The organism is Streptomyces pseudoechinosporeus (assembly GCF_054783935.1).
In genome coordinates this window covers 357353-414839 of sequence record NZ_BAAGPS010000023.1, presented here as the reverse complement: position 1 = coordinate 414839, position 57487 = coordinate 357353, and the positions used below count along the sequence as shown (strand labels likewise).

Below are 57487 nucleotides of genomic sequence, written 5' to 3'. Positions count from 1 at the left end.
AGCTGCCGCGCTATCTCGCCAAGGACCGGGTCGTCGCGGTCGGCGAGATCGGCTACGACTCGATGACCAAGGAGGAGGACGAGGCCCTGGCCCGGCAGCTCCAGCTCGCCATCGAGCACGAGCTCCCGGCCCTCGTCCACACCCCGCACCGCGACAAGGCGGCGGGCACGCGGCGGACGCTGGATGTCGTACGGGAGTCGGGGATCGCGCCCGAGCTCGTGGTCCTCGACCACCTCAACGAACTCACCGTCTCCATGGTCCTCGACAGCGGCTGCTGGGCCGGGTTCTCGGTCTATCCGAAGACGAAGATGAGCGAGGACCGGATGGTACGGATCCTCCAGGAGCACGGGAGTGATCGGGTGCTGGTCAACTCGGCGGCGGACTGGGGGCGCAGCGACCCGCTGAAGACCCGTAAGACCGGTCTCGCGATGCTGGCGGCCGGGTTCGCGGCGGACGAGGTCGACCGGGTGCTGTGGCGCAACCCGGTCGCCTTCTACGGGCAGAGCGGCCGACTGGAGCTGGACCCGGTCCTGGACGAGCCCAAGCCGGACGAGTCCGCGACCTACCAGGGCAACTCCATCAAGCGCGGCGGAGAGTGACCGGGGCATGCGCCTGCGCCATCCCGACGGGACGCCCGTCCATCTCGCGTACTGCAGCAACGTCCATCAGGCGGAGGACCTGGAAGGGGTGCTGGCCCAGCTCGCCGCGTACGCCGAACCCGTGCGGGAACGGCTCGGTGTCGACCGGCTCGGGATCGGCTTGTGGCTGGCCCGCGATGTCGTCACCGAACTCGTCGGTGACAGGCGGGCGTTGGGGCGGCTGAGGGACGAGCTGAGCCTCCGGGGTCTGGAGACCGTCACCCTGAACGCCTTCCCGTACTCCGGCTTCCATCGCGAGGTCGTCAAGAAGGACGTCTACCTCCCCGACTGGACGGACCAGGCTCGCCTCGACTACACCCTCGACTGCGCCCGCGTCCTCACCGCCCTCCTCCCGGACGACGCCCGCCGCGGCAGCGTCTCCACGCTGCCGCTCGCCTGGCGCACGCCCTGGCCGGCCGAACGCGCCAACACCGCCCGTCGTGCTCTGGACCGGCTGGCCGAAGGCCTCGCCACGATCGAGCGCGAGACCGGCCGTCCGGTCCGCGTCGGCTTCGAGCCAGAGCCTGGGTGCGTGGTCGAGACGACCGCGCAGGCGGTACGGGAACTGGGCGGCCTGGACCCGGACCGGCTCGGCATCTGCCTGGACGCCTGCCATCTCGCGGTCCAGTTCGAGGATCCGGGCGCCGCTCTGGCACGGCTGGCCGCCGCCGGGCTGCCGGTGGTCAAGCTGCAGGCGTCCTGCGCGGTGGAGGCGGCCGATCCGGCCGATCCGGCTGCTCGCGCGGCGTTGGGGCGGCTGGCGGAAGCGCGGTTTCTGCATCAGACGCGTACGAGGCTTGCTGCGCAAGGCAGTTGGGAGACCTCCAGCGGGCCGGGCAAGGGGGCGGACCCCGGCGTCGCGGGGCCCCGGATCCCGCGCCAGAGGGGGCTGGCGGCAGGCGAGCAGCGAGGCGGGACCGGGCATGTCTGCCGGCTGGGCGGCCCGACCGGCTCAGACGACTCCGGACGCGCCCGTCGGTCGGGCGGGCAGGGCGGCGGATCGCCCGCCGGGCCGAGTCCTGTCGGCGCGCCGGGCGAGGGTCCGGTCCTCGGCGTCGACGACCTCCCCGATGCCCTGGCCGGTGGGCTCCCCGCCGACCGAGGCCCCTGGCGGGTCCACTTCCACGCCCCGCTGCATGCCGAGCCCGAACCCCCGCTGCGTACCACCGCGCCCCAGCTCACCGCCGTACTCGCCGAACTTCTCGGCGGCCCGGTCGCCGGCTGCGACCACATAGAGGTGGAGACCTACACCTGGTCCGTGCTGCCCCGGCCGCCCGCCGACCTGGCCGGGGGCATCGCCGCCGAACTCGCCTGGGCCAGGGACCGGTTGACCGGCCTCGGCCTGAAGGAGGAAACGTCATGACCGACCGGCTCGTCGTGCTCGACATCGTGGGGCTCACCCCGACGCTGCTGCGCCATATGCCCGCCGTCGCCGCCCTCGGTGAACGCGGGTTCCAGGCCCGGCTCGGGACCACCCTGCCCGCGGTGACCTGCACCGCCCAGTCCACCTTCCTCACCGGGGAACCGCCGAGCACCCACGGCGCGGTCGCCAACGGCTGGTACTTCCGTGACCTCGGCGAAGTGCTGCTGTGGCGGCAGCACAACGCGCTCGTCGGCGGCGAGAAGATCTGGGAGACCGCGCGGAAGACCAACCCCGACTACAAGGTCGCGAACATCTGCTGGTGGTACGCGATGGGGGCGGACGTCGACCTCACCGTCACCCCGCGGCCCGTCTACTACTCCGACGGCCGCAAGGAACCCGACTGCTACACCTGGCCGCCCTCCCTGCACGACGAACTCACCGACCGGCTCGGCCCGTTCCCCCTCTTCACCTACTGGGGACCCAACGCGGGCATGCCCTCCACCCAGTGGATCCTCGGCGCCGCCCGCCAGGTCTTCGACGAGCACCGCCCGGACCTGACCCTCGTCTACATCCCGCAGATGGACTACGAGCCCCAGCGCTCCGGCCCGGACTCCCCCGCGACCGCCCGTGCCGCCCGCCAACTCGACGATGCACTGCGCCCGTTGATCGACCACTTCCTCAGCGAAGGCGCCACCGTCGTGGCGCTCAGCGAGTACGGCATCACCCCGGTCTCCCGCCCCGTCGACATCAACCGCGCCCTGCGCCGCGCCGGACTGCTGGACGTCTACACGCAGGACGGCATGGAGTACCTGGACCCCTGGACCTCACGCGCGTTCGCCGTGGCCGATCACCAGGTGGCGCATGTGTACGTACGGGATCCGGCCGACACCGAGGCCGTCGCGAAGATCGTCGGCGAACTCGACGGTGTGGAGCGGGTGTTGGACCAGGAGGGCAAGGCGGCGTACGGCCTCGATCATGAGCGGTCGGGCGAACTGGTCGCCGTCGCCGAGTCCGATGCCTGGTTCACGTACTACTACTGGCTGGACGACGAGCGCGCCCCGGACTTCGCCCGCCAGGTGGAGATCCACCGCAAGCCCGGCTACGACCCCGCCGAGCTGCTGTACGACGAGACGGTACCGGCGGTGAAGCTGAAGGCCGTGGGCCAGATCGCTCGGAAGAAGCTCGGGTTCCGCTACCGGATCCAGACCGTCCCGCTGGACCCGTCGGGGGTGCGCGGCAGCCACGGCCGGCTGCCCGACGACCCGGACCACGGGCCCGTACTCCTGTGCTCCGAACCGGAGTTGGCGCGGGAGGCGTACGCGGCGACGGAGGTCAAGGCACTGCTGTTGCGGCTGGCACGGCTCGCACCGGAGGCCGCATCGGATCCTGACGCCCGCACCGGGGACGAGGAGTGAGAAGAGGGCGGCGTGGCCGCGGGCCGCCGCCCTCCAGCCTTTGTCCATGCCCTCCGCTGTTGCCCCCACCTGACAAGGAGTACTGATGTCCAGCGCACCCAGCACCCCCCTCAACGAGACCGTCCTGCGCAACGCCCGCCCCGAGATCGCGGCCTGGCTCACCGCTTTCGTCGAGCGCCATGGCGGCTTCGTGGGCTCCGTGCACCTCGCGGAGCCCGCCGAGGAGGGCGAGATCGTCCTCGTGGCCGCGCACAACCTGCCGCCCGCCGTGCAGAACGGCACCTCCGTCATCCCCATCGGCAAGGGCATGGCCGGGACCGCCGCGCAGCGCCGGGCGCCCGTCGCCATCAGCGATTTCCCGAACGACACGTCGGGCGTCGCCGTCCGGCAGGGCCGCGCCGCCGGGTCGAAGGGCTCCCTCACCCTCCCCGTCTTCGCCCCGGACGACGACACCCGGCTGCTCGCGGTCGTCGGGCTGGGCTTCAAGGACGTCCGGGAGTTCGCCGACGAAGAGATCGAGATGTACAAGAAGTCCGCGGCCACGGTCCTGGACGTTCGGGCGGCCTGAGTCGGTCTCGGGCGGGCGGCCTGACCCTCTTCACGTACCACGGCACCTGAGAAAGGTCCAGACTTAACACCTCGGTACATCGGATCTATCCTCGACGCGTCCGACACATTGACGCGCTTCTCCGTCAGCTTCTACGTTGCGTCGAGAGATAGCTCCGATGAATCGGGAGTGGATGAGACATGAGTGACATGAACCCAACAAGACGCACGGTACTGGCCGCCGGAGGCTTACTCGCGGGGGGCGCCGCCTGGGCGATGACCCCGTCGGTGTCCTCCGCTGTGGCCGCGTCTCCCACGGACGGCTGGGAGAAGACCTCGTTCACGTACGGCATGCAGAAGCCGTGGAATCTCAGCCTGAGCGAGCGCTACAGCAACAGCGGTGGCGTGCACCGGATGTGGGTGTACGACACCGACGAGCCCATGTCGCAGGGCAGTTCCACGGACCCGCGCACCGAGATGCGCTGGCGGCAGGAGTACACGTCCGGGCAGCACATGTGGGACGCCGACGTGTATCTCCCGTCCGGTACGAACGGCGCGACCTTTGTGCAGATCCTCCGGGTGATCCACCCTGAGGGCACCCCCGCCACGGACTTCATGCTCAACGCGTACAGCGCGAGCGGCGGCTCGGTGCGGGCGTACGACCGTACGGTCCTGAAGACCAACGCGTACGACACCTGGTTCAACGTCAAGCTGGAGCACAACGCTTCCAGCCGCAGCGTCAAGGTCTACTTCGACGACGAGCTGGTGCTGACGACCGAGGACCGCGGCCCGGCCACCCGCCACTTCAAGAACGGCGTCTACCACCACGGCAGCGGTCGCGCCGAGGCGCGCTTCCGCAACATCACGTACTGGACGCGGTGAGCCATGCGGAGACGAAGGGCACTCACCGCGCTCGGCGGACTCGGCCTCGCCGGTGCCACCGCCGCGCTCCTGCCGGGACGGGCCGACGCCGCCGAGGTCTACTTCCAGAACCGTGGCAGCGTCGAGGGCTGGGACCACGCCTACACACAGAAGGACGGCGTGATCGAGACCGTCGACTCGCCCACCTACAAAGGCGCACACGCTCTCGCGGCGACACAGACGTACATCGACGAGACCGGGGGCTACCACTCCGAAGTGATCAAGCGCGGCGCACAGAGCGTCGGTGAGGACCGGTACTACGGCCAGGCGATCCGTCTCGCGTCCGACTGGACGTTCCACGACCAGAACGTCACCTTCCAGCAGTGGTCGCCCGAAGACCCCGAAGGACCCTGGCTGTTGATGTTCGTCATCGGATCCACGATCCAGTTCGGCGGCTCCGGCGGCATCAAGGGGACGGCCGGGTCGATCAGTGGTCTGCGGGGCACCTGGATCAGGATCGTCACCCGGCTGAAGCTCGCCGGCGACGGCCAGGGCGCCTTCGAGGTGTGGCTGAACGGCACGAAGACGGTGAGCCGCACCGGCATCACCGTACTGCCGTCCACCTCACGGACGATCCGCTGGTCCAACGGGATCTACTGCACCGCCTGGCGCGACGGCACGCCCAGCGGCCCACGCACCCTGACGGTCCTGCACGACAGCCACCGGATCGCCTCGACGTACGCCCTGGCCGAACCGGCCGGCTGGGCCTGACGCCGCCCCCATCACCTCTCACTCTTGGAGGCACCCGCATGACCTCTCGCAGAGCAGTGCTCGGCTCGGCGCTGGCCGGCACAACTCTTGCCGCCCTTCCGGAAGTTGCCCAAGCCGCTGATTCCTCCAGTGTCATCGGTCCGGAGGGCCATCGCTGGAAGCTCCGTAACCGCATGGAGTCGGACGGCGCGTGGGCCGAGTTCCTGCGCCGGCAGGATCTGGTGTGGCGCAGGGTGCCCGCGCTGTGGCACGAAGGGCCGTTTCTGGGGGACGGGCGACTGGGCAGCATGGTGTACCGGGAGCCGGGTGCGAACAGCATCCGCTTCACCGTGCAGCACGGCGAAGTGCAGGACCACCGGCCGGAGTTCGGCAGTGGCTGGGGGACCTGTCGGCTACCCGTGGGGCATCTGACGCTCGACCCGGTCGGCACCATCGGTGCGGTCGACTGGCGGTTGAGTCTGTGGAACGCCGAGCTCACCGGCACCATCACCACCGACAAGGGCACCCTGACCCTCTCCGCACTCATCCACGACGGGATTCTCGCCGCGCGCGTGACGGCCGACGGCGACGAGGAGGTGCGCTGGACGTTCCATCCCGAGGAAGCCGTCAGCCCCCGGAAGATCAGCGAGGCGCCGCCGGCCGGGTACGTCGCCAACCCGCTCTGGACCACCCGGACTTCGGGCGACATCGAGCAGGTCCTCCAGCCGCTCCTCGGCGGCGGCCAGACCGCGACGGCCTACCGCCGCTCCGGCGACACCCTCCTGCTCAACGTCGCCCACAGCTATCCGTCGGACACCCGGGCCGGGGAAGCCTCACTCAGGAAGATCCAGCGCGCCGCTCCGTACGGTGTGCTCCGCGCGCTCCACACCCGCTGGTGGCACGCCTTCTACCGCAAGAGCTTCGTCTCGATCCCCGACGAGCGGCTGCAGAGCTTCCACTGGATCCAGCTCTACAAGGTCGCGTCCGCCAGCCGCGCCGACGGCCCGGTGATGGCCACCTGCGGGCCCTGGCTGGAGCCCACGCCCTGGCCCGCCGTGTGGTGGAACCTCAACGTGCAGCTGGAGTACTGGCTCATCCACGGCTCCAACCATCTGGAACTCGACTCGCTCGCCACCACCCTGAGGCAGAACCAGCAACAGCTGATCGCGAACGTACCCGCCGCGTACCGCTCGGACAGCGCCGGAGTCGGCCGCAGCTCCGACATGTTCGCCAACCGCAGCGCCCCCACCCCGGGCAGCGGAGGTGAGTCGGGCAATCTGACCTGGGCGCTGCACAACGTGTGGCTGAGCTACCGGCACACCATGGACGAGGCGTTATTGCGCGACACGGTGTACCCACTGCTGCGCCGCACGATCAACTACTACCTGCACTTCCTCCAGCCGGACAGCGACGGCAAGCTGCACCTGCCGTCGACGCTGTCCCCGGAGTATCCGGTGGTTCCCCCGAAGGACACCAACTACGATCTGGCGCTGATCCGTTGGGGCTGCACCACGCTCCTGGAGGCGGCCGAGCGGCTGGGGACCGACGATCCGCTGAAGCCGCGCTGGCAGGAGGTACTGGCGAAGCTGACGCCGTATCCGGTGGACGAGAACGGCTTCATGATCGGTGATCGGACCCCGTACGCGCAGTCCCACCGCCACTACTCCCACCTGCTGATGGTGTACCCGCTGTATCTCGTGAACTGGGAGCAGCCGGAGCAGCGCGAGCTGATCGAGAAGTCGGTCGTCCACTGGCACGCGGTGACCGGATCCCACCGCGGCTACAGCTATACGGGCGCCGCGTCGATGTACGCGATGATGGGCCGCGGCTCCACGGCGCTGGAGTATCTGAAGAAGTTCTTCGACCCCAGCACGCGGTATCCGTGCCGGGCCAACACCCATTACACCGAGGCCGGTCCGGTCATCGAGACACCACTGTCGGCGTCGCAGTCGCTGCACGACATGCTCTGCCAGAGCTGGGGCGGTGTCGTACGGATCTTCCCCGCCGTTCCGGATTCCTGGGCCGATGTCACACTGCACGACTTCCGCACGCAGGGGGCCTTCCTGGTCAGCGCGGTCCGCAGGGGAGGGTTCACCCGCTTCGTCCGCGTACGGAGCCTGGCGGGTGAGCCGCTCGAGATCCGGCACGGTCTGACGGGCGGGGCGGTGACGGCGGTGCTCGACGACGGCAGCCGGGCGCGCACGCACACGACGGACGACGGCACCCTGGTGATCGAGCTGGCCAAGGGCCGGGAGGTGCTGTTGTACACCGGTGAACGCCCCGAACTCGACATCGCTCCGGTGGACTTGAGCGAGCCGGGCGAGCCGTGGGGGCTGCCGTAGTAGGTCTTTGTCGGCGCGGGTCACCGGCCGGGCGTGCCCGGCCGGTGACCCGCGCCGCGTAAGAGGCGCGAACAGGGAGTCAGAAGGCGGTCACCCACCGCTTTCATACCGCCTCCTCACCAAAGTTTTGGGTCTCTCACGGTGCGTACGGTCGCTGGTACGGATAGCATCCTGCGCACCCCTTGTGTTGCGTTGGTCACGCGGCCACCCACCGCGTTCGTCTTACCGCTCGCCGCCCCCTTCCCCTCCCCGTTGCCCGCTTCCGCTCATCGCTCCTCGCCCTAGGACGACGATGTCTCCACGGACAGGTCCCCGCCGGCTCGGCTCCATACGTCTCTCCCTGATCCTTCTGGCGTTGGTCCCCAGCATCACCCTCGCCGCGATGTGGGGGGTGACGACGACGCAGATGTTCTCCGAGGGGCTACAGCTGCGGGCCCAGACGGAGTTGAGCAGGTCGACCGGCGCCATGGGCACCGACGCGACGCTCGCGCTGCAACGGGAGCGGAGCCTGTCGGCCGCTTGGCTGGCCGCGCCCGGCGGCTCCAGGGCTGCCCTGGACAAGCAGCGGGAACGTACGGACGCGGAGGTCGCCAAACTGGTCGGCCGGTCGGAGGCCATCGACAAGGCGCCCGACCGGATAGGCGACCGCCTGTACTCGGTCATCGCCGGCGCGGGGAGCCTGGAGTTCTACCGGAGCCAGATCGACCGGGGCCACATCGACGACAGCACCGGCATCAGCGGCGCGCAGGCACTGGACCAGTACACCGCGATCATCGACGACCAGATCCACGCCTTCCAGGAACTCTCCAAGGTCGACGACGGGGACCTCACCTCGCAGGCCGAACCGCTCGTCGCGCTGGAACACGCCGCGGAACTGGTCTCCCGGGAGAACGCCCTGCTCACCCTGGCCTGGCCGTCCGGGCAGCTGGACGAGGAGTCGCGGACCCTTTTCGTCCAGCTGGTGAACGCCCGGCGATGGCTCGTCGAGGACCAGATAGTCCACTCCCTGAGCGGCACGGCGAAGACGCAGACCGATCGCATCCTCCAGGGATCGGCCTGGAATGATCTGGAGGCTATCGAGGCCCAGGTGCTCGAGGCCCGTACGACGGGCAGCGGCGACGCCCGGAAGGTCAACCTGCCGGACGCGCGGGACCAGTGGAACGGCGCGATGGGCCAACTCACAGTCCAGTACCCGAATCTGATCCGCCAGCAGACCACGGAACTGCTCGACCGCAGCAGCGAAGAAGCCCATGCACTGCTGGTCAAGGCCGCTGCCCTGAGCGCCGGCGGACTCGTCGCCCTGCTGCTGAGCGTCGTACTGTCCTGGCGCATCACCCGCTCCCTGTTCCGGCGGATGCGCGGGCTGCGGATGGCCACCCTCAGCCTCGCCCAGGAGCGGCTGCCCGACGTGGTCGCACGGCTCGACCGGGGCGAGAAGGTCGACGTGGACTCCGCCGCACCCCCACTGGACTACGGGCGGGACGAACTCGGCCAGGTGGCACAGGCGTTCAACACCGCCCAGCGCACGGCGGTTCACACGGCGGTGGAGCTCGCCGACACCCGGCGCGGCTTCCAGAAGGTGATCCTGGGCATCGCCCGGCAGAGCCAGAACCTGGTCAACCTCCAGCTCAGCAAGCTCGATTCGCTGGAACGCGAACACCAGGACCCGCACATCCTCAAGGGCCTGTACGAACTCGACTCCAACGCGAGCCAGCTGCGCCGCTACGAGGAGAACCTCGTCATCATCAGCGGCGAGCGGCCGGGGCGCAGCTGGACCGAACCGGTCGCGCTGATCGACATCCTGCGCAGCGCCGTCGGCGAGGTCGCCGAGTACCAGCGGGTGGAGGTGCACACCGTCGAGGAGGTGTACCTCGCCCCGCCCGCGGTGGCGGACGTCATCCATCTGCTGGCCGAACTCATCGACAACGCGACCGCGTACTCGCCCGCTCCCAGCCCCGTCGGGGTACGGGCCGCGATGGTGGCCAAGGGCCTGGCCATCGAGATCGAGGACCGCGGTCTCGGGATGTCGGAGGACGACTACGAGGCGTTCAACGCCCAGTTGGCGGTGGAGCCGCAGTTCGACGTGGTGGCACTGGCCGACGACCTCCGGCTCGGCATGTTCGTGATCGCCCGCCTCGCCACGCGGCACGGCATCGCCGTCACGCTGCGGTCCTCTCCGTACGGCGGGACAACGGCGATCGTGCTGGTGCCGCACGACATCGTGGTGCGGCAGGGGCCCACGGCCGACGCGGACGCCGCGGGTTCGGGCTCGGCGGACACTTGGGCCGGAGAAGCGGACGTCGCGGCCCAAGGGGGCCAGGAAAACGGGACGACCCGGGAGGCCCGGGAAGCCCAGGAGGACGTCGAGCCGGTCGCGGCCCTCGCGGAGAGCTCGGCCGGTACGCCCGGACCCGGCTCGACCGGGACACCCGGGCTCGGATCGGCCGATATGCAGGGCCCTGGTCGGCACAGCCACGCGCGCAGCCGCGGGGCCCAGCCCGCGACCCGGCCGCGGACGGCCGATACCGGTGGGGCCGGGCCCGGCCCGGCTTCCAGGTCCGAGTCCGGCCTGGGTTCCGGGTCTGGCCGGGGTTCGGGGTCCGCGCCCGGGTCCGGCCGGGGTTCCGGGTCCGCGCCCGGGTCCGGCCGGGGTTCCGGGTCCGCGCCCGGGTCCGGAGCCGGAGCCGGCCCAGGTTCAAGCCAGCGCAGCGCCCTCGCTCCGCTGCCGCGCCGCGTACCGCAGACCAGCCTCGCCACCGAGCTGCGGGAGGACTCCGTGCCCGACCGGGCGGACGACCCGTTCGAGGACTTCGACGCGGAGCGTGCCGCCTCCTCGCTCTCCGGTTTCCAGCGCGGGACGCTTCAGGCCCGTGCCGACGCCGAGGAGTGGACGTACAACGAAGGAGGAAACACAGCAGAAGAAGCCCCACCAGCGAGCCCAGGTACGCAGGTCCCCGTCCCCGGAAAAACCGTCACCTCGACTCCGCCGGCAAACCGCTCATGAAGGACACAGAAATGACACGCCCCATCCCCGCCACGCACAGCCAGCTCGACCAGCTGCTCACCGGACTGGTGGACCGGGTCGCCGAGGTGAACCACGCCGTCGTGCTCTCCGACGACGGACTGGTCGTCAGCAGGTCAACGGCGTTCCTGCGCGACGACGCCGAGCGGCTGGCGGCGACCGCCTCCGGCCTTGTGAGCCTCAGCAAGGGCGTCAGCATGGACTTCCGCGGCGGCCCCGTACGCCAGGCGCTCATAGAGATGCGCAACGGCTACCTGATCATCACCGCCGCCGGGACCGGCGCCCATCTCGCCGTGCTCACCCACCAGGGCGCGGACGTCGGCGTGGTGGCGTACCAGATGAACCTGCTCGTGAAGAAGATCGGCGAGCACCTGAGCGCGGCGCCGCGGGGCACGGTCGCCGCCGACTGCGGCGAGTGAGGTGAGCGGAGGCGACGCGGCGGGTCGTCTCGTACGGCCGTTCACGCTGACCGGCGGCAGGACCCGGCCCGACCGCAGCGACTTCTCCCTCATCACAACGGTCTCCGCGGTGGACCCGCCGCCCGCCTGGGGCGCCCGGACGCAGCCCGAGCACGCCCGGATCCTGCGGCTGTGCGAGAAGCCGATCGCCGTCGCGGAGCTGGCGGCCCACCTCGATCTGCCGATGAGCGTGGTCACCATCATGCTCTGCGACCTGCTGGAGGCGGACCGGATCACCGTCCACCCGCCGCGTCCCGTCTCCGGGACGCCGGACAAGGACCTGCTGCAGAAAGTGAGGGACGGCCTTGGCCGGCTCTGACACAACCGTCAACGGGGCGCCGGCCCAAGGGACTTCGGCACCCGACACGGTCAAGATACTGATCGCCGGAGGGTTCGGCGTCGGGAAGACCACCATGGTCGGGTCGGTCAGCGAGATCGTCCCGCTGCGCACCGAGGAACGGCTGACCTCGGCCGGCCTGGGCGTCGACGACCTCCAGGGCATCGCCGAGAAGAGGGCCACCACCGTGGCGCTGGACTTCGGCCGGATCACGATCGGCCAGGACCTGGTGCTGTATCTCTTCGGTACGCCCGGACAGCAGCGGTTCTGGTTCATGTGGAACGACCTCGCCATCGGCGCGCTGGGGGCCGTGGTCCTCATCGACGTACGCAGACCCAAGTCCAGCTTCGCCGCGATCGACTTCTTCGAGCGGCGGGGCATCCCGTTCGTCATCGGCGTCAACGGCTTCCACGGACAGCATCCGTACACGCCCGAGGAGATCCGGGAGGCCCTGGCACTGCCGGAGGGCACTCAGGTGCTGCTCTGCGACGCACGCGAGCGCGAGTCGTCCCGGGACGTACTGATCGCTCTGCTGGACCAGTTGATCGCGGCTTCCGCGAAGGCTTCGGCGCCGTAAGGAGAGTCGCAGGAGACAAGTCACAAGGAGACAAAGGCCACAGAGAGGCGTTCTTGCTACGGAAACAGGGCATCATCCTCGGCACCGTCGCCCGCCCGCTGGCGCCTCTTCGGCTCCAGGACACCGTGCCGTCACGCCGGGAGGGAACGGTTCCCGCTGTCCCCCTTTGCCTCGCCTTGTATCCGTCACGCCCGCCCCCCACGGGCGTGCCGCGAAAGGACGACGTGCGCTGTGTCCTTGCTCCCGCTCGACAAACTCCCCGGGCCGCTCCCCGCCACCACCCCCGGCCCCGTCCGCTCCCCCTCCGCCACCCGCCACGCCCTGAGGGCACTGAGCCTGCTCCCGCTCCTTCTGGTCGCGGCCTGGGCGGCGCTCGACTGGCGCACCGTGTACGACGGCGCCGGCCGGCTGACCTCCGCCGACCCCTGGTGGCTGCTGTCCGGGTTCTTCTTCATGTGCATGGGCTGGGTGGCAGCCGCATGCGTCCGGCAGGGCGCCATACCTGAACGGCTCCCACCAGGGCTGCTGCTCGCGTCCCAGGTCGCCGCCGGCACCGCGAACCACGTACTCCCGGCGAGCATCGGCGCCCACGCCGTCACCCTCCGCTTCCTCCAGCGCCAAGGCATATCCCTCTCCAGGGGCACCGCGTCGCTCGCGCTGTACTCGCTGGTCAAACCCCTGGCGAAGACGCTGGTACTCCTCGTCTTCCTGGTGTTCTTCCCGGGCGTGCTGGGGCTGGGTGAACTCGTCCCGGACGAACGGACGTTGCACCTGATCGTCGGAGGCGTGGGGATCGGTTTCGCCGTGGCCGCGCTGCTCCTGACGTTCGTACGTCCGTTGCGTCGCCCGATCCTCAAGTTCGTACGCACCGCCCTGACCGACGCACGGCTCCTGCACACCCGGCCCAGCCGCATCCTCGCGCTCTGGGGCGGAGCCGCCGCCACCCCGCTGCTCCAGGCAAGCGTGATCGCCTCGGTCGGCTTCTCGCTGGGCCTGCCGCTGACCTGGGCGCAGGTGACCTTCGCGCTGCTCGTCGCCAGCACCGCGGTCGGAGCCGTACCCGCTCCGGGTGGCATCGGCCCCATCGACGCGGCCCTGGTGTTCACCATGGTTCTCTTCGGCGCCCCCATGAGCCTGGCCACGGCCACGATCATCGGCTACCGGGTCCTGACGATCTGGGTGCCGTTGCTGCCGGGCATGCTCGTGCTCTCGGCCCTCGTCCACCGAAAGGTGCTGTGAGACGGGACGAAGCCCCGCCCCAAGCTCGGGAAGCCGACCGGAACGCCCCAGCGGCTCACGCGCACCATGCGCCCTTCTGCTCAACTCCCGTCTCTCGTAACGTCATTGCTGTTTGAAATGGCCATGACGTTGGGAAAGGCTCTATGGGCAGAGGTCTGCTTTCACTGGTTCTCGCCGCGGTCACCGGTGCCGCGCTGCTCGCCGCACCGGCTGCCGCATCACCCCCGACGGCCGCGGCACCGGCGTCAGTCGCGGCGCCACCCCCACCGGGCGATGTCTACCGGCCCGTCCGTGGACCGTCCGCCCCGGCGGAGTACCGCTACATGCAGAAGGCCCTGCCGGGAGAGTCGATTCCGCGCCACGCCCACGACCTCGCCGCGGCGCAGGCCGGCGAACTGCCCACCGTCGGCGGGCGCTGGAAGGGCGTCGGGCCCACCAACATCGGCGGGCGGATCGTGTCCCTCGCGCTCGACCCCAAACGCGCCGACACCCTGTACGCGGCGGCCGCCAGTGGCGGGCTGTGGCGCAGCACCGACGCCGGGGAGACGTTCCACTCGGTGTGGCCCGACAGCTGGACTCAGGCCATGGGCGCGGTCGCCACCGCACCGGACGGCACGCTGTACGTCGGCACCGGTGAACCCAACCCCGGCGGCGGCAGCATCACGTACGAGGGGACGGGGCTGTACCGCAGCACCGACGGCGGCCGGAACTGGACGCCGCTCGGCCTGCGCGACTCCGGTGCGATCAGCGCCATCACCATCGACCCCGCCAACCCCCGCCGCATCTACGTCGCAGCAGCCGGTTCGCTGTACAACGGCGGCGGCGACCGGGGCGTGTACCGCTCGGAGGACGGCGGCGCCACGTGGGAGCGGATCCTCGCCGGCGCCAACGAGTTCACCGGCGCCACCGAGATCGTGCTGGACGGCGGCCGCATGTACGCTGTGCTGTGGGACAAACGCCGCCGCCCCGATCTGCGGACGTACGGCGGTGAGGGCTCCGGCGTCTTCCGCTCCACGGACGACGGCGAGACCTGGCAACGGCTCGGCGGCGGACTGCCCGCCCAGGGCCCCGACGTGGGGCGCATCGGCCTGGGCGTCGCGGGCGACCGGCTCTATGCGATCGTCAACAAGGCCGACGGTCTCTTCGAGGGGTTCTACGCTTCCATCGACGGCGGCGACAACTGGAGCCGCACCCCGGCCAACGAGGACCTCACCAATTCCCAGTCCAGCTTCGGCTGGTGGTTCGGCAAGGTGTGGATCGACCCCCGGGACACCGAGCACGTCCATGTGGCCGGGGTCGCCCTGCTGACCACGAAGGACGGCGGCGACACCTGGACGGCCGACGACACGAGCATGCACGTCGACCACCACGCCATGGTGTGGGACCCGCGCCGCCCCGGCCGGGTCTACCTCGGCAACGACGGCGGCGTCTACCGCTCCGACGCGGACGGCGACGGCGGCTGGGTCAAGTCCCGCCACCAGCCCTACACCCAGCTCTACAGCGCGGCGATCAGCCCGCAGGACGTCACCAGGATCTCCGGCGGGGCACAGGACAACGGCTCGCTGCGCTCCTGGGGCGGAGACGGTTTCAACGAATACCTCGGCGGCGACGGCGAGGAGAACCTCATCAACCCGACCGACGTCGACAACGTCTTCGCCTGTTACCAGTACGGCAACTGCTTCCGCTCCACCGACGGCGGCGACACCCTCACGTACTTCGCGGACGCGACCACCTTCGAGCGCCGCAACTGGTTCACCCCGGTCGTCTTCGATCCCCGTAACCCGAAGATCCTCTACTACGGCTCCGAGGTGCTGAACCGCTCCACCGACGGCGGCGCGACCTGGCAGCCCATCAGCCCCGACCTGTCCGGCGGCCCGGGCACCGACCCTCTCTACCCCAACTACGGCACCATCACCTCGATCGCCCCGGCGGGCGACGGACGCACTGTGTACGCGGGCACGGACGACGGCCGCGTCTGGGTCACCAGGAACCTCGGGACAACCTGGACGAAGCTGGCCGAGGGGCGGCCCTGGGTGACCCGGGTGGTCGTCGACCCGAAGAACCCCGACCGCGTCTGGACCACGCACTCCGGCTACCGCTCCGGCTCCCCCCTCCCCCACGTCTACGGCAGCACCGACGGAGGCAGGCACTGGCGGAACCTGTCGGGCGACCTCCCGGCGGCACCCGTCAACGACCTGGTCGTCGCGCGGAGCGGCATCCTCTACATCGCCACCGACCAGGGCGTCTTCACCAGCGTCACCGGCGGCGCCCGCTGGCTGCGCCTCGGCCGCGGTATGCCGCAGGTCCCGGTCGACGACATCGAGTACGACGCGGGCCACCGCCGCCTGGTGGCCGCGACCTTCGGCAGAGGCTTCTACGAACTGACCACGCCCTGAGCCGAACGCACTCCGGGCGTCCCGCCACCGTCGGCGGGACGCCCGGACCCCATCCGGCTCAGCCTTCGTCAGGCGTCAGCCGCAGCGAAATGCTGTTGATGCAGTACCGCTGGTCCGTGGGCGTCGGATAACCCTCGCCCTCGAAGACGTGCCCCAGGTGCGAGCCGCACCTGGCGCAGCGCACCTCCGTACGGACCATGCCGTGCGAGCAGTCCTCGATCAGTTCGACGTTGTCGGCGGACTTGGGGTCGTAGAAGGAGGGCCGGCCGTCGTGGCTCGCGGATTCACGCTACTCAGGGCGCTCAGCTCGCTCCCTGGACCGGTGCCCGACCTGAACGTCAACCACCTGCGCGCGCCTCTCGCCGATCCGGATGAAATGTAATCAGGATTGCCGCAAATGTAACTCCGACGTCGTTACATTTGCGATGTGACGACCGACCTGAATGCACTGATCACACGCCTACGCGCCGCAGGGGGCGATTGCGACGACATCGAGGTGAAGCCCACCGCCGGTGGGCTGCCCCAGTCGCTCACCTCGACGCTCAGCGCGCTGGCCAACCTCCCTGGCGGCGGCACTGTCGTCCTGGGCCTCGACGAACGGATGGGATTCCGCCCCTCCCCCTTGACCGACCCGCAGGCCCTGAAGCAGGGGCTCGCGCTCAAGGCCCGCTCCTTCACACCTCCGGTGCGCCTCACCATCAGCGATGCAGAGGCCGACGGCCAGCCCGTGGTCGTGGCGCAGGTGCACGAATGCGACCCATCGGCCAAGCCCTGCCGAATCGCCGCATCCGGCGCCTCGTACCTCCGCGGGTACGACGGTGATTTCCAGCTCTCCCCTCTCGAGGAACAGGCCTTCCCCGCCGCACGCAGCGCACCCCGCTTCGACCGAAGCCCAGTCACAGACGCGACCATCGACGACCTGGACAAGGAGCTCACCGCCGAGTTCCTCAGCTCGGTACGGGAACACGACCCCCACGGCCTCGGCCGCTTCACCGACGACAGCGAACTACTCCGCCGCGCAGGAGCCGTCTCCCCAGGCAGCGCCCCCACCGTGGCAGGGCTGCTCACCCTCGGCGTACACCCCCAGCAGTTCTTCCCACGCTTCGTCATCCAAGCCTCCGCCGAACCCGAAGACGGCTACCCCACCTCCAGCCGGGCACGCAACCAGACCACCATCACCGGACCGATCCCCCGCATGCTCGACGCCGCCCTGGACTGGGCCCGACGCTCCTTCGGCATGACCATCGTCTCGACCCCGGACGGCACCGTCCGCGATCAGCCCGACTACCCCTACATCGCCTTCCGCGAACTGATCGCCAACGCGCTCGTCCATCGCGACCTCGACCACTGGTCCACAGGTATGGCCGTCGAAGTACGCCTGCGCCGCGACCGGCTGGTGATCTCCAACCCCGGCGGCCTGTACGGCATCACCGTCGACCGCCTCGGCCACGACGCCGTCACCTCCGCCCGCAACGCCCGCCTCGTCGCCCTCTGCCAGCACGCCCGCACTCCTGAATCCGGCGCCCGCGTCATCGAGGCCCTCACCACCGGAATCCCCACCGTGACCGAGGCGCTGGCCCACGCCGGACTGCCACCGGCCCGCTACATGGACGCAGGAATCCGCTTCACCGTCCTCCTGCACCGCACCGTGGAAACCCCCACAGCTCCTCGGCTCCACACCAACGCGCTGCGGGTTTACGACGCCCTTGCCGCAGCACCCCGCAGCGTCACAGAGCTCCAACAACAACTCGACCTCACCGCACCCAACATCAGGAAGATCCTGCGCGACTTGCGCGAGCGGGGTCTCGTCGAGCAGCTCGGGGGGAAGGGGCGCTCCACGACGTACCGGCAACTCGCCTCGTAGGCCGAGGCGGGGAGAGCAACTCCCCCAAGGCAAACCGATGCCCCACACAAGACTCCTGGTGCGGAGCGAAGATGGCGACTCGGTCACGCTGTGGCGCAAGGACCGTCGCGCGGTGGGGGCGGGGATCGCCGACATCGACATGGACCACCGGGGACTGACCGTCAGCCTGGTACTGATGGACGGCGAGGTCGTGGTGTGGGACGTGGCCTCGCGGCGCCCGGTCCGGGAGCTGCACGCAGGGCGGTTCGTCAAGGTGGTCACCCTGCCCGCCGCGAACGTCATCACCGGGGTGCGCATAGACGGAACCGTCGAGTTGTGGGAGTTCGACTCCGGCCGCAGGCTCGGCTCCTTGAGCGTGCCGGTGGCTGACCAGGTGGGGTGGCGTGAGCCCGGCACGTACCTGTCCGTGACCGAGGTCCCCGGCGCTCGCCGAATGCTGGTCTTCGCTGCGGCACGCACTGAGCTGCTCTCCGTCGACCTGCGTGAGGGCGCTTGGCGGGACGCGGCGTGCGGGCTGGCGGGGCGTCGGCTGGGGACCGCGGAACTCGAGGACATCATCGGCGTGCGGCCGGCGGAACGTGTCAGGTCGAGGACCTTGCCCTGCGCCGTCTAAGCGGTCTCGGGGAGGTGGGGTGCGTTCCCGCGTCGTCCGGTGCTGGGGGCACCTCTGGGGGCACCCCCAGCGGTAGCTGGGGGAGGTAGCTGGGGGAGCATCGGTGTGCTGCCGCATCGCCCTCGTACTGGACGTACTTGGGTGATGCGGCAGTGCGGCGAGGTGCCGTGCCGGGCGGCGTGGGGGCGTGCCTCACCTCCCCGAGGCCGCTTAGCCCTCCGTCCGCGGCCGTGGGCTCCGTGGCTCGGCTTGCGGGTGCGGACCCGGCTCAGCTGCGCGGAGCCGACGCCACCGCCAGGACCAGGGTGGTGCTGAGGGCGCAGCGTATGCGACCATCCTGGGTCGCTCGTACGGCCTCGGCCAGGGGTACGTGGTGGACCCGCAGATCCGTCTCACCCGGTTCGGGGGCCGTCGGTCCGGGGGCGAGGTGCTCGGCGCGCCACAGGTGGACCCGCATCGGAGTCGCGCCGGGCCAGGGGAAGAGGTGGCCCTGGCTGGTCCAGGTGCCGTCCCGGTATCCCGTCTCCTCTGCCAACTCACGCCGGGCCGCCGCCTGGGCGTTCGCGTCGCCCGGATCGACGGCCCCACCCGGGAGTTGCCACAGTTGGCCCACGAGGTAGTGGTACTGCTCGACGACCAGCAGGCATCCGTCGACCACGGCCGCGATCCGCACCTGGTCCGGCATCTCCACCCAGTCGTAGCGGCCTCACGTGCCGTCTGGACGAGTCACTTCGTCGCGACGCACCTCGAAGTGCCCGGAGGATCCACACTGTGACGGCGGTGCCTGTGGGGCAGCAGTTCCCGTCACTCTGCCGGTTGGCTTGTAACGGCTCAGGTCGCCGACCAGCAGGCTCACCGTCGTCGGCGCGACCTGCAGTCGGGCCGCCAGCTCGTTCACGGTCACCCTGGATCTGGGGCAGACTCGCACCGCCAACTCGCTTACTACGGGCACCGCCGGGCTCGAGTCCGGAAGACGCACCGACACGCCCGCCCCCTGGGAGTCGGGCGTGTCACGTCAGTACCAGGAAGCCCGAGCGAGGGCCCGGCCACGTCAACGACTCACGCAAGGGTTCCAGCGAGCACTGCGGTCAGCGCACCGAGTTCAGCGGCATGACCTTGCGGTACGTGATCACCGCGATCACCGCGACCACGGCGTGCATCACGAGCAGCGCCACCACGCCGGTCACCTCGCCTTCGTCCAACAGGAAGAAGTCGGGGACGAAGGAGATCAGGACGACGGCCGGGGCGAGCCATCGGACCAGCTCCTCGGGATTCCGGGAGACCTTGCGGACGATGGCCCACCCGAGGGCTCCCAGCACCACCCCGAGCGCAGTCAGGAAGGTGTACGACGACGGCTTCAACGGCTCAAAGTCCTCAGGAGCGCCCATCTCGTGCGCCAGGACAGCGATGACCGCGTTCATCAAGGAGGACAGCACGATGACCACGATCACACCTCCCGCCACGACCCGCGGACCACGGCGAACAGGGAGCATCTCGGGGAGAACGGACATGACAACTCCAGATTGAGTAGGGGGTTGTTCTTCTCGGAGCACAGAGGGATGCCCGCCTCGGCGCCTTGTTGGACGTGCGCGTCAGCGACGACATGCTGTCGTGGCCGAGTCCAGATGTTCCGCACACGAGGACGGCGGCGGGCAGGGATGTCCCGTTCAGCTTCTGGTTCCGCCGGTGTCGGCGCTTTCTCGCTGGAGGGTGCTGACGTCGTCGGGGTAGCGGCTGCCGGTGCGCCGCGTCACGGCCACGAGGTAAGCGCCGGCGGCGGCGAAGACCAGCAGGGAGGTCCAGTCGTTCAGGCGCAGGCCGAGGATGTGATGGGCCTCGTCCACCCGCAGGTACTCGATCCAGAAGCGGCCGGCGGTGTAGGCGGCGGCGTACAGCGCGAACGCGCGGCCCCGGTCGAGGCGGTAGCGGCGGTCGGCCCAGATGACCAGGGCCACCACGCCGAGGCACCACAGCGATTCGTACAGGAACGTGGGGTGGTAGGTGGCCAGGTTCGGGGTGGCCTCGGGCCGGTGCGCGGGGTCGATCTCCAGTGCCCAGGGCAGGGTGGTAGCTCGCCCGTAGAGTTCCTGGTTGAACCAGTTGCCCCAGCGGCCGATGGCCTGGCCCAGCGCGATGCCGGGAGCGACGGCGTCGGCGAATGCGGACAGAGGGACCCCGTTGCGGCGGCAGCCGATCCAGGCGCCGACGGCCCCGCCGGCGATGGCACCCCAGATGCCGATGCCCCCGTCCCAGATGTAGAGGGCCTTGACCGGATCGCCGCCGTCGCCGAAGTACGGCGCGCTGGAGGTGAGCACGTGGTAGAGGCGGGCACCGATCAGGCCGAACGGGACCGCCCACAGGGCGATGTCCGCCACGACGGTCTTCTCGCCGCCGCGTGCAGCCCAACGGCGCCCGCCCAGCCATATCGCGGCGGCGATGCCGAGGATCACCATCAGCGAGTAGCCGCGCAGCGGCATCGGTCCCAGATGGATCTCGCCGACGGAAGGGCTGGGGATGTAGGCCAGGTTCACTGGTGTTTCCTCACAAGGTCACGCAGGCCGCGGGGCGCGCCAGTCGCGGTGGTGCAGGCGGGCGGAACTCGATCACCGGCCGATCCTCGCTCCGCGCACCGTTCCCGCGCATCGACCACTCGGCGTACCTCGCGCCCACCATCCGGTGGATGCCGACCACACCGGTCGGCTGATTCGCCCGAGCGGGGCTGCGCCTACGCTGGTGGCCATGGCGCAGCAGCGGGAGTGGGAGCGGTGGAAGGCCGTTGGACAGCACGCCTTCTTCTTCACCGTGCTCGCCCTGTTCGTGCTGGGTGCGCTGACCGGGGCGAGTGTGACCACCGGCGCGGCGTTGCTGCGGGTGGGCCTGGCGGTGGGGCTCGCCGCCTGGTACGGGTACTGGGTGGTGCTGCGCGGCGGTGCCGATCGCCCGCCGCTGCCCTACCTGGCCGGGGCGGCGGTGTGGTGGGCGGTGATGGCCGCGGTGGATCCGGCATTGTTGCCGGCGGGCCTGGCCGTGCTGATCCCGTACTGCCTGTGGCGGGCCTGGTGGTCGGCCGCCGGGGTACTGGTGCTGGGCGCGGCATGGTTGTGGCAACGCTTCACGACGGACGGGTCCGTGGGTGTACGGGAGTTCCTGGACTGTACGCTCGGCATGGCAGTGGCGGTCACCGTCGTGGGCTACATCGCCACCCTGGACCACGAGAGTCACAAGCGCCAGCGGCTGCTGGACGAGCTCACTGCCACCCAGGCCGAACGGGCGGCCGCGGAACGCCAGGCGGGCACCCTGGCCGAGCGCCAGCGCCTGGCGCGCGAGGTCCACGACACCCTGACCCAGGGCTTCGCCTCCATCGCCATGCTGCTGGACGCCGTACGCGACGACCTCCCGCCCGGCACACCCGCGGCCCGCCGTGTCGAGCAAGCCATGCGCACAGCTCGGGACAACCTCGCCGAAAGCCGCCGCCTCGTGCACGCCCTGCGCCCGGCACCGCTGGACGGCACGCACCTGAGGGACGCGGTCCGCGAACTGACCGCCCGGCTGGCCGAGGAGACCGGCATCGAGGCGTATACGACGGTGACCGGCCGCCCGGCTGCCCTGTCGCCCGGCACAGAGGGCGAGTTGCTGCGTGTGGTGCAGGAAGCCCTGACCAACGCCCGGCGGCACGCGCACGCGGCGAGCGTGTCCGTCACGCTCTCCTACCTCGACGACATGCTGGCCATCGACATCCAGGACGACGGCACCGGCTTCGCACCCGCCGCCCGCCATGCCGGTGTCGGGCTGGCCGCCATGCGCGAGCGCGTCGCCGCCCTGGGTGGCACATGCGCGGTGGAGAGCTCGCCCGGCGAGGGAACCACCATTGCCGTCACAGTGCGTCTTGCAGTACCCGAGCCGACCGTCACGCCCCCGCACGACACCCCTGCCTCCGCCGGCGCCGCCAACACCGGCAGCGACACCGACACCGACACCGACACCGACACCGACACCGACTGGATGGTCCCGGCACGGTGACCCCCACTCCCGCGATCCGGGTCCTGCTCGTCGACGACCACCCCGTGGTGCGCGACGGACTCACCGCCCTGCTCGGCACCCAGCCCGACCTCACGGTGGTCGGCGAGGCCGCCACCGGCCCCGAGGCACTGCGCCGGACCGCCGAGCTGGCCCCGGACATCGTTCTGATGGACCTGCAGCTGCCCGGCATGGACGGTGCGGCTGCGACCGCCGCCATCCGCACCGCCCATCCGGATGTACGGGTGCTGGTGTTGACCACGTACGACACGGACGCCGACATCACCGCCGCCATCGACGCCGGCGCGGCCGGCTATCTGCTCAAGGACACCGGACGGGAAGAGCTGTGCGCGGCCATCCGCACAGCGGCCCGCGGCGGTGGGGCACTGTCGCCCACGGTGGCCGCCAGGGTGCTGGCCCACATGCGCGGCGACCGGGGCGCCGGCCTCTCCGGCCGGGAGCTGGAGGTCCTGTCCGCCGTCGCCCGCGGGCAGAGCAACAAGCAGATCGCCCGTACCCTGCGCCTGTCCGAGGCCACGGTCAAGACCCATCTGCTGCACATCTACGCCAAACTCGACGTCGCCGACCGCACCGCCGCCGTCACCGCAGCCCTGGGGCGGGGGATCATCCGTATCGACTGAGCCTGCTTGTCGCCTTCCAGTTCGCCCGGTTCACCGCGAACGCAAGCCGTCGCACTGGTCGGCGGCCGGCCACGGACGACATCGTGGCCGCCGCCGGCCGGCTGCGTGCCGCCCTGGGCTCGGCCGGCCGACGGGTTCGACATAGCCGGCGTCACCGCAGTGGCGTCGGCTCCGCCCGACCGCTTCACCCCACCTTTTTCGGGCTCAGGCCCCCGGTTCCTCCGGTGTCGCCGACGGCTCGGTGAGCGTCGGCGCCGGCGGACGGAAGAGGACGGCCCGGGCCACGGGCGGGGCGAACAGGGCGGTGACGGGCGCGGAGAGGGTCAGTACGGAGCGGAAGGCGCGCCCCACGACGGGATCGCCGGGGTAGCGCTCCTGGACTCGCCGCAGGTACCAGTCGGCGACGCGGTCCGCCGGCCCGGCGGCGACCGCGGTGCCGACCGCGCCCGGCATCTTGCGATCCGCCCCGGCGGAGATGTCCCACGCCTGCCGGGACGCCGCCAGGAGCGCCCGCTGCACGCGCCTCGTCGTGGGGGTCCGGCGCGGATCGGCCAGTGCGTCGCGCAGGGCGACCGCGCTCATCGCGGCGACGGCCATGCCCTGCCCGTAGATCGGGTTGAAGGTGCACAAGGCGTCGCCGGTGGCGAGGAAGCCGGCCGGGCGGCGGCCGGGCAGATCGTAGCGGCGGCGGATGTTCGCGGTCCGCCGGTAGCCGAACGCCGGCGAGAGCGGTTCGGCCTCGTCCAGCCACCGGTGCAGGAGCGGATGCGGCAGCCTCTTGGTGTATGTCACGAACTCGTTGTCGTCCGTGGACGGTTCGTCGCCGCGCAGTCCCGAGACGATGACCAGATGGGTGCCGTCCTCCAGGGGCAGCGCACCGCCGCCGTGGACCTCGGCGGGGCTGGGGTAGACGTAGTAGCCGAGGGTGTCGCCGTCCAGGACGCCGCTCTTGCCACGGTAGATGCGGGAGGCGTACGCGAGCCCCGTGTCGATGGTCTCCTCGTGCGGGGTCTCGGCCCCGATCGCCGTGAGCCACTGCGGGGCCTTCGTGCCACTGCCGGAGGCGTCGACCACCAGGTCGGCCTCGATGGCCCGCTGCTCCCCCCGGGCGTCGCCGGAGCGGTCCCGCAGCAGCACACCCCGCACGCGCGAGGCGTCACCGAGGAGCCCGACGACATCCGTCCCCTCCACCACGCTGATCACCGGGTTGGCGAGAACCCACCGCCGCACCAACTCCTCGAGCTGCGCGCGGGAACCGGTGTAGATGTGCGTCGTCGCGGGCAGCCGCCGGAGCCAGCGCCCGTCCTGCCGCTGCACCATGTCCGAGGGCATGCCCACGCGCGGCGCCCCCGCCGCTCGCAGCTCCGCCAGGAAGCCCGGCAGCAGCGACTCCAGGGCCACCTGCCCGCCCTCCAGCAGGACATGCGGATGCCGACCCTGCGGTATGCCTGGCCGCGGCTTGGTGCCGTCCGGTAACCGGTCGCGCTCGACGACGGTCACCCGCTCGGCGTGCCCGGCAAGGACATGCGCCGCGAGCAGCCCCGCGAGGCTCCCGCCCACGACGACCGCATGCCGCCCGCCCCGGCCACCGCCCACACCCCAACGGCCCGTTTTTCCGGCAGAGTTCACCGATCCGCTCCCCTGGTCGCCATATCGTGAGAAGGCACCACTATCCCGCTCCGTCAAGGGGGGTTGACCGCGTTCCGGCCGTTCTGTGCGTCCCGAATACACCCGCCCCGGATCGCTCCCCCGGCCCCGCCGTCAGGGCGCGTTGCGGCAGGAGGATGTCGATCCAGCGGCCGTGCTTGTGGGTGAACATTGTTCTTGTCGCTGTGGCACTTCACAGCTCGCCTGCCCCAAGGTCTCATGGGCACCAGCTTCCCGGCGCCGACAGGGACCAAGGCGACCTGGTGAACAGCGATCCGCGTGATCCGAGGACAAGGAATGCGGCGGCGTGGCAGGTTGTGCGTATGACGAACCGGTTGCTCCCCGTACGGGTGGGTGAGGTCGAGCTGCTGGTCGAGACCGTGCCCGTACCCGGCTCCGAACCCACGTCACGGTTGCGAGACGCGGGTCGGCAGGTCGTGGACTCCTTCGATCACGCGCGGGACGCGGTGGTGGAGATCGCCACGTCCACGGCGCAGGCGGTCGGACGACTCCGAGAGCAGGCGGTGCGGCCCGAGCAGGTCGAGGTCGAGTTCGGACTGAAGTTCTCGGCACAGGGGAATGTCATCGTGGCCGGCACTTCCGGAGAGGCCTCTCTGGTGGTGCGGATGACGTATCAGGCCCCGGCCGCGGACCCACAGGCCTAGCGCACCGAAGAGCCGTGTCCCGGCAGGGGGTGGGATGAGCGGTTCGCTTGGTCATCCTCGTGTCTCGGGGAGCCTCGGGCGGATCCTGGCCGAGGACGAATCGCCGGTGGGCACGTGCTTCCAGGTGGCACCAGGCGTTTTGGTCACGGCCTGGCACGTACTGGCCAGCCTGGGATGCGCCGAGGTGGGCTCAGAGGTGCTGACCGACGCACTCAACGGCTCGGTGTCCACTGCTCGTTCGAAGGTCGCCGCGATCGACGCCATACGCGACTTGGCGGTGCTGCGCCGCCCGGAACCCCTGAATGAGTCGGTCGCCGGCTGGGCGCCGACCGACGACGTGGGGCTACTCACCAAGGTGATGATCAACGGGGTCGCCGAAGTGGACGATCCGGGGCATAGTTACGCCTTCCTGCACGCCACGGGCAAGTGGCAGGGCTGGACGGTACGGGACGGTGTGCCGCTGGGACGACTGTCGTCCGATGCCGTGATGCCCGGCATGAGCGGCGCCCCGGTGGTCCGCCTGGCCGACGGACGCGTACTCGGTGTCGTATCGGCCCGCTACAACAGCGCCGACCGCTGGCTGCGCGACTCAGTGTGGGTCGCCAGGACCGAGGATCTCACCCGTCTCCTGGAGAACTCCGCCGAAGTCGATGTGCGAAGGCGGCTGGTGCTCGACACCCTCAACAATGAGGTGGGCACGGTGCTGTTCGCGTACGGTTCCGCCGTGTTGCCCGTCGGCCACGCCCCGTCCGGGACGGTCGGCCCCGCGGAAGCGGCCCGGGAGGCCGCTCTCGTCCTCACCGCGCTCGACGACTCGTGCCGCGGTACCGGCAGGCTCGACGATGCCGTGGAGCTGCTCTTCTCGCGTGCCTGCGGCGCAGGCTGGAGCGAACGGGAAGTCGAAGGCCTTCGCCGCAGGCTCCGCCTTCGCGGTTTGGAACCGAGGGTGCTCCTGCCACGCCTCACCGACCATGGGGAGGCGGTACACCGCTGGACGGAGCCGTTCGACGGCGCGCGGCCGGACCATGAGGTATCCGCCCATGCGGCTCATGCCTTTCTCGGAAGCCTCCGCCATGTCCTCTGCGAGGAGTTGGAGGGCGGCATCCTCGCAGAGCTCTCCCCCTCATGCCGCCGTTACCTGCGGGAAGCCTTGGCGGACGGGAACGCGATTCCCCTGTCCGGTTTTCTGCACGCCCTGCTGAGCCAGCTGCCGGCGATTCGCTCCGCATCGGTGGAAGCCGTACTCGTCAGTCCTCACGCGCTGGCGGTGGACGGCGAAGACAACGTGAGCGGGGGCGACCACCAGGACGGACCCGGCAGGACGTCGTCCGCGGTCGGACCCGCCCCGGGCCGCCCCGAACTAGCCGCCGTCGCCGTCCAGATGAGCGGCCTGCCTCCCGCGGACCCGTGCGTCACCGGCAGGGAAGAGCTCGTGGCCAGGGTCGTCGGCGCGGTGGATCGGCACATGACGCGGCGTGGGGCGGCGACCGCGTTCCTGTGCGGACAGCCAGGTGTGGGCACCTCCGTCGTGGCTATCGAAGCCGCCCGCGCACTCGCTCCCGCCTTCCCCGGCGGAGTGTTCTACGTGGAACTCCACGGACTGATCCCAGACGCCTGCATAGATGCCCGTACCGTAATGCGGATCGTCGCTGAGTCCCTGGGCCTCGATCACGGCTCGGCGATGAAGGACGACGCCCGGGCCATCGCGTCCTTCACCGCACAACTGCACGACCGGCGTGTCCTCCTCGTCCTCGACAACGCCCGCGACGCGGCACACGTACGGCCCTTCGTCAAGGCACCTCCAGGCTGCGGGCTCATCGTGACCTCGCGGGACCGCGCCCAGGACTACGCCGATCCCGGACTCGTCTTCGAGGTCGGACCGCTGGAACGGAACGCGTCGGTGGAGGTGCTCACCCGGTGCACGGAGGGACGAGACCTCGGTTCCTGCGACGACCGCGCGGGAGAGGCACTGCACCGCCTGGCCCATCTGTGCGACGACGTACCCATGGCACTCCGTATCGCCGGGGCACGCCTAGCCCACCCCACCGGGCCCACCTCCTCCTACCTCGTCCAGTTGATGGAGGAGGAATCGGCACGGCTGGATACCCTCGACTACGCGGGCCGGGCCATCCGCCTGCTGATCCGGCTCAGCTATGACGCCCTCGATCCGACCGTGCGCCGAGTCTTCCGGCTGATCGCCGCAGCACCCGGATCAGCTGTCACCGGGGCGGAGTTGGGTCATTGTCTCCAGGCGCCCCCGTTGCGACAGGAACTCCTGCTGAACCGGCTGGTGGACCGCAGCCTGGCCCTGCAGGACCTCGTCCGCATGCCCGCCGGGCAACTGCTCGCCACCTTCCGTCTGTTCGAGATGGTCCGGCTCTTCGCCACGGAACGGCTGCAAGAGGACGAACCATCCGAGGTCGTACGCGAATTCCAGCACGCCTCCGTGGCGTACCTCTGTTCCCGGCTGACCGAGATCACCGACCAGACGTACGGGGCCCAGCTGTCGGGCGAACTCGATCCGACCCGCTTCCACGCGGCTCAACGGCTCGCGCAAGACAACGAATGGCTGGACCTGGCGGCGAATCTGACGATCGGTCTGCACATCCTGTACACGGCACGCGGTGAACTGGACGCCGTCATCGGCGTCAACGACGACCGCATCGCCCTGCACCTACGTCAGGGCCAACCGGAAGAAGCCGTCAAGGCCTGCCTCCTCAACGCCGACACACTGCGCTCGGCCGGGGCCTCCGCACCGGCCGCGGACGCCGCGCGCCAAGCCGCCGGCATCGCAAGGGAGTACCGGCTCCAGGACCGCGTCGCCGAGGCCGAGTTCACGCTCAGCCTCGTCCTGTGGGATCAGGAGGAGTGGGCCGAGTCACTGTCCGCGGGTGACCGGGCTGTCACGGCGCTCACCTCGTCGAACCGTTCGGCGGCGGCCGTCCCCATTGCGATCAACAACTGCCGTGTCGCTCGCCGGATGGACGACGCCGAACTCGCCGTACGGTGGGGCCGTACGGCGATGGACCTGGCAGATCGGTGGAGCGCCCCCGAATACCGAGCCATGGCGTACAACGCGCGCGGTCTCGCCGAGGAAGACGCGGGGAACCACACTGCGTCGCTCGATCTCTACCGTCGCGCGGCGTCCTTGTGGGAAGGGATCGGCAACCTCCAGAACGCGGCCCAAGACTACGCCAACGCGGCCTACACAGCCGAGAGTCTGGACGACCCGGCCACCGCGGTCCACCTGCAGCAGCTCGCCGCCGATCTGTGGCAGCGCGGTGAGACCTACCCTCGGGCTCTGGAAGCTCTCATCGACTTGAGCTCCGTGTACGCCACCGAGGACGCGCACGAACAGGCCACGCGCGTCCTCACCCGTGCCGAACGCCTGGCTCTGAGCGTCGCTTCGGACGCACCCGACCTCTTGCGCTGCGAAATCCTCGTACGCCACTCGGCGGCCCGCCTCTTCTACGACGATCGCGACACCCGGCCATCCGTGGGAGACGACGCCGACGAGCGCCGCACGGCAGAGGCAAAGATCACCGAGGACGACGAACTGCTCCGGATTCACCATGTCCTGACCCGCCACGAGGCAGGCGAACTCGACGAGTTCACAGCCCGGCGAGAGGTCCACTCCCTACTCACCGCTCACACCCGTAACCCAGCACCGCGGGGTCAGCCGTGGGTGTACGAGGAGATGGGCCAGGAACCGGCGGACCGCCCCGCGCTAGACACTTGAACACCGCCCCGCAGCGTGCAGGGGCAGCACGCCCAAGGTCGCGACCGTCAATTGGCCTTAAAACATCGGGCAATTCAACAGGAGGCAGCCCACATTCGCGCGCGAGCCGATCTGCATCAACCGCTCCATAGGCCTCGCTGGGTGCAGTGTGACCCACGAGGCATGGCGTGACGAGCCGTGAGCCCGGCAGCTCGTGGGGGTCGACGTTCACCTCCCACGTGATCAGCCCGGAAGCATCGGCTCGGGCCTACGGCCCTGCCAGCACCGCTGCCCAGACACCGTGTGCCGGAGTTCGGCTGCCGGTTTCCGTCCCCTCCGAGGACGCGCCACAGAACCGGTCCCGGCCAAGCCCCGAAGCCGCGCGGGAGATGAAGTCTGCGTCAGTCCTCGTCCGGCGTCAGCCGCAGCGAAATGCTGTTGATGCAGTACCGCTGGTCAGTGGGCGTCGAATAGCCCTCACCCTCGAACAAGTGCCCGAGGTGCGACCCGCACCGAGCACACCGCACCTCCGTCCGCACCATCCCATGCGAGCGGTCCTCCAAAAGTTCCACCGCATCAGAGTTGCGTGCATCGAAGAAGCTCGGCCAGCCGCAGTGGGACGCGAACTTCGTCTCCGAGGTGAAGAGTTCGGCACCGCAGGCGCGGCAGGAGTAGACGCCCTGCGTCTTGGTGTCGGTGTACTCGCCGGTGAACGCGGGCTCCGTGCCGGCCTGGCGCAGGACCGCGTACTCGGCCGGGGTCAGCTCGGCCCGCCACTGCTCGTCCGGCTTTTCGATGTCGTACGACATGAAGCTCAGCCCCTCACTTCGACTGGAGGCGGTCCAGGATCCGCGGGCCCAGGTCGGTCACGTCACCCGCGCCCATGGTGAGAACGAGATCGCCCGGCCCGGCCATTCCCGCGACCACGGCGGGAGCGTCCGCCTTGTCGTGCACCGGCGTCGCATCCGCGCCCGCCGCCCGCGCCGCGTCGACGATCAGCTCGCTCGTCACGCCGGGGATCGGGTCCTCGCGCGCCGGATAGATGTCGAGGACGATCGACGCGTCGGCCAGGGCCAGCGACTGGCCCATCTCCCGGCCCAACTCCTGGGTGCGGGAGAACAGGTGCGGCTGGAAGACGACGAGGATGCGGCCGGAGGCACCCGCCCGCATCGCCTCCAGGTCGGCGGTCATCTCCGTCGGGTGGTGCGCGTACGAGTCGATGACCTGCACGCCGGCCGCCTCGCCCTTGAGCTGGAGGCGGCGCTTGACTCCGGTGTACGCCCCGAGCGCTCCCGCCAGCTGGGCCGCGGGGACGCCGAGCGCGACGCCCGCCGCCAGCGCGGCCACCGCGTTGCCCGCGTAGTGCCGACCGGGCACCGAGACCGTGAAGGTCAGCTCTTCGCCGTCCAGCAGAACCGTGACCTCGCTTTTCAGGCCGTGCGGCACGATCGAGACGATGCGTACGTCCGCGTCCTCGGCCTCGCCGTACGTCACGATCCTGGACACACCGGAAACCCGCGACGTCAGCTCCCGCGCGCCCTCGTGGTCCGCCGAGATCACCAGTGTGCCGCCGGGCACGATGCGGCCCACGAACGTCTCGAAGGACTCGTAGATCTCGTCCATGGAGGCGTAGTTGGCGTGGTGGTCCAGCTCCACGTTCAGCACGATGGCCACCTCGGGCGCGTACTTGTGGAAGCTGCGGTCGCTTTCGTCGGCCTCGGCGACGAAGATCTCGCCGTCACCGTGCAGCGCGTTCGAGCCGGGGGCGTCGAGGTCCCCGCCGATCGCGTACGAGGGAGCCAGGCCCAGCTCGGACAGCGACACCGCCAGCATGGACGTGGTCGTCGTCTTGCCGTGCGTACCCGCCACCGCGATCGGCCGCAGTCCGTCCATCAGCGAGGCGAGGGCGTCCGACCGATGGACCACCGGGATCCCGAGCTCGGCGGCCCGGGCCAGCTCCGGGTTGTCCGCACGGATCGCGGACGAGACGACCACGCATGTGGCGTCATCGGCAAGGTGCTCGGCAGCGTGCCCGATGTGCACCGTCGCCCCCAAAGCCCGCAGCGCCTCAGCCGTCGCGGACTCCTTGGCATCACTCCCCGCCACCTTGGCCCCACGCTGAGCAAGAATCTTCGCGATCCCCGACATCCCGGCCCCACCGATCCCGATGAAGTGCGGTCGGTCCATGGCGGAAGGAAGGCCGGCTGCCATGCGTGTTTCTCCCAAAGGTGCGGTACGACGACGGGCGCGCCCGCTTAATGGGCGCGACCCCAGCCTATTCCGTGCCGCACTCGCCCACCGGCGGGAGGGCCGTGGGCCGGTGCGTCAAATGCCCGTCGCGCAGGTCCTGTCTCAGGGTCGCTCCCGGAGCCCTCAGCTACAACGGACCCGCAGCTTCCCACCGGCGGGAGGGGCCGTGGGCCGGTGCGTCGTATGCCCGTCGCGTAGGTTCGGTCTCGGAGAACCAGGACCCTGTACCAGGCCAGGGCCGTACGCCCCGCCTGCGACGGGCTGACGCACCGGCCCACGGCCCCGCACCCACCACCCACCCAGGGGCGCGGGGAACGGCGCGCCCAGCCACGACGGGCCCGCAGTCAAAACACGAACCCAGCCCCCACGGCGCTCCCCTGCCCAGCCCAGCGCCAGCGCTACGCCTTGCTGTGCGAGAACAGCTTCAACACCGGCACCCCCACCTTGTGCCGAGCCCGCGAGGCCCAGTCACGATGGAAGAACTCCTCCACGTAGTGGGGATCGGTGAGCACGATCACCTCATCGGCGTCGGCCTCCTCGACAAGGGACTTGAGCGCGTCCAAGGGGTGGTGCTCGATCAACCGCCCCACCGCCTGCGCACCAGCCGCCCGCAGGGCGACCAGCGAGACATCGAGGGCCCGCTGCCCCTCACTGATCGCCTGCTCACCGGCGGGAGCCTCCAGCTCGCGCGCCGCCTCGTCCAGCGAGCCGAGCGCCACGTCGTCGATGGCCCGCAGCAGCCGGGCCGCCTGCTCGCCGCGGGGCTGGAGCAGTACGTGGAAGGCGACCTCCTCGTCCCCGTGCAAGCCGGTGACGAACTCCACGTCGGCGGACGTGAGGGCCTTCTCGATCATCAATACGCTTGTGAACACGACAGGCGCCCCTTCTCCTCCGAGGGCCGTCGTTGGCCCTGCCTCCTCCGTGGACCCGTTTCCAGGCCCGCGAAAATCATCCTGCCCCGTACCCGTACGGATACCGCGAGAACTAGTGTGCCCCCGGAAGCAGACCCGGAACGATCAGCTCCGCTGCGTCACGTCCGACGGTATCGACTGAAGAGGAACCCGGCCTCTTCCAGCAGAGACGTCAGCTCGAACCGCTTGGGCACCGCCACCCGGGGCCCTCCGGCGATGCGCTGCGCGTCCCCCGCCGTGAGCATCGGGGAGAGGGTCAGACAGAGTTCGTCGAGCACCCCCGCCGCGACCAGCTGGCCGAGCAGCCGCGGCCCGCCCTCGGTCAGCAGCCGGTGCAGTCCGCGCTCACCCAGGGCGCGTACGGCTCGAGCGGGGTCCACACCCATGCCGTCCCCGGCGATCACCACCTGGGCGCCGGCCTTCTCGGCGGTCGCGATCCGGTCGGGAGCCGCCGCGGCTCCCGTGAGCAGCAGCGTGGGTACCAGGGGCGAGGTGAACAGCGGCAGCGTGAAGTCCAGTTCGAGGCTTGCGCTCACCACCGCGATCGCGGGAGCGGGCCCCTGGCCTGCCGCCTCCCGGAGGGCGGCGAAGTCCTCACGCGCGCGTGCGGGCCGGTAGCCCTCCTGCCGTACCGTCTCCGCACCGACCAGCACCACATCCGCGAGCCCCCGCAGCGTGCCGAAGATCCGCATGTCGGTGGCGCCGGAGATGGGCTCGGAGCGGCCGTCGTGCTGGGCGGCGCCGTCGAGCGTGGAGACCATGTTGGCCCGCAGCCAGGGCTCCCGGCCGCTCGGACCGTGCTCGGGATACGCGTAGGCCGCGGCCAGCTCGGCCAGGCTCCACTCGCGGTCCGCGTCGCTGCCGGAGGGCGCTGTCTCGTCGGTCACAGGGAACAGGCGTCGCATGTCGGCAGTGTGGCACGCCCCGTAGAGTGAGTAAGCGTGTCCACCTCCACCGCAGCCTCCGGGACCGGCCCGCCGGCCGAAGCGACCCCGCTGTCCCTGTGCGCCCGCGAGCCGCACGTTCCCGCGGACCGGCTGGTCGCCGAGATGGTGCCGCCGCCGCGCTTCGACTCGGTCCGCTTCAATACGTACATCCCGGACCCGAACCAGCCCAGCCAGAGCGAGGCCGTCAGGGTCCTCGACCGCTTCGCGACCGGGCTCGGCGGAGCGCACGCCACCGGTGCGGGCAGGCGCCGCTGGTTCTCCCGCAAGCCGGAGGCCCGCCCGGCCGGCCCCCGCGGCGTCTACCTCGACGGCGGCTACGGCGTCGGCAAGACGCATCTGCTCGCCTCCCTGTGGCACGCGACCCCGGCGGAGCCCGCGCTCAAGGCCTTCGGCACGTTCGTGGAGCTGACGAACCTGGTCGGCGCGCTCGGTTTCCAGCAGACCGTGAAGACGCTGTCCGGTCACCGTCTGCTGTGCATCGACGAGTTCGAGCTGGACGACCCCGGCGACACCGTCCTCGTGTCCACGTTGCTGGGCAAGCTGGTCGAGGCGGGAGTGGCGCTGGCGGCCACCTCGAACACGCTGCCCGGCAAGCTCGGCGAGGGCCGGTTCGCGTCGGCCGACTTCCTGCGCGAGATCCAGGGCCTGTCGGCGCACTTCCGCGCGCTGCGCATCGACGGCGAGGACTACCGCCACCGCGGGCTGCCCGAGGCCCCGCCGCCATTCTCCGACGAGCAGGTCACCAAGGCGGCGTACGCCACTGAAGGCGCCGCGCTCGACGACTTCCCGCATCTGCTGGCGCACCTCGCCCGGGTGCACCCCAGCCGGTACGGCGCGCTGACCGACGGCCTGAAGGCGGTGTGCCTCACCGATGTGGGGCCGGTCCCGGACCAGTCGACCGCGCTGCGGCTCGTCGTCCTCGCCGACCGGCTCTACGACCGCGAAGTGCCGGTCCTCGCCTCCGGGTTGCCCTTCGACCAGCTGTTCAGCGAGGAGATGCTGAAGGGCGGTTACAGGAAGAAGTACTTCCGGGCCATTTCCCGGCTCACCGCGCTGGCCCGCGACGCGAAGGGGCTGGTGGAGAACTGATCACCGGGAACTTTCACCGGCCCTTTCAGGTTCTCTTCAGGGTGAAACGTTAAGTTAACCCTGCAAACAACTTCCCGCGTTAACTTGGCTGTTGACGTGAGAAGCCTTGACCGGAGAGCGGCTGAGAGGGGGCGCATGTTACGAGGCACGACGGCCCGGACGCTGTATGGCGTACTCGCCGCCGTCCTACTGGCCCTGCAGCTCTTTGCTCCCACCGCCTCCGTCGCGTCCGCACACCCGAGGGCCGAAACCGCGGTCGACGCCGAACCGGCCGGCTGCGGCGAGGGCAAGCATCTCAACGCCGAGACGGCGCCCCTCAGGGTCCGCGACCGGCAGCGCTCCACGGACTCCGCCCAGGAGACACCCGCGCGCGCCCTGGTCGCCAGGAACCCGGCGACCGAGCACGGGGACCCGGCACACACCGGGGCAGCCGCGTCGCTCCGTACGACCAGATCGTCAAGAGCCCATACCCCAGCGGTACTTCAGGTCTTCCGTTGCTGATCTGACCGCCGGGTACGAACCGTTCACGCCCCACCCTCACCACGCCACGTCTGCCGAGCGCGCGACGTGGGGGTCGTGCCGCCGTGCCCGTATGCGCTCTGTCTCGTCAACCGACGTGCCGTGACGGCACGCCTGGTACACACCGACGCGCCCCCACGGCGCGCCAGGAGGAACTGACTCATGCAGCCCCTCATCGATCACGCCCGCTCCTTCCGGAAGCAGTCCGCCGAACGCCCGGAGGAGTTCGCCCGCCTCGCCGAAGGCCAGTCCCCGCAGGTGCTGTTCATCACCTGCTCCGACTCGCGGGTCGTCCCGGCCCTGATCACCGGAGCCCGGCCCGGTGAACTCTTCGAGCTGCGCACCGCGGGCAACATCGTCCCCCCGTACGCCTCCGAACACCCCACGAGTGAGGCGGCCACCATCGAGTACGCGGTGGAAGTCCTCGGAGTCGACGACATCGTCGTCTGCGGCCACTCCCACTGCGGTGCCGTCGGCGCCCTGGTGCGCGACGAGGACCTGACCGCCGTACCCGCCGTCCGCGACTGGCTCACGCACGCAACACCCAAGCCGACAGGGGCGGTTGAGGACCCGACCGTCACCGACGCCGTTCAGGGGCACATACTCGCCCAGCTGCTCAGGCTCCGCTCGTACCCATGCGTGGAGCGACGCCTGACGGCCGGTGAACTACGCCTGCACGGCTGGTTCTACGAGATCCACACCGGCTCCGTACTGGCCCATGACGTGCAGTCCGACGTCTTCACGGCGCTGTGAGGGCCACGATGACGACCAAGTACCCCTATCTGCGGCAGGACTTCGCCGCCTCCCTCGTCGTCTTCCTGGTCGCCCTGCCGCTGTGCGTGGGCGTCGCCGTCGCCTCCGGTGTACCGGCCGAACTCGGCCTGGTCACCGGCATCGTGGGCGGACTCGTCACCGGATTCCTGCCCGGCAGCAGCCTGCAGGTCTCGGGTCCGGCCGCCGGTCTGACCGTGCTGGTCTTCGAGGCCGTACGCGAGTTCGGGCTGCCCGTGCTCGGTGTCATCGTGCTGGCCACCGGACTGATCCAGCTCCTCATGGGCGCCCTGAAGTTGGGGCGCTACTTCCGGGCCATCTCGGTGGCCGTCGTCGAGGGCATGCTGGCAGGGATCGGGCTCGTCCTGATCGCCGGGCAGCTCTACTCGGCTGCGGGCGTGGAGGCCCCGGCCTCCGGTCTGGCCAAGCTGGCCGGGCTGCCGGGGCTGCTCGCCGACTCCGCCGGATCCGCCGAGGCGCTGGCCTCGCTCGGGCTCGGGGCCGGCACGATCGCCGTGCTCGTGCTGTGGAAGCACCTGCCGCGGCAGGTCCGTACGGTGCCGGGGGCGCTCGGCGCGGTCGCGCTCGCCACGATCGTGGCGCTGGTGTTCTCGCTGCCCGTGGCGACCGTCGAGGTCCAGGGCCTGCTCGACTCGATCCAGCCGCCGGGCCTCGACGCCTTCGGTGAGCTGGCGAGCGTGGGCCTGCTCGGCACGGTCGCGGCCTTCGTACTGATCGCGTCCGCGGAGTCGCTGTTCAGCGCCGCCGCCGTGGACCGGCTGCACGACGGACCGCGGACCGAGTACGACAAGGAACTGATGGCGCAGGGCGCGGGCAACACCGTCTGCGGTGTGCTCGGCGCGCTGCCGATGACCGCGGTGATCGTGCGCAGCTCGGCGAACGTCCAGGCGGGCGCGAAGACGAAGGCGTCCCGTGTGCTGCACGGCGTATGGCTGCTGCTGTTCGCGGCGCTGCTGCCCGCGGTGCTCGCCTACATTCCGCTGCCGGCGCTCGCGGGCATCCTGGTGCACGCGGGCTGGAAGCTCATCCCGCTGCGGGGGATCGCGTCGATGTGGCGTGATCACCGGGGCGAGGCGCTGATCCTGATCATCACGGCCGTGTCGATCGTCGCGGTGAACATGTTCGAGGGCGTCCTGATCGGGCTCGGCCTGGCCGTCGCCAAGACGGCCTGGGAGGCCTCGCACATCAAGCTGGAGATCATCGACAAGGGAGCGGGTCCGGTCCAGGCGTACCTGTCCGGCAACGCCACCTTCCTGCGGCTGCCGAAGATCCTCGACAGCCTGGAGGCGCTGCCCCAGGACCGGCCGGTGGAGCTGGACCTGTCCGGACTGCACCACCTGGACCACGCCTGCCGTACGGCCCTGGAGAACTGGGCCGAGCGGCACAGCGCGACCGGGACCGAGCCGGTGAAGGTCAACACGCCGTAACCGGTCCTCACCACCTGTGAGCAGACCTGGTCCGAGGCTCGACCGGAGCCTCGGACCAGGCATACCGTTAAAAGAACGACATTGAGCGATTCAGAGCGGCGTAAACGGCGACTCGAAACGGGCAGGGGCTCGAACGGCGGAGACTCGCACGGCAGGGGGTCGTCATCATGCTTGAGGAGTTGGTGGCCGCGGGCGTGACGGCCGGGAGCGCGGGGCTGGTGTACCTCGCGGCGGCGGCACGGATCGTCAGGCAGTACGAGCGGGGTGTCGTCCTGCGGCTCGGGCGGCTGCGCGATGAGCCGCGCCCGCCCGGGTTCACCATGATCATCCCCGCCATCGACAAGCTGCACAAGGTGAACATGCAGATCGTGACGATGCCTGTGCCCGCCCAGGAGGGCATCACGCGGGACAACGTCACGGTGCGGGTCGACGCGGTCGTCTACTTCAAGGTGGTCGACGCGGCAGCCGCGATCATCCGGGTCGAGGACTACCGCTTCGCGGTCTCACAGATGGCGCAGACCTCGCTGCGCTCGATCATCGGCAAGAGCGACCTCGACGACCTCCTGTCGGACCGCGAGAAGCTCAACCAGGGCCTGGAGCTGATGATCGACAGCCCGGCGGTGGGCTGGGGTGTGCAGGTCGACCGGGTCGAGATCAAGGACGTGTCGCTGCCGGAGACGATGAAGCGGTCGATGGCCCGGCAGGCCGAGGCCGACCGCGAGCGCCGGGCCCGGATCATCAACGCCGACGCGGAGCTCCAGGCCTCGAAGAAGCTGGCGCAGGCCGCCGGGGTGATGTCCGAGCAGCCCGCCGCGCTCCAACTCCGGCTGCTGCAAACGGTGGTGGCGGTCGCCGCCGAGAAGAACTCGACGCTGGTGCTGCCGTTCCCGGTGGAGCTGCTGCGGTTCCTGGAGCGGGCGCAGCAGGCCGCTCCGGCGCTTGGCGAACGAGCAGGTGAGCCCACGAGTCCCCCGCAGCCCGAGTCGCCTGATTCGCCCGGCGGGTCGCCTGACGATCAGTGAGGCGCCACGCCACGCGCGTGGTTCACGCCGCTCCCACCACGTGATACACACGTGCGGGTCACAATCCTGTCCGCCAACAGGAAGGTCGCCCCATGTCCGCCACACGACGGCAAGTACTCGCCCGGTCCGGTGCCCTGGGAGCAGGCATCGCGTTCTCCGGCGCCCTGTCCGAACTCTTCGCCGGTACGGCCACCGCGCTGGGCCACTCCGGATACGGCCCCCTCGTCCCCGACCCCAAGGGCCTGCTCGACCTGCCGAAGGGTTTCCGCTATCGCGTGCTGTCCCGCGAGGGCGACGAACTCCGCTCCGGGGAGGGCAAGGTGCCCAGCAACCACGACGGGATGGCCGCCTTCGCCGGGCGTTCCGCGGACAGGCACGGAGACCGCGTCCACCTGGTCCGCAACCACGAGAACCGCAACACCGCGGCGCTCGCCGTCCCGACGGTCGACGGGCTGACGTACGACCCGATGGGCAAGGGCGGCTGTACGACGCTGACGCTCGACGAGCGCGGGAAGGTGCTCGGGGAACGGGTCGCCATCGCCGGTACCGCCGTCAACTGCGCGGGCGGACCGACCCCTTGGGGCACCTGGCTGACCTGCGAGGAGACCGAGGACAAGGCCGGTACCAACGGCTACACCAAGGACCACGGCTTCATCTTCGAGGTCGACCCGGCGGATCCGCACCGTACAGGCGCCGTGCCCCTCACCGCGATGGGCCGCTTCCAGCACGAGGCGATCGCCGTCGACCCGAAGCACGGCATCGTCTACGAGACCGAGGACGCCTTCGAGAAGCCCTTCGGCCTCTTCTACCGCTTCCTGCCCAACAAGCCCGAGGGCGGGCGGAGTTCGCTCCGCGCGGGCGGCCGGCTCCAGGCGATGCGTGTGCCTGGCGTACCGGACCTCTCCACGATCCAGGAGACGGGCGCCACGTTCGACGGCATCGAGTGGGCGGACGTACCGGACCCGCTCGCCGCCCAAACCCCCATCCGCCTCCAGGACTTCGGTCCCAAGGGCATCACCCACGCCCAGAAACTGGAGGGCTGCTACTGGGGCGGGCGGAGCGTCTACTTCGTCTCCTCCTTCGCCCGCAGCGCCGAGGGCTCCGCCGCCGACCACTACGGCCAGATCTGGCGCTACGACCCCGACGCCCGCCGCCTCACCCTGGTGATCGTCTTCGGCCCCGACACCGACGTACAACTCCCCGGCGAATCCCCCGACAACATCGCCCTCGCCCCCACCGGCGGCCTGATGGTCTGCGAGGACGGCGAGGGCGCCCAGCACGTGTACGGCGTGACACGGCGGGGCGAGGTGTACGCGATGGCCCGCAACCGCCAGAACATCGGTACGCCCGAGGAGCCCGAGTGGGGGGAGTTCGCGGGCGTCACCTTCTCCCCGGACGGGAAGACGATGTACGTGAACTGCTATCGCCCGGGGACGACGTTCGCGGTGACGGGGCCCTGGCGAAGGTAGCCCTGCCACGCGGTGCCGAGCACGGGCCGTCGGCGGCTTCAACGACGAGCTTTCGATTCATCACCACTGCTGCTCAAAGCGATCGGATTCTCGTGTTGGACGCCAAAAACGTCGAGGTGGAGGCTGGGCGTACCGAATGACTCCCCCAGGAGGAACCTCCATGCAGACACGCACCATCGGCGAGGTCCAGGTCGGCGCGATCGGTCTGGGCGGCATGCCGATGTCCATCGAGGGGCGCCCCGACGAGCGGCGTTCGGTCGCGACGATCCACGCCGCGCTGGAGGCCGGCGTGACCCTGATCGATACCGCGGACGCCTACCACCTGCACGCCCACGAGGTCGGCCACAACGAGTCCCTGATCGCCCGTGCGGTGGCCGAGTACGGCGGCGACACCTCGGACGTGCTGATCGCGACGAAGGGCGGTCACCTGCGTCCGGGCGACGGCTCATGGACGCTGAACGGCTCGCCGGAGTACTTGAAGAAGGCCTGTGACGCGTCGCTCCAGCGGCTCGGCGTCGAGGCCGTCGGGCTCTACCAGTTCCACCGGCCGGACCCGAGGGTCCCGTACGCGGAGTCGGTCGGGGCGATCCGCGATCTGCTGGACGCGGGAAAGATCCGCTTCGCGGGCATCTCCAACGCCGACCCTGACCAGATCCGGCAGGCAGGCGAGATCCTCGGCGGCCGGCTGGTGAGCGTGCAGAACCAGTTCTCGCCCGCATTCCGCTCCAGTGAGCCGGAGTTGGAGCTCTGTGCGGAACTGGGCATCGCGTTCCTGCCGTGGAGCCCGCTGGGCGGTATTGCGCAGGCTGGTGAGCTGGGCTCGCTATTCGCCGTGTTCGCGGACGTGGCGCGGGCGCACGGGGTGAGCCCGCAGCAGGTGTGCCTGGCGTGGATGCTCGCGAAGGCTCCGGTGGTGATCCCGATTCCGGGCTCCTCGCGCCCCGAGACCATCCGCGACTCGGTCGCCGCGACGGAGCTGAAGCTGTCCGCCGAGGAGCTGGCCCGACTCGACGCGGCGTGACGAGCTGACAAGGAGTGCGGCACAGGCGGGTTCACCGGTGCGGGCATCGGTCGCACCGGGTCCGGCCCCGGCCTACGCTGGAGCCATGAGCGACTACCGCGGCACCGGCGGCTCCGAGGTCGACCGGGAGACTCCGGAAGCCCCGGCGAGGGCCGAGGGCCCGCCCTTCGCCGAGTGCGTGCTGTGCCAGAAGCCCACGGAGTACCCGGAGTCGTACAAGGGGATCACGCTGTGCCCCGTCTGCGAGTGGCAGGAGGCGCAGCGCACCGCCTGCTCCGGGTGACGGCGATCAGCCTCGGCGGGTGGTGAGCGCGCAAGCCACCGCAATGGCCACCGCTGCCATCGCGCCGGCACCGATCAGCGGCAGCAAAGGCGCCGGTACCGTCCCCGCCTGCGAGCCCGTCACCAGGTCGCTGATCGCCGCCCGGGCCGGTGAACCCGTCACCACCAGCGCCAGCACCGCCCCGAGCAGCATCGCCGGAACCGCCCGGCCGGGCGAACGCAGCAGCGGCCACGTCGTGAGCGCGCCCACGGCCGTGCCCAGCAGGGCGCATACCAGCGCGGCGACGAGCCCGGCCCCGCCCGCTGGGAGGATGGGCAGGCGCGTCTGGTGGTTCGTGCTCGTCGGATCGCTGATCACCGTCACGACGACCGTCGCCACCGCCCCTAGCAGCGCCGCCGCGCCGAACGCCGTGAGCAGGCAGGCCAGATGCGCCCGCGCGGGCCCCACCGCCGCGCCCACACAACTCCGAGCCGCGAACGGTTCGTTGGTGGCGCAGATCCGTACGAACCAGGCGGCGACCGGGAGTACGGCGGCGGCCGCGTAACCGAGCGAGTCCAGCACCGGCTGGCCCGTCTGGACTCCGACGGCCAGGAACACCGCGTACAGGATGACCGGAGGCAGCCAGCGTTGCGAACGCAGCAGGAGGGCCGCCTGGTAACGGAGGAGGGGACGGAGGGCGGTCATGAGCGGACCTCGACGTCGGTGTCGGCAGGGCGGGGCGTCAGTACGCCGTTCGCGGCGGGCTCCTCCCCCACGCTGATCACATGCCACGGCGGACGGGCCGTCAGCAAGGTCCTGAGAACGGTGTCCGAGTGGGACTCGGGGACGCTGAGGCGGAACCTTCCGGGCCCCGACTCCTCGACGGACACCGTCAGCCGTGTCGCCTCGGCGGGCGGCTCGGCACCCGACGGCCCCTCGACCTCGACGACCACGTACGAGTCCCGCGGCGCCGAACTCCCCGTAACCGCACGCAAGTTGCTGTCGACCACCGCGTACGTAGCGTCCGGCATCCCCGCCAGCCGCCGCGGGTCGTGGTCGACGAACACCACCGTGCCACCGGCGGCCGTGCGCTCCAGCACCGCCTCCTCCAGCACCGCGCGGGCGGCCCTGTCAAGGCCGGACCAGGCCTCGTCGAGGACGAGGAGTTCCGGTTCGGCGAGCAGGGCCTGGGCGACCGCGACCTTCTGGCTGGTGCCCTTGGAGAGTTCCGACATCGCCGTACGGGCGTACTCGGCGGCGCCCAGGCGCTCCAGCCACTCGACCGCGGCACGGGCGGCCTCCGCACGGGAGAGACCGTGGATGCTGCCGAGGTGGATCAGATAGCCGGCCGCGGTGAAGGGCAGGGCGGCAGGGAAGCGCTCGGGGACGTACGCGGTGCGCGGACGGCCGGTGATGCGGCCCTCGGTGGGGGCGTCGATCCCGGCGAGCAGGCGCAGCAGGGTCGACTTGCCGGTGCCGTTGGCGCCCTCAACGCGCGTCAGGGTGCCTGGGGCCAGCGTGAGGTCGACGCCGCGCAGGACCCATGGGGCGGCGCGGCCGAGGCCGTAGCGGCGACCGACCCCCTCAAGCAGCAACTCGCGATTCATGCGGGCCATCCTCACCCGTACGTTCGGATGCGCGCAGAGAAACCGGCCAGAGGAACCAGCCGAGGAGCCGATCTTCCAGTCTTCCAGGGACCGATCTTGCGCCTGGCAGACTGGAGGGCGCGAGCAGTGGCCAGAGACGACGAGTCACGTCCATGGACGTGACCTGCAATAAATGCACTAAAGCATGTTGAAACGGTCAGCGCGCATCAACATCAAACACCCACTCACACGTGATCGCTGGCAAGGCATCCACCACTTAAGAACTCCTAACAGAATGGGTCTTCCTCCGATACGGGTGCGGTAGGGCCAGACGAGCACGAAGGAAGATCACTACTCTGCATGAGTGCTTTCCTACGACGAGTTGACTTCACCTGAGCGTGAGCTGTGGGACGCGTTCCCCGAGGGGCGGCGGGTGGACCTGCGTACGGGTACGCCGGAGGAGGACCGGGTCGCCGACGGCGGACGGTGGGGACCCGAGCGGACGGTGCGGGCGGCGGTGGTCGCCGCGTTGTTGCTGGGCGCGAACACTGGGCAACCGGGTGCGGTGGCGCGTCTGAGGCTCACCGGGGCACGGATCTCCGGACGCCTGGACCTGGCCGGCGCGCAGATCGCCCATGCCCTCTGGCTGGAGGCATGCTGGTTCGAGGAGGCGGTGAATCTCCTCGGCGCGTCGACGCAGACCCTCGTGTTCACGGACAGCCGGATACCCGGCATCGAGGCCGATTCGGCCCGCATCGAGGGCAACTTCTCCCTGCGGCACTCCGTGGTAGAGGGCGGCGCCCCCACACCCTTCAACCGCGTGAGCACCGCCCTGTCGCTCACCGACGCTCGGGTGAACGGCGGACTGCTCCTCAACGGGGCCGCGTTGATCGCACCCGACGGGTGGGCCCTGTCGGCCGGTGGCCTGGCCATGGAAGGGGGCGTCTTCTGCCGAAACGGGTTCGTCGCATACGGGGAAGTCCGGCTGATGGGGGCGCAGTTGCCGGGCACGCTGGTCATGCAGGGCGCCCGGCTGGAAGGACCCGGCCCACGCGGCGTGGCCCTCACCCTCGATAACGCCATGGCCTCGTCGCTCAAGTTCTCCGAGGGATTCACCGCGAACGGCACGGTACGGCTGCGCGGCACCCAGGTCATGGACAACGTGACCTTCGACGGAGCAGTCCTGAACGGCCCGCCCACCGACGACGGGAACGCCCCGGCCCTGATCGCCATGCACCTGCAAGCCGTCGACCTCGATCTCACCCTCGCCCGGTCCCCATCCGGCACCCTCGACCTGCGGGGCGCCCAGGTGTCGTACCTCCACGAGAACGAGCACAGCTGGCCGGAGAGGGTGGAGCTGGACGGCTTCATTTACGGCTCCATCAAGACGGCGGACGCGAACGACGAGCGCTACGAGGCCGTGGGAGACCGGGAGTCCGTGGCCCGACGCGTGGCATGGATACGCAGCAGTCCGGGCTACAACCCACAACCGTACGAGCAGTTGGCGGCCTGGTACCGCAAGGCCGGGCACGACGATGACGCCCGCCGCGTCCTCCTCGCCAAGCAACGCCACCGGCGCCGCGCCCTGTCCCCGGCAGCCCGCGCATGGGGCCATCTCCTCGACGTGACCGTCGGCTACGGCTATCGGCCATGGCTGGCCGGCGTCTGGCTCCTGATACTGACCTTGCTGGGCGCCCTGCTTTTCGGTGCGCACTCTCCCACCCGCGTCAAACCGGGCGAAGGCGCCCCGTTCCAGCCCCTCGTCTACACACTCGACCTCTTGATCCCCATCGGTGGTCTGGGTCAGCGCACGGCCTGGTACTGGTCGAACGACAGCCTCCAGTGGCTGGCCTACCTGCTGATCGCCTTCGGCTGGGTGTTGACGACCGCCGTCATCGCGGGTGTCACCCGCACCCTGCAGAAAAACTAGCGGGCAAGAGCGGCTCGGGGCTGCCCGAAGACCACCAGCCGTTGCCCCTGTCTTGCAACCTGGGTCGGGCTCACGGGACCGGTCCCGGATGTTGGGTCGTAGCATCGGCGGACGGCAGCAGCTCGATACGCTCGCGACATATCTGTGCCCACAACAACTTCGGGCGGCAGGCGGATCGCGTGAACACACGGACTTGACAGAGCAGGTGATGATGTCGACTGAACCAGCTATATGCACGTTCTGCGGTCGGATAGCGAATTCCTGCCGTCCGATTCACGAACGAGGCCAGCTGCCCGGTGCCGACCCCTACGGTCTGTGTTGTGAATATTGCGACGCGGAGGTCAGCGAGCTGACAGGTCGACTCATCCGGATCAGCCGGCCCGGCCACAAGGACTGGCTGGCCTTCGACTCCGATTCGGATGAGGAGCTTCCTCGCTTTTGGCGGCGGAAGGCGCGCGGCGCAGCCATTGTAACCGGACTCCTTGGCCGACTCCCCCCGGTCACTCCGTCAGTCACTCCGTCCGCAGCGTGGATCACGACGCTGACCGAATCGGTTTTCGTGCCAGACGAACCATGCGCGCACACCCACCGTGAGTCCGCGTTGGCCGACATCGCACACCGGATCACCGACAAAATACATGATAAAGACAAGACGTATTCCCGCCGACTGGGGACCGTCGGCGCCGGGGTCGGCATCATGCTGCAGAAGATGATTAACGATCTACCGTGTAGCCAGTATATCTACCTGGTTGATACAGAGCACTCGGTACATGCCTTCTACTGGTACAGTCGCTAATTGGCTCGAGCCGCGATACATCAGGTTTCACCTCGTCATTACCCCGCGAGATATTTCCATTTTTGCGGAATGGTGTCGGGATTCCTTGAAGGAGAATTCAATTTGGTCTCGGGCGGCAATAATGAGGGTCCGCCGATACCGGTCTCGTCATCGAAGATTGACCGACATCACGCATTCAAGTTCAGTAGGAGTTCTAAGGCCCATCTCGTCTCTGCACTACGCGGGGCGAGAGGGGGCCTTTTCTGCGTTTACGGCAACTGCTACGCCTCGATGGATTTCAAACCCTCGTACGCCTCGCGCAGGTCCGGCGCTTCCGGCAGTTGTCGAGCCTCAACCGCCTTGACGACTTCCAGCGCTCGCCAATGATTCGACGGCACTACGCGGCCACTGAGTATGGCTTTCTCTACGGAGTCGCAGGCTTCGTCCAGACGGTCGCCTGCGAGGAGAACCAGCGACAGGTCGATGTTCGCGGAAGCCACCCGCCGCGGCCATTTACTGACGTCGTTGGAAGGACTCAGACGCGCGATCACCTCACGCGCGTACGGCTCTGCGGCAGCGTCGCCCAGCCACGCGAGGGTAGTTGCTGTGTAGGCGAGGGTCTTTGCCGGATCGTATTGGTAGTGATGCTCTGTCGGCCGTTCCGGATTTTCCAATGTGTCGGCCATCTTCTGTACCCGGTCGATGGCTGCGTAGGTCTCTGTGGCGTGGCCGAGCCTCGCGCGTGCGCGCCCTTCCTGGGCGGTCGCTTGAATCAGTGCCGATGTTCCTGCAGGGGCGACGTTCTGAGCGGCTAGGGACAGTTCGAGGGCCCGTACGTAGTCGCCATTTGTGAGCACGCGCCACGCATCGGTTTCATAGCACCATGCTTCGATTTCCGGATGTTCCGCCTGTCGCGCGAGGGTAACCGCGGTTTGCAGTCTGGCCGCGGCAGCGTGCTCCTGTTTCAGATCAATGTGCAGTGTTGCGCCGAGCAGTGACAGCCATCCGCCGACGACCAGCAGTCCCCTATGTTCAGCAAGCGTTTTGCGCGCGTCGAGCAGACTCACCACATATGCGGAGTGCTGCCGTACGCGCTCCAAGAGTTTATGCGGAGGCGTAACGGGATACGCCATTGCCAGCTCATCAAAAGCCTGCTCTAGACGCGTCAGAGTTTCCGGCCCGACGTCGCTTGCCTGAACGCGTCGAGCCAATTCCCAAGCGACCATTTCGTCATCATTTGCCGGCGCTTGGCTAACAATCCAGCCGTCTGCGGGAACGAGGGGAAGAACATCGGATGAAAGCAATTCGTCCAGTTCCCTGGACGTGAGTTGGAGGAGCTTTGCCATCTTCGGCCGTTGATGCGGTTGCGGGTCCACCTCGCCCCGTTCCCAGCGCTGCACCGTGGTGCGGTCGACTTTCAGGGCGTCCGCGAACTGTTCCTGTGTGTAGCCGCTCGCCTTCCGGCGCTGAGCCAGACGCTGCCGCTTGCCTGCCATGCCCGTACTCCGTCCGGGTGCCGTCTCCCCTGGTCAGGTTAGCGCGTGCAGCCAAGACGCCGCCCAAATGCGGCAGTTCTGCCGTGGTGCAGCCTGCGCCCAGGGGACAGCGTGGTCAGACGCAAGTGACCCCGCACCGCGCGAACGGCCGGGGTCGTGGCCAACGCTGACTAGGAGCGTCGACGATGAACTTCGTATCACGTCTGATCGGAAGGGTGAGGGTGGCCCTACGCAGGCCCCGTACGCCCGCCCGGCACCGCCGCACCACGCCCCCCGTTGCGCCCTCTCCAGCGCGCACCGGGCGCCTCGCTTCGAACGTGCTGGGCGCGAGACTCGTCAACGCGCGCAGGCACCGCACAGAGCGGCACACGGCGCCCCCGCAGGTGCCGCAGCTGCAGCCGCGCGCCGAGTGGTTCCCGCCGCGCCCCTGGGAGGCAACCGGCGCCACGGGCCGCCCCTACGTCCTCTCGCCTGAGGAACGCCAACAGTCCCTGTCTGTACGGGAGTTCACGGAGGTAGGCCGGTGAGCGACGACAGGCTGAGGGCAGCCGTACGGAACGCCGAAACGCCCATGCTGGCCGCCTACCGGCTGTGGGTCGAGCACACGCAGAAGTGCACCCACGGCTGCAAGGGCGCGGCCAAAGCGTCGGACGGCTGCGAGACGGGGCGGGAGCTGTGGGGCGCCTACCGCCTCGAGCGCATCGGCAGGGGGACGTCGTGACGACCATGACCCTCACCGTGTACCGGATCAATGCCGAGACCGGTGCCCGCACCCTCGTGCGCGCCCAGCACACCGTGAAACCGGCGACAGTGCCGGAAGTCTCCAGCGGCTACCCGGCGTGCCGCTGCCCGCGCTGCTCCGCGGCCGGAAAGGGCCGGAGCAGGGGGAGGGCACAGTGACGCGCTCCATCATCCGAGCCGCCCAATGGACGCTCGGAGCGGAAACCGCCGAGGGGGCCCCGCACGGCATCTACTCCGCCGAGTGCATCACCTGCGGGGCACAGGCGCAGCCAACCGACGATGAACGCCTGCCCGTTGAGGTCTGGGCGCTGAAACACACGGGGCTCAATCCGACGCATCGTCAGTACAAGGCGACGGCGGAAACCTTCTGGCGAGTGACACCGACCGGAGACAACCCCTACGCCGAGCACGACGACCAGGGCGACTGAGCGCCCAGCACCACACCTCGGCGGCTGCCGTTCCGGGAAACCAAAGGGCAGCACGCCGGACTCCCGTACCGGCCTCCCCCCGTCCGGAATGGGCAGCGCCCCAACTGCCGAGGTTTCACTGAGCAGTTGGGGGCGTGCAGCAAAACGGTGCGGAGACCGAATCCCCGCAGCATGTCGAAGGGAAACGCACCATGGCTGAAGGACCTCGGCCGCGCACAGAAGAGCCGATCTTCCGCCTGGCAGACTGGAGGGCGTGAGCAGCGAGCAGACGAGCACCCCGGGCGGCCAGGCCGGTGGTGAGGACAGCCCCTTTCGTCATGAGTCGACCGTCCGCGACAAGGCGCCACAGTACGTGCTGCCGTTGGTCGTCCGTATCGAGCGGAGCGAGCCCCCGGCGCGTACGGACGCACTCGAAACCGCTGCCCGCGCCGTCCTGGTGATGCTCAGCGACAAGCGGTCGCAAGGGGACGGTGAGTGGGCCCAGGCGATGCGGGACTGGCAGGACGCCCGGATCCGCAAGGTGGTGCGGCGGGCGCGTGGCGCCGAGTGGCGGCGGGCCGAAGCGCTGCCGGGCATCACGGTCATGGGCAGGTCGGCCGAGGTACGCGTCTTCCCGCCGGTCCCTCTGGACGGCTGGCCCAAGGACCTGGCCCGCCTTCAGGTCTCCGGCACAGAACTCGACGACCCGGAAGCACCGGGGGACCCCGACCCGACGGCCCCCGTGCTCTGGATGAGCCCCGATGTCGACATGTCGGCCGGCAAGGCCATGGCCCAAGCCGGTCACGGCGCCCAACTCGCCTGGTGGGAGCTCCCCGACGAGGCCCGCATCGCCTGGCGCGACGCCGGCTTCCCCCTCTCCGTCCGCACCCCGCCTCCTGCTCTGTGGGCCCAACTCACCACGAGCGGGCTCCCGTTGGTACGCGACGCGGGCTTCACGGAGATCGCGCCCGGGCTGACGGTCGCGGTCGAGGGATACGAGCGGGCCGGCGCCTTGCCGGAAGACGCGCGACGACCGGCCACCTGGGGCTGAGTACGCGGCGTCGTCCGGCAGAGCGACGGCTTCCCTCAGCCCAGGGTGACCCGCAGGATGCGGTCCGCGCCGTCCGGCTGGCCTCCGTTGGCGTCGGCGTTGGTGGTCGTCAGCCACAGTTGTTCGCTGCCGGGCACCTTCACGACCGTACGGAGCCGGCCGTACGTACCGACGTAGTACGCCGTCGCCGTGCCCACGTTCTCCGTGTCGCCCTCGATGGGGATGTGCCAGAGGCGCTGGCCGCGCTGGGCGGCCATGTAGACGACGTTGTCGGCGATGGCGATGCCGCTGGGCGAGGCCTCCCCGGTGGTCCAGGTCTTCTTCGGGTTGGTCATCCCGTCGACCGAGCAGGTGCCCTCGCAGGTGGGCCAGCCGTAGTTGGCACCGGGCTTGATCAGGTTCAACTCGTCGAACCGGGTGTTGCCGAACTCGGCCGACCACAGCCGCCCGTTGCGGTCGAAGGCGAGCCCCTGCGGATTGCGGTGGCCGAGGCTGTAGACGTGGTTGCCGAAGGGGTTGCCGGGGGCCGGGTCCCCGGAGGTGGTCAGGCGCAGGATCTTGCCGTTGAGGGAGTCGCGGTCCTGGGCGAGGGCGGTGTTCTGGGCGTCGCCGGTCGTGGCGTACAGATAGCCGTCGGGGCCGAAGGCGAGCCGTCCGCCGTTGTGGTACGTGGCCTTTCTGATGCCCTGGAGGATCACCGTGTAGCCGCTGAGCGAGGTGCCGTCGTACGTCATGCGGGCGATGCGGTTGCCTTCGGCGGCGGTGTGCATGAAGTACACGTGGTGGTTGGTGGCCCAGTCGGGGTCGACGGCGACGCCCATGAGTCCGCCTTCGCCGTTGGTGGTCTGGCTCTCGGGCACGGCGCCGACCTGGGTCTTGGTGCCGTCGGGGGTGACCTTCCAGACCCGGAAGTCGTCGCGCTCGGTGACCAGGGCGTGGGAGCCGTCGGGCAACCAGTCGACGCCCCAGGGGATGGTCAGCCCGGTGGTGAGGGGGGTGACGGAGGTCGGTACGCCTGCAACTGCCGCTGGGGCGGCGGGAGTTGCGGTGTCGGCCTGGGCAGGCCCGAGTCCGGTGAGACCGGCGAGAAACAGCCCGGCGAGAGAAAGGGCTGTGCCCGTGGTCAGCGTTCTACGGGTCCTGCGTTTGCTGGTCGGTCGCATCGGTTCTCCAGTGGGGGGTGGAGGTTTCCGCTTCAGAATCGCGACCTGACGGGACACGGTCAATCACTGGAACAGAATCGCCTACGGGCCGACGCGTTCAGCGGTTGACCGCGAACACCGTCCCGCTGTCGTTGCCCACGTAGACCGTGCCACCGGTCGCGGCGGGTGAGGAGCGGATGTCCGCGCCGGTGGGGTGCCTCCACAGCTGCTTGCCCGTGTCCTTTCGTACGGCATAGAGGTTGCCGTTCTTGCTGCCCACGTACACGGCGTCGCCGAGGACGGTCGGCGAGGAGTAGACGATGGCACCGATGGTGAACTTCCACCTCTGCTTCCCGGTGAGGGCGTCGACCGCGTACAGATTGCCGTCGTCGCTCCCCACGTAGACGACTCCGTCGGACACCACCGGGGAGGAACCCACACCGCCCCGCGTGGCGAAGGTCCAAAGCCGCTCGCCGGTGTCGCAGTTGACGGCGTAGAGGTTGCCGTCGTAGCTGCCCGCGTAGACGACGCGGTCGGCGATCGCCGGTGAGGACTTGACGTCGCCGTCCGTGCCGAAGGCCCAGGCGCGTTCTCCGGTCGCCGCGTCGATGCCGTACAGCCGGGAGTCCTCGCTGCCGACGAAGACCTTGCCCCACGCGACCACCGGGGAGGAACGGATCCGGCCCTCGGCGGCGAACGCCCACTTCCGGTCGCCGGAATCGGCGTCCACGGCGTACAGCCGGCCGTCGTCACTGCCCGCGTAGACCACTCCCCCGGCGACCACAGGCGAGGAGTTGACCTCGCCGCCCGCGCTGAACTGCCAGCGCTGGTCGCCGGTCTTCACGTCGACGGCATAGAGCTGGTAGTCCGCGCTGCCGAAGTAGGCGAGGCCACCGGCCACGGCGGGGCAGGTGTAGACGCCGTTGCCGGTGCTGAACGCCCAGCGTGGCTTGCGGGTATCGGCGTCCAAGGCGTACATGCTGCCGTCCTTGCTGCCGGCGTACACCAGCCCGCCCGCGGCGAGGAGGGCGGGCGCCACCGGGCCTCCGGTGCTGTACGTCCATCTCCGGCTGCCCGGGATCGGGTCGGTCTCCGGGTCGTTCAGGGGGTCGTTGCCCGCGCTCTCGTCGGGGTCGTCCTTTTTGCCGCGCCCCAGCAGGTAGGTACCCGCGCCGACGGCGGCGACGGTGCCTGCTCCGGCGAGCGCGATCAGTACGCGGCGGCGAGTGGGCGTACCAGGATCGCGGTCTCCCTCGCCACCCGGAAGCGGTCCGCTGCCCGAAGGCCCAGGTGACGGCTGCGGCCGCAACCGCGCGTCCGTCCAGGTGGGCGGACCACCCGGGGGTACGGGACCGGAGGCGCCCGAACCGGAGTACCGCGGGCCCTCGGGCGAGGCGGCGGTCGGCGTCCAGCGCGCCTCGGCTGCCCCCGTGGTTTCGCTGAACGGCTCCTGCGGCAGGCGGGGATCCACCGCGACCCCGGCTCCCCCGACCCCGGCTGTCGCGGGCCGCCGACCCGTCTCCGGCACCTGGCGGCCCATGCCGGCCTCCTCGGCGCGCCGCACCGAGGCGGCCACGGGCGCGGGCAGCCAGGCCCCGCCGTGCAGGGCGAGGGTGACCGTGTCCTGGCCGTACGCCGCCGCGGGCGACGGAAGGATACGGCCGGCGAACTCGGCGAGCAGCTCCGCGACCGTGGGCCGACGTGCCGGATCCTTTTCGAAGCAGCGGGCGACGAGGGGGCGCAGGCCTTCGGGGACGGTGGACAGGCCGGGCTCGTCATGGACCACGGAAACGCCGATGCCGGCCGCCGAACCGGACCCGAAGGGGCCCTCTCCGGTGGCGGCGTGGACGAGTACCCCACCGAGGGCGAACACATCGGAGGGCACACCGGCACGCCCACCCGTCAGCTGCTCGGGCGACATGAACGCGGGCGTGCCGACGACGACTCCGCTCCGGGTCAGCGAGCTCGAACCGGCGCTGATCGCGATCCCGAAGTCGATCACCTTGGGCCCGTCGGGAGCCAGCAGCACATTGGAGGGCTTCAAGTCCCGGTGGACGAGGCCCGCAGCATGGATGGCCTGGAGCGCCTCGCTGAGGCCGGCGCCCAGGGCGAGCACCGAGGATTCGGGGAGCGGGCCGTGCCGCGCGATGGTGGCGTCCAGCGAGATGCCCGCGACATGGACGGTGGCGAGCCACGGCGGGTCCCCGTACGGATCCGCGTCGACGACCGCGGCCGTGAACGCCCCGCTGACAGCACGAGCGGCAGCCGCCTCCCGGGCGAACCGCTGCCGGAACTCGGGGTCGTCGGTCAGTTCGGGCCGGATCGTCTTGACGGCGACCGCCCGCCCGCCCGGCGACCGCGCCAGGTAGACGCGCCCCATCCCGCCGGCTCCGAGGCGGCCCATGATGCGGTACGGCCCCACCTGCCGCGGGTCGCTGCTTTCCAACGGCTGTGCCATGGGCCCCCCATGTGCCCCCGCCGGAGGGCTTGCGCTCCCCGGATGTCTGTCCCGTCCATGATGTCCGGCAGGCACGGAATACGCACCTCACTGTGCGCTCGGACGCGGGCAGGGTGCCCGTGGGTTCCACGGGGCTACGCCCCTGGGATCCCGTCGGGGCTCCGCCCCGAGCCCCGTTTCGGGGGCCAGCCCCCGGACCCCCGGTCCTCAAGCGCCGGACGGGCTGATTTCAGCCCGTCCGGGGGCACCTCCCAGCAGGGGCGGCACCGCCCCTGCTGCTGAAAAGCTCAAGGGTCAGCAAGGTGCCGCAAGTCGCCGTGAGTTGCGGCAGATATACCCGAACAGACCTTGTTACCCGATCTATAGCATTTCATTGCAACAGACACCCTTGACAGCCTGCGGGATGTTTCGCCACGTTTGAGCTCTGCCAAGTGCAGGACAAGTGGGGCGCGGACAACGCGTGTTGGGGGAACGGGGGGCGGTCGCCCATGCGATCGATCAGCAGTGACGTGGACATCACCATCCACAGAGCCGAGGCTCTCGACGCCTCGCTCAGCCGGGCCTGGCACCGGGCGATGGACGAGTCGCAGGACTACGCCAACCCGTTCCTGGCACCGGAGTTCGCGGCCGGGATCGGCGAGTGCCGCGGTGGGGCGCGCGTGGCGGTCCTGCACGAGAACGGGGAACCCGTCGGCTTCCTCCCGTACGAACGCAACTCCTTCGGCGTCGGCCGGGCCATAGGTCTCGGCCTCTCCGACTGCCAGGCCCTCGTGCACCGCCCCGGGATCACCTGGGACACCGAGCAACTGCTGCGCGCCTGCGGGCTGTCCGTCTTCGAGTTCGACCATCTCGTCGAGGAGCAGAAGCCCTTCGGCAAGTACGTCACGGGGACGTTCCCCTCGCCGGTGCTCGACCTGAAGCCCGGCGACGGCGACTACGCACAGTGGCTGCGGGCCGCGTACCCGGGGATAGCCAAGACGACGCTGAAGAAGGAACGCCGCCTGGGGCGCGACCTGGGCGAGATGCGGTTCGTCTTCGACGAGCGCGATCCGCGCGTGCTGCGCACGCTCATGCGGTGGAAGTCCGCCCAGTACCGCAGGACGGGGCGGATGGACCGGTTCGCGCGGCCGTGGATCGTGGACCTGGTGGACCATCTGTTCCAGGTGCGCGAGGAGCACTTCACCGGTGTGCTGTCCGTGGTGTACGCGGGCGACCGCCCGGTGGCCGCCCACTTCGGGCCGAGATCGCGCACGGTGCTCGCGGCCTGGTTCACCGCGTACGACCCCGAGTTCCGCTACTACTCGCCCGGCCTGATCATGCACCTGCGGATGGCCGAGGCGGCGGCCCGGGACGGCGTACGGCTCATGGACATGGGCCGCGGCGACAAGGAGTACAAGGACTGGCTCAAGACCCGCGAGCTGCGCGTCGCCGAGGGCTTCGCGACCCGCCCTCACCCGGTGGCGACCGCGCACCGGCTGTGGCGCAGACCGGTACGCGGCCTGCGCAACACGGTCCTGGCCCATCCCACCCTGCGCGAGCCGGCCGACCGGCTGCTGAAGACGGTCGGCTCCTTGCGTACGTCGGGCCGGACGGGCTCCGGCAGCGCCGTACCCCGCGCACGCTGAGCAGAACACCCTCATACGCCCCCCTCGTACGCCCACTTGTGCACCCCCTCGAACGACCCCTGACGGCCCTTCGACGGAAGAGGTGACCATGCCGTACGGATCGCGGCTCGCCGCGACGATGACACGGCGGCTCGGACGCGAATGCGTCTACACACCCTCGGCACGGCTGGCGCTGTATCTCGCGCTACGGCGCTGGTGCCGGCCGGGCGCACGGGTGCTGATGTCGCCGGTGAACGACGACGTGATCCTCTTCGTGGTCCTCGCGGCGGGGCTGCGCCCGGTGCAGGCCCCGGTGTCCATGTGGGACGGCAACATCGACCCCGCCGCCGTACCCGAGTCGACCTGGCGGAACGTGGACGCCGTACTGACCACGAACCTGTACGGGATGCCGGACCGGGTCGTCGAACTGCGGCGCCGCTGCGAGGAGTTGGGGATCCCCCTGCTCGAGGACGCGGCGCACGCGATCGGCACGCATGTGGACGGGCAGCCGATCGGGACGTTCGGGAAGGCGGCGGCGTTCAGCCTGTCCAAGCATGTGGCGGCGATGGCCGGCGGCTTCCTCGCCGTCGAGGACGCGCGCACCCGACGGGAGTTGGAGCTGCTGCGCGACGATCTCCTCGAACCGGCCCGCCTGCGCACCGACTTGGCAGCGGCACTGCGCCCGCTGGCGCGTTCCACCGTACGCACCCTCCACCTGGTGCGCCCGGCGTGGCGCACGATGCAGCGCCTCGGCCTGCTGGAACGCGACGACTTCCGCATGCCCCTGCACGCACCACGGCTGGCCCGCAGCGCTCGCGAGGCGCCCAGTCTGACCGCGTACGAGCCATGGGTACGCGTCGACCTGCACGACTTCCGCTCCCGCCACGGAGCCCTCGTCCGCGGCCAGTTGGGGCTCCGCATGGCGGGCCTCGACGCGAACCTCGCCCGCCGCAGGGCCGGCGTCTCCCTGCTCTCGGGAACAGCCTGGGCCTCCCCGGCACTGCGCGACCGGGCCACCCACGACGGCCCTCCTCCCGTCTTCCGGGTGCCGCTCCTGGTCCACGACCGCGACGCCCTCGTGGAACGCCTGGTGAACCACGGCGTGATCGCCGGATACATCTACGATCCCCCGCTCGACGACTACGCGGGCCCCGAGTTCACCGAACCGTCCCCCGCCCCGTCGGCCGCCCGCTGGTTCGCCTCACACGTACTCCCGGCCGACCCACTCCTGGCCCGCAGGATCACCGCCGCCCTGACCAGGGAGCAGGCGACGACCGCGTACCCGTCCCTCCTTGCCCCGCTGCCGGACCCGGCGCCACGGACGCCCCTGGGCTGACGCCCGGCGACAACTTCTTCCACTGGAGGACGCCGATGTACGGCATCGGAGCGTTGGACCACGATCCGAGCCTCAGCGTCTTCGAACGGGTTGACACACCGTGACCTGGACGCCGCCTACGGGGGTGGTGGGTTCGGTTCGCTGGCGACTGCGGGCCCGTCGTGGCTGGTCGCGCAGTTCCCCGCGCCCCTGACGGGGCGCACCCGGAGCCGCCAGCCACAACGTGCCCGCACTTGCCCACCGGCGGGAGGGGCCGTGGGCCGGTGCGTCCTATGCCCGTCGCGTAGGTTCGGTCTCGGAGAACCAGGACCCTGTACCAACACCGGGCCGTATGCCCGGCCTGCGACGGGCTGACGCACCGGCCCACGGCCCCGACCCACCCACGCACCCCAGGGGCGCGGGGAACGGCGCGACCAGCCACCACGCACCCGCACCCGAAAACGAACCCAACCGCCCAACCGCCGGAGGCACCCGCGGGGACTGCGCGACCAGCCACCCACGAACCTCAAATGTTGCTCTGAACGTCCCCGCCGATGGGTTCGCCCCGGCGTTTCGGGGCCATGACCCCGTCATGCAGCGACTGGGTACGGGAATCGGATGGCGGCCGGAGATCGCCGAGGCCGTAGAGCGCATGCCCGGCATCGACTGGGTCGAGGCCGTCGCGGAGAACGTGTGCCCGGGGCACATCCCCGACTCGCTGCGGCGCCTGCGCGAACGCGGTGTCACGGTCGTACCGCACGGCGTCTCCCTCGGCCTCGGCGGCGCGGAACGGCCCGACGAGGACCGCCTCACCGCCCTCGCCGAGCGCGCCGAAGCGCTGGCCGCACCGCTCGTCACGGAGCACATCGCGTTCGTCCGCGCGGGCGGCACCCTCACCGTCTCGCCACAGCTGGAGGCCGGGCACCTGCTGCCCGTGCCGCGCACCCGGGACGCCCTCGACGTCCTGTGCGAGAACATCCGTATCGCGCAGAGCGTCCTGCCCGTGCCGCTCGCCGTGGAGAACATCGCGGCGTTGTTCTCCTGGCCGGGCGAGGAGATGACCGAGGGTCAGTTCCTGTACGACCTGGTCGACCGTACCGGCGTACGGCTCCTCATCGACGTGGCCAACCTCCACACCAACCACGTCAACCGTGGCGAGGACCCCGCCAGGGCCCTCGACGAACTGCCCGTCGAGGCCATCGCCTACGTCCACGTCGCCGGCGGCTTCGAACGCGACGGCATCTGGCACGACAGCCACGCCCACGCCGTGCCCTCGGCGGTCCTCGACATCCTCGCGGACCTGGCGTCCCGGGTGCGCCCACCGGGCGTACTCCTGGAGCGGGACGAGAACTTCCCCGAACCGGCCGAGCTGGAGCGGGAGTTGACGGCGATCCGGAAAACCGTGGAGAACGCTCCGGACGCAAGCATCAAGTCTTCAGGCATACGTGCCGGGGACGCCCCGAAGGACAACACAGACACAGGCACGGACAGGAACACCGACACGGACACAGGCACCGGCGCCACCGACGTAGACACCGAACCCGCCCGTCAGCGCCTGGCCCTCGCCCAGGCCGCCCTCCTCTCCGCCCTCGTCGCCGGAACCCCCGCACCCGAGGGCTTCGACCGGACGCGGCTGGCTGTGCAGGCGCGGGCGCTCGCCTCGAAGCGGGCCGATGTCGTGGCCAAGGTCGCTCCGGAACTGCCGGAGATCCTGGCGGGGGCGTACCGGCCGGAGTTCCTGGCGTACACGCACGGCCACCCGATGACCGACGGCTACCGGCACGACGCGCTGGCCTTCGCCGAGCACCTTCTCCTGCACGGCCGCCTCGAAGACGCCGACGTACAGCGGAAGTTGAGCGACTGGTGGCTGGAACGCTCGGGCCCCGCCCCGCTGTCCCGACGCCCGGCGGCCCGCTTGGCGCGAGCCACGCGACGGGTCCTGCTGAGGCGTTGAGCGGTTCCAGCCGGGCCTTGGTGCGCCCGTAGCGCAACAGGCACCGCCAACAAGGGACACAGAGCCGACACCGGCAGACCGGTGCTTTACTTCGCCAAGTACCAAACGGAATATCCCTTTTGCCATGGTCGTGCGCTGAAGGGATACGTGAATGAGAGCCGCCCTCCTCCACGGAGCCGCAGGTTCCCTGGTCCTGACCGCCCTCGTCGC

The 57487-nt window shown here is 70.0% G+C and carries 50 protein-coding genes and 2 pseudogenes (1 of these 52 only partly in view); 37 read left to right on the top strand and 15 right to left on the bottom strand.

Translation table 11 applies throughout. The features are described 5' to 3' along the window. The 13 genes from ACYVO6_RS25335 to ACYVO6_RS25275 form a co-directional block, all read left to right on the top strand. Window positions 1-599, top strand: partial view of a TatD family hydrolase gene (locus ACYVO6_RS25335; RefSeq protein WP_461064826.1) — the 3' portion only. Its footprint begins 268 nt before the window's first position; 599 of the gene's 867 nt are visible here — the last part of the coding sequence; its start codon lies beyond the left edge, outside the window; its stop codon occupies window positions 597-599. A 7-nt stretch (window positions 600-606) separates the two neighbouring features. Further along, window positions 607-2001, top strand: a complete 1395-nt coding sequence (gene eboE, locus ACYVO6_RS25330; protein WP_461064824.1) for a metabolite traffic protein EboE — start codon at window positions 607-609, stop codon at window positions 1999-2001. After that, complete coding sequence (locus tag ACYVO6_RS25325) at window positions 1998-3416, top strand: alkaline phosphatase family protein (protein WP_461064822.1); 1419 nt, start codon at window positions 1998-2000, stop codon at window positions 3414-3416. The genes eboE and ACYVO6_RS25325 overlap by 4 nt, the downstream gene beginning before the upstream one ends. 85 nt (window positions 3417-3501) lie before the next feature. Further along, window positions 3502-3984 carry a GAF domain-containing protein gene (locus tag ACYVO6_RS25320; protein WP_461064820.1) on the top strand — a complete coding sequence of 161 codons (483 nt, stop codon included), beginning with the start codon at window positions 3502-3504 and terminating at the stop codon, window positions 3982-3984. A gap of 188 nt (window positions 3985-4172) precedes the next feature. Next, window positions 4173-4844 (top strand): cinnamyl alcohol dehydrogenase, encoded by a 672-nt coding sequence (locus tag ACYVO6_RS25315; RefSeq protein ID WP_461064818.1) that lies wholly within the window; start codon window positions 4173-4175, stop codon window positions 4842-4844. Between the two features lie 3 nt (window positions 4845-4847). After that, window positions 4848-5594, top strand: a complete 747-nt coding sequence (locus ACYVO6_RS25310; RefSeq protein ID WP_461064816.1) for a polysaccharide lyase — start codon at window positions 4848-4850, stop codon at window positions 5592-5594. Between the two features lie 38 nt (window positions 5595-5632). Beyond that, on the top strand, window positions 5633-7915 hold the full coding sequence (locus ACYVO6_RS25305) for a glycosyl hydrolase family 95 catalytic domain-containing protein (RefSeq protein ID WP_461064814.1): 2283 nt from the start codon (window positions 5633-5635) through the stop codon (window positions 7913-7915). Between the two features lie 292 nt (window positions 7916-8207). Next, on the top strand, window positions 8208-10919 hold the full coding sequence (locus ACYVO6_RS25300; protein WP_461064812.1) for a sensor histidine kinase: 2712 nt from the start codon (window positions 8208-8210) through the stop codon (window positions 10917-10919). A gap of 11 nt (window positions 10920-10930) precedes the next feature. After that, window positions 10931-11356 (top strand): roadblock/LC7 domain-containing protein, encoded by a 426-nt coding sequence (locus tag ACYVO6_RS25295; protein ID WP_461064810.1) that lies wholly within the window; start codon window positions 10931-10933, stop codon window positions 11354-11356. Between the two features lies 1 nt (window position 11357). Further along, window positions 11358-11714, top strand: a complete 357-nt coding sequence (locus tag ACYVO6_RS25290; protein ID WP_461064808.1) for a DUF742 domain-containing protein — start codon at window positions 11358-11360, stop codon at window positions 11712-11714. Next, entirely contained in the window at window positions 11701-12309 is a 609-nt protein-coding gene (locus tag ACYVO6_RS25285) for a GTP-binding protein (protein WP_461064806.1), read from the top strand. Before ACYVO6_RS25290 ends, ACYVO6_RS25285 begins: the two co-directional genes overlap by 14 nt. A gap of 231 nt (window positions 12310-12540) precedes the next feature. After that, window positions 12541-13548: a lysylphosphatidylglycerol synthase transmembrane domain-containing protein gene (locus ACYVO6_RS25280; protein WP_461064804.1), complete on the top strand. Its 1008-nt coding sequence runs from the start codon at window positions 12541-12543 to the stop codon at window positions 13546-13548. A gap of 143 nt (window positions 13549-13691) precedes the next feature. Next, window positions 13692-15944: a WD40/YVTN/BNR-like repeat-containing protein gene (locus ACYVO6_RS25275; RefSeq protein WP_461064802.1), complete on the top strand. Its 2253-nt coding sequence runs from the start codon at window positions 13692-13694 to the stop codon at window positions 15942-15944. Window positions 15945-16002: 58 nt separating this feature from the next. On the opposite strand, the pseudogene ACYVO6_RS25270 reads toward ACYVO6_RS25275, so the two are convergent. Continuing rightward, window positions 16003-16221, bottom strand: a pseudogene (locus tag ACYVO6_RS25270) (peptide-methionine (R)-S-oxide reductase); the annotation flags it as partial. Between the two features lie 150 nt (window positions 16222-16371). On the opposite strand from ACYVO6_RS25270, the gene ACYVO6_RS25265 reads away from it, so the two are divergent. Beyond that, the gene (locus ACYVO6_RS25265) at window positions 16372-17808 is read left to right on the top strand and encodes an ATP-binding protein (protein WP_461064800.1); all 1437 of its coding nucleotides are present in this window, start codon (window positions 16372-16374) and stop codon (window positions 17806-17808) included. Between the two features lie 37 nt (window positions 17809-17845). After that, a complete protein-coding gene (locus ACYVO6_RS25260; protein WP_461064798.1) occupies window positions 17846-18421 on the top strand; it encodes a hypothetical protein in 576 nt (191 codons plus the stop codon). 268 nt (window positions 18422-18689) lie between these two features. Here ACYVO6_RS25260 and ACYVO6_RS25255 read toward each other — a convergent pair whose 3' ends face one another. The 4 genes and pseudogenes from ACYVO6_RS25255 to lgt all read right to left on the bottom strand — a co-directional run bounded on the left by ACYVO6_RS25255 (window position 18690) and on the right by lgt (window position 20952). Beyond that, window positions 18690-19106 (bottom strand): NUDIX domain-containing protein, encoded by a 417-nt coding sequence (locus tag ACYVO6_RS25255; RefSeq protein WP_461064796.1) that lies wholly within the window; start codon window positions 19104-19106, stop codon window positions 18690-18692. A gap of 141 nt (window positions 19107-19247) precedes the next feature. Further along, a pseudogene (locus ACYVO6_RS25250) lies at window positions 19248-19322 on the bottom strand (MarR family transcriptional regulator); the annotation flags it as partial. Window positions 19323-19509: 187 nt separating this feature from the next. Next, window positions 19510-19932: a DUF6069 family protein gene (locus tag ACYVO6_RS25245; RefSeq protein ID WP_461064794.1), complete on the bottom strand. Its 423-nt coding sequence runs from the start codon at window positions 19930-19932 to the stop codon at window positions 19510-19512. Window positions 19933-20088: 156 nt separating this feature from the next. Further along, the gene (lgt, locus tag ACYVO6_RS25240) at window positions 20089-20952 is read right to left on the bottom strand and encodes a prolipoprotein diacylglyceryl transferase (protein ID WP_461064792.1); all 864 of its coding nucleotides are present in this window, start codon (window positions 20950-20952) and stop codon (window positions 20089-20091) included. Between the two features lie 208 nt (window positions 20953-21160). On the opposite strand from lgt, the gene ACYVO6_RS25235 reads away from it, so the two are divergent. Next, the gene (locus ACYVO6_RS25235; RefSeq protein WP_461064790.1) at window positions 21161-22441 is read left to right on the top strand and encodes a sensor histidine kinase; all 1281 of its coding nucleotides are present in this window, start codon (window positions 21161-21163) and stop codon (window positions 22439-22441) included. Then, window positions 22438-23079, top strand: coding sequence for a response regulator (locus ACYVO6_RS25230; protein WP_461064788.1), 642 nt, complete (start codon window positions 22438-22440; stop codon window positions 23077-23079). Before ACYVO6_RS25235 ends, ACYVO6_RS25230 begins: the two co-directional genes overlap by 4 nt. Before the next feature lie 204 nt (window positions 23080-23283). Here ACYVO6_RS25230 and ACYVO6_RS25225 read toward each other — a convergent pair whose 3' ends face one another. Then, window positions 23284-24639: an FAD-dependent oxidoreductase gene (locus tag ACYVO6_RS25225; protein WP_461064892.1), complete on the bottom strand. Its 1356-nt coding sequence runs from the start codon at window positions 24637-24639 to the stop codon at window positions 23284-23286. Window positions 24640-25049: 410 nt separating this feature from the next. Here ACYVO6_RS25225 and ACYVO6_RS25220 point away from each other — a divergent pair, with 410 nt between their 5' ends. Continuing rightward, window positions 25050-25391 (top strand): CU044_2847 family protein, encoded by a 342-nt coding sequence (locus tag ACYVO6_RS25220; protein WP_461064786.1) that lies wholly within the window; start codon window positions 25050-25052, stop codon window positions 25389-25391. Between the two features lie 34 nt (window positions 25392-25425). Beyond that, on the top strand, window positions 25426-29130 hold the full coding sequence (locus ACYVO6_RS25215; protein WP_461064784.1) for a trypsin-like peptidase domain-containing protein: 3705 nt from the start codon (window positions 25426-25428) through the stop codon (window positions 29128-29130). A 380-nt stretch (window positions 29131-29510) separates the two neighbouring features. Here the strand turns inward: ACYVO6_RS25215 and msrB are convergent, their stop codons facing one another. From msrB to ACYVO6_RS25195, 4 genes are all read right to left on the bottom strand, one after another. Continuing rightward, complete coding sequence (msrB, locus tag ACYVO6_RS25210; RefSeq protein ID WP_461064782.1) at window positions 29511-29918, bottom strand: peptide-methionine (R)-S-oxide reductase MsrB; 408 nt, start codon at window positions 29916-29918, stop codon at window positions 29511-29513. A gap of 13 nt (window positions 29919-29931) precedes the next feature. Next, entirely contained in the window at window positions 29932-31320 is a 1389-nt protein-coding gene (gene murC / locus ACYVO6_RS25205; protein WP_461064780.1) for a UDP-N-acetylmuramate--L-alanine ligase, read from the bottom strand. Between the two features lie 437 nt (window positions 31321-31757). Next, the gene (locus ACYVO6_RS25200; RefSeq protein WP_461064778.1) at window positions 31758-32231 is read right to left on the bottom strand and encodes an indole-3-glycerol phosphate synthase; all 474 of its coding nucleotides are present in this window, start codon (window positions 32229-32231) and stop codon (window positions 31758-31760) included. A 158-nt stretch (window positions 32232-32389) separates the two neighbouring features. Beyond that, window positions 32390-33175 carry a pyrimidine reductase family protein gene (locus tag ACYVO6_RS25195; RefSeq protein ID WP_461064776.1) on the bottom strand — a complete coding sequence of 262 codons (786 nt, stop codon included), beginning with the start codon at window positions 33173-33175 and terminating at the stop codon, window positions 32390-32392. A gap of 36 nt (window positions 33176-33211) precedes the next feature. Here ACYVO6_RS25195 and zapE point away from each other — a divergent pair, with 36 nt between their 5' ends. From zapE to ACYVO6_RS25155, 8 genes are all read left to right on the top strand, one after another. Then, window positions 33212-34306: a cell division protein ZapE gene (gene zapE, locus ACYVO6_RS25190; protein WP_461064774.1), complete on the top strand. Its 1095-nt coding sequence runs from the start codon at window positions 33212-33214 to the stop codon at window positions 34304-34306. Between the two features lie 135 nt (window positions 34307-34441). After that, entirely contained in the window at window positions 34442-34807 is a 366-nt protein-coding gene (locus ACYVO6_RS25185) for a hypothetical protein (RefSeq protein ID WP_461064772.1), read from the top strand. Between the two features lie 180 nt (window positions 34808-34987). Next, window positions 34988-35578 (top strand): carbonic anhydrase, encoded by a 591-nt coding sequence (locus ACYVO6_RS25180; RefSeq protein ID WP_461064770.1) that lies wholly within the window; start codon window positions 34988-34990, stop codon window positions 35576-35578. 8 nt (window positions 35579-35586) lie between these two features. Continuing rightward, window positions 35587-37044: a SulP family inorganic anion transporter gene (locus ACYVO6_RS25175; protein WP_461064768.1), complete on the top strand. Its 1458-nt coding sequence runs from the start codon at window positions 35587-35589 to the stop codon at window positions 37042-37044. 167 nt (window positions 37045-37211) lie between these two features. Further along, the gene (locus ACYVO6_RS25170) at window positions 37212-38066 is read left to right on the top strand and encodes a slipin family protein (protein WP_461064766.1); all 855 of its coding nucleotides are present in this window, start codon (window positions 37212-37214) and stop codon (window positions 38064-38066) included. Between the two features lie 92 nt (window positions 38067-38158). Then, window positions 38159-39535, top strand: coding sequence for a PhoX family protein (locus ACYVO6_RS25165; protein ID WP_461064764.1), 1377 nt, complete (start codon window positions 38159-38161; stop codon window positions 39533-39535). A 160-nt stretch (window positions 39536-39695) separates the two neighbouring features. Next, a complete protein-coding gene (locus ACYVO6_RS25160) occupies window positions 39696-40556 on the top strand; it encodes an aldo/keto reductase (protein ID WP_461064762.1) in 861 nt (286 codons plus the stop codon). A gap of 85 nt (window positions 40557-40641) precedes the next feature. Beyond that, complete coding sequence (locus ACYVO6_RS25155; RefSeq protein ID WP_461064760.1) at window positions 40642-40839, top strand: hypothetical protein; 198 nt, start codon at window positions 40642-40644, stop codon at window positions 40837-40839. Window positions 40840-40845: 6 nt separating this feature from the next. Here ACYVO6_RS25155 and ACYVO6_RS25150 read toward each other — a convergent pair whose 3' ends face one another. Beyond that, a complete protein-coding gene (locus ACYVO6_RS25150) occupies window positions 40846-41523 on the bottom strand; it encodes an ABC transporter (protein ID WP_461064758.1) in 678 nt (225 codons plus the stop codon). Then, window positions 41520-42425, bottom strand: coding sequence for an ABC transporter ATP-binding protein (locus ACYVO6_RS25145; protein ID WP_461064756.1), 906 nt, complete (start codon window positions 42423-42425; stop codon window positions 41520-41522). The genes ACYVO6_RS25150 and ACYVO6_RS25145 overlap by 4 nt, the downstream gene beginning before the upstream one ends. 343 nt (window positions 42426-42768) lie before the next feature. Here ACYVO6_RS25145 and ACYVO6_RS25140 point away from each other — a divergent pair, with 343 nt between their 5' ends. Both ACYVO6_RS25140 and ACYVO6_RS25135 read left to right on the top strand, forming a co-directional pair. Further along, on the top strand, window positions 42769-44334 hold the full coding sequence (locus tag ACYVO6_RS25140) for an oxidoreductase (RefSeq protein ID WP_461064754.1): 1566 nt from the start codon (window positions 42769-42771) through the stop codon (window positions 44332-44334). Window positions 44335-44422: 88 nt separating this feature from the next. After that, window positions 44423-45130 carry a hypothetical protein gene (locus ACYVO6_RS25135; RefSeq protein ID WP_461064752.1) on the top strand — a complete coding sequence of 236 codons (708 nt, stop codon included), beginning with the start codon at window positions 44423-44425 and terminating at the stop codon, window positions 45128-45130. A 260-nt stretch (window positions 45131-45390) separates the two neighbouring features. Here the strand turns inward: ACYVO6_RS25135 and ACYVO6_RS25130 are convergent, their stop codons facing one another. Next, on the bottom strand, window positions 45391-46605 hold the full coding sequence (locus ACYVO6_RS25130) for a helix-turn-helix transcriptional regulator (protein WP_461064750.1): 1215 nt from the start codon (window positions 46603-46605) through the stop codon (window positions 45391-45393). A gap of 317 nt (window positions 46606-46922) precedes the next feature. Here ACYVO6_RS25130 and ACYVO6_RS25125 point away from each other — a divergent pair, with 317 nt between their 5' ends. The 5 genes from ACYVO6_RS25125 to ACYVO6_RS25105 all read left to right on the top strand — a co-directional run bounded on the left by ACYVO6_RS25125 (window position 46923) and on the right by ACYVO6_RS25105 (window position 48804). Next, window positions 46923-47132: a hypothetical protein gene (locus ACYVO6_RS25125; protein ID WP_461064748.1), complete on the top strand. Its 210-nt coding sequence runs from the start codon at window positions 46923-46925 to the stop codon at window positions 47130-47132. Continuing rightward, window positions 47129-47326, top strand: a complete 198-nt coding sequence (locus ACYVO6_RS25120; RefSeq protein WP_461064746.1) for a hypothetical protein — start codon at window positions 47129-47131, stop codon at window positions 47324-47326. Before ACYVO6_RS25125 ends, ACYVO6_RS25120 begins: the two co-directional genes overlap by 4 nt. Then, window positions 47323-47505: a hypothetical protein gene (locus ACYVO6_RS25115; protein ID WP_461064744.1), complete on the top strand. Its 183-nt coding sequence runs from the start codon at window positions 47323-47325 to the stop codon at window positions 47503-47505. Before ACYVO6_RS25120 ends, ACYVO6_RS25115 begins: the two co-directional genes overlap by 4 nt. Next, window positions 47502-47774: a DUF7848 domain-containing protein gene (locus ACYVO6_RS25110; RefSeq protein WP_461064742.1), complete on the top strand. Its 273-nt coding sequence runs from the start codon at window positions 47502-47504 to the stop codon at window positions 47772-47774. The genes ACYVO6_RS25115 and ACYVO6_RS25110 overlap by 4 nt, the downstream gene beginning before the upstream one ends. A 253-nt stretch (window positions 47775-48027) precedes the next feature. Next, window positions 48028-48804, top strand: a complete 777-nt coding sequence (locus tag ACYVO6_RS25105; RefSeq protein ID WP_461064740.1) for a peptidyl-tRNA hydrolase — start codon at window positions 48028-48030, stop codon at window positions 48802-48804. A 35-nt stretch (window positions 48805-48839) separates the two neighbouring features. Here the strand turns inward: ACYVO6_RS25105 and ACYVO6_RS25100 are convergent, their stop codons facing one another. Together ACYVO6_RS25100 and ACYVO6_RS25095 are read right to left on the bottom strand one after the other, a co-directional pair. After that, on the bottom strand, window positions 48840-49967 hold the full coding sequence (locus ACYVO6_RS25100) for a PQQ-dependent sugar dehydrogenase (protein WP_461064738.1): 1128 nt from the start codon (window positions 49965-49967) through the stop codon (window positions 48840-48842). Between the two features lie 97 nt (window positions 49968-50064). Continuing rightward, on the bottom strand, window positions 50065-52404 hold the full coding sequence (locus ACYVO6_RS25095; protein WP_461064736.1) for an outer membrane protein assembly factor BamB family protein: 2340 nt from the start codon (window positions 52402-52404) through the stop codon (window positions 50065-50067). Between the two features lie 488 nt (window positions 52405-52892). Between ACYVO6_RS25095 and ACYVO6_RS25090 the strand changes: the two genes are divergently transcribed. From ACYVO6_RS25090 to ACYVO6_RS25080, 3 genes are all read left to right on the top strand, one after another. Then, window positions 52893-54029, top strand: coding sequence for a GNAT family N-acetyltransferase (locus ACYVO6_RS25090; protein ID WP_461064734.1), 1137 nt, complete (start codon window positions 52893-52895; stop codon window positions 54027-54029). 88 nt (window positions 54030-54117) lie between these two features. Next, entirely contained in the window at window positions 54118-55344 is a 1227-nt protein-coding gene (locus tag ACYVO6_RS25085) for a DegT/DnrJ/EryC1/StrS family aminotransferase (RefSeq protein ID WP_461064732.1), read from the top strand. 571 nt (window positions 55345-55915) lie between these two features. Then, a complete protein-coding gene (locus ACYVO6_RS25080) occupies window positions 55916-57277 on the top strand; it encodes an MbnB/TglH/ChrH family RiPP precursor modification enzyme (protein ID WP_461064730.1) in 1362 nt (453 codons plus the stop codon). The last annotated feature ends 210 nt before the right edge of the window (window positions 57278-57487 follow it).

Coding starts and splice junctions, on each gene's coding strand:
- eboE (WP_461064824.1), top strand. CDS start 607: ATGCGCCTGCGCCATCCCGACGGGACGCCCGTCCATCTCGCGTACTGC.
- ACYVO6_RS25325 (WP_461064822.1), top strand. CDS start 1,998: ATGACCGACCGGCTCGTCGTGCTCGACATCGTGGGGCTCACCCCGACG.
- ACYVO6_RS25320 (WP_461064820.1), top strand. CDS start 3,502: ATGTCCAGCGCACCCAGCACCCCCCTCAACGAGACCGTCCTGCGCAAC.
- ACYVO6_RS25315 (WP_461064818.1), top strand. CDS start 4,173: ATGAACCCAACAAGACGCACGGTACTGGCCGCCGGAGGCTTACTCGCG.
- ACYVO6_RS25310 (WP_461064816.1), top strand. CDS start 4,848: ATGCGGAGACGAAGGGCACTCACCGCGCTCGGCGGACTCGGCCTCGCC.
- ACYVO6_RS25305 (WP_461064814.1), top strand. CDS start 5,633: ATGACCTCTCGCAGAGCAGTGCTCGGCTCGGCGCTGGCCGGCACAACT.
- ACYVO6_RS25300 (WP_461064812.1), top strand. CDS start 8,208: ATGTCTCCACGGACAGGTCCCCGCCGGCTCGGCTCCATACGTCTCTCC.
- ACYVO6_RS25295 (WP_461064810.1), top strand. CDS start 10,931: ATGACACGCCCCATCCCCGCCACGCACAGCCAGCTCGACCAGCTGCTC.
- ACYVO6_RS25275 (WP_461064802.1), top strand. CDS start 13,692: ATGGGCAGAGGTCTGCTTTCACTGGTTCTCGCCGCGGTCACCGGTGCC.
- ACYVO6_RS25260 (WP_461064798.1), top strand. CDS start 17,846: ATGCCCCACACAAGACTCCTGGTGCGGAGCGAAGATGGCGACTCGGTC.
- ACYVO6_RS25255 (WP_461064796.1), bottom strand. CDS start 19,106: ATGCCGGACCAGGTGCGGATCGCGGCCGTGGTCGACGGATGCCTGCTG.
- ACYVO6_RS25245 (WP_461064794.1), bottom strand. CDS start 19,932: ATGTCCGTTCTCCCCGAGATGCTCCCTGTTCGCCGTGGTCCGCGGGTC.
- ACYVO6_RS25235 (WP_461064790.1), top strand. CDS start 21,161: ATGGCGCAGCAGCGGGAGTGGGAGCGGTGGAAGGCCGTTGGACAGCAC.
- ACYVO6_RS25220 (WP_461064786.1), top strand. CDS start 25,050: ATGACGAACCGGTTGCTCCCCGTACGGGTGGGTGAGGTCGAGCTGCTG.
- ACYVO6_RS25215 (WP_461064784.1), top strand. CDS start 25,426: ATGAGCGGTTCGCTTGGTCATCCTCGTGTCTCGGGGAGCCTCGGGCGG.
- msrB (WP_461064782.1), bottom strand. CDS start 29,918: ATGTCGTACGACATCGAAAAGCCGGACGAGCAGTGGCGGGCCGAGCTG.
- murC (WP_461064780.1), bottom strand. CDS start 31,320: ATGGCAGCCGGCCTTCCTTCCGCCATGGACCGACCGCACTTCATCGGG.
- ACYVO6_RS25195 (WP_461064776.1), bottom strand. CDS start 33,175: ATGCGACGCCTGTTCCCTGTGACCGACGAGACAGCGCCCTCCGGCAGC.
- ACYVO6_RS25185 (WP_461064772.1), top strand. CDS start 34,442: ATGTTACGAGGCACGACGGCCCGGACGCTGTATGGCGTACTCGCCGCC.
- ACYVO6_RS25180 (WP_461064770.1), top strand. CDS start 34,988: ATGCAGCCCCTCATCGATCACGCCCGCTCCTTCCGGAAGCAGTCCGCC.
- ACYVO6_RS25175 (WP_461064768.1), top strand. CDS start 35,587: ATGACGACCAAGTACCCCTATCTGCGGCAGGACTTCGCCGCCTCCCTC.
- ACYVO6_RS25170 (WP_461064766.1), top strand. CDS start 37,212: ATGCTTGAGGAGTTGGTGGCCGCGGGCGTGACGGCCGGGAGCGCGGGG.
- ACYVO6_RS25165 (WP_461064764.1), top strand. CDS start 38,159: ATGTCCGCCACACGACGGCAAGTACTCGCCCGGTCCGGTGCCCTGGGA.
- ACYVO6_RS25160 (WP_461064762.1), top strand. CDS start 39,696: ATGCAGACACGCACCATCGGCGAGGTCCAGGTCGGCGCGATCGGTCTG.
- ACYVO6_RS25155 (WP_461064760.1), top strand. CDS start 40,642: ATGAGCGACTACCGCGGCACCGGCGGCTCCGAGGTCGACCGGGAGACT.
- ACYVO6_RS25150 (WP_461064758.1), bottom strand. CDS start 41,523: ATGACCGCCCTCCGTCCCCTCCTCCGTTACCAGGCGGCCCTCCTGCTG.
- ACYVO6_RS25145 (WP_461064756.1), bottom strand. CDS start 42,425: ATGAATCGCGAGTTGCTGCTTGAGGGGGTCGGTCGCCGCTACGGCCTC.
- ACYVO6_RS25135 (WP_461064752.1), top strand. CDS start 44,423: ATGTTGGGTCGTAGCATCGGCGGACGGCAGCAGCTCGATACGCTCGCG.
- ACYVO6_RS25130 (WP_461064750.1), bottom strand. CDS start 46,605: ATGGCAGGCAAGCGGCAGCGTCTGGCTCAGCGCCGGAAGGCGAGCGGC.
- ACYVO6_RS25100 (WP_461064738.1), bottom strand. CDS start 49,967: ATGCGACCGACCAGCAAACGCAGGACCCGTAGAACGCTGACCACGGGC.
- ACYVO6_RS25095 (WP_461064736.1), bottom strand. CDS start 52,404: ATGGCACAGCCGTTGGAAAGCAGCGACCCGCGGCAGGTGGGGCCGTAC.
- ACYVO6_RS25090 (WP_461064734.1), top strand. CDS start 52,893: ATGCGATCGATCAGCAGTGACGTGGACATCACCATCCACAGAGCCGAG.
- ACYVO6_RS25085 (WP_461064732.1), top strand. CDS start 54,118: ATGCCGTACGGATCGCGGCTCGCCGCGACGATGACACGGCGGCTCGGA.
- ACYVO6_RS25080 (WP_461064730.1), top strand. CDS start 55,916: ATGCAGCGACTGGGTACGGGAATCGGATGGCGGCCGGAGATCGCCGAG.